Annotated in this window: 54 protein-coding genes (2 of these 54 running past the window's edge); 20 read left to right on the top strand and 34 right to left on the bottom strand. The window is 67.2% G+C overall.

Features of this window, described 5'->3' with window-relative positions; all coding sequences use genetic code 11:
* Positions 1-73, bottom strand: partial view of a hypothetical protein gene (locus tag ACFVMC_RS29620; RefSeq protein WP_379215693.1) — the 5' portion only. 353 nt of this gene lie to the left of the window's left edge; only the first 73 of its 426 coding nucleotides appear in the window; the start codon lies at positions 71-73; its stop codon lies off the left edge, out of view.
* Between the two features lie 190 nt (positions 74-263).
* Between ACFVMC_RS29620 and ACFVMC_RS29615 the strand changes: the two genes are divergently transcribed.
* Entirely contained in the window at positions 264-848 is a 585-nt protein-coding gene (locus ACFVMC_RS29615; protein ID WP_379215691.1) for a TerD family protein, read from the top strand.
* A 54-nt stretch (positions 849-902) separates the two neighbouring features.
* Here the strand turns inward: ACFVMC_RS29615 and ACFVMC_RS29610 are convergent, their stop codons facing one another.
* The 4 genes from ACFVMC_RS29610 to ACFVMC_RS29595 form a co-directional block, all read right to left on the bottom strand.
* Positions 903-2,438: a protein kinase gene (locus ACFVMC_RS29610; RefSeq protein ID WP_379215689.1), complete on the bottom strand. Its 1,536-nt coding sequence runs from the start codon at positions 2,436-2,438 to the stop codon at positions 903-905.
* Between the two features lie 169 nt (positions 2,439-2,607).
* Positions 2,608-4,356 (bottom strand): penicillin-binding transpeptidase domain-containing protein, encoded by a 1,749-nt coding sequence (locus ACFVMC_RS29605; protein ID WP_379215687.1) that lies wholly within the window; start codon positions 4,354-4,356, stop codon positions 2,608-2,610.
* A 55-nt stretch (positions 4,357-4,411) separates the two neighbouring features.
* A complete protein-coding gene (locus ACFVMC_RS29600) occupies positions 4,412-5,251 on the bottom strand; it encodes an arylamine N-acetyltransferase (RefSeq protein ID WP_379215685.1) in 840 nt (279 codons plus the stop codon).
* A gap of 69 nt (positions 5,252-5,320) precedes the next feature.
* On the bottom strand, positions 5,321-6,304 hold the full coding sequence (locus tag ACFVMC_RS29595; RefSeq protein WP_379215683.1) for an alpha/beta hydrolase family protein: 984 nt from the start codon (positions 6,302-6,304) through the stop codon (positions 5,321-5,323).
* Positions 6,305-6,487: 183 nt separating this feature from the next.
* Here ACFVMC_RS29595 and ACFVMC_RS29590 point away from each other — a divergent pair, with 183 nt between their 5' ends.
* Positions 6,488-6,931 carry a tellurite resistance TerB family protein gene (locus tag ACFVMC_RS29590; RefSeq protein ID WP_379215708.1) on the top strand — a complete coding sequence of 148 codons (444 nt, stop codon included), beginning with the start codon at positions 6,488-6,490 and terminating at the stop codon, positions 6,929-6,931.
* Between the two features lie 55 nt (positions 6,932-6,986).
* A complete protein-coding gene (locus ACFVMC_RS29585; RefSeq protein WP_379215681.1) occupies positions 6,987-8,165 on the top strand; it encodes a winged helix DNA-binding domain-containing protein in 1,179 nt (392 codons plus the stop codon).
* 35 nt (positions 8,166-8,200) lie between these two features.
* Here the strand turns inward: ACFVMC_RS29585 and nadC are convergent, their stop codons facing one another.
* Genes nadC through nadA form a run of 3 tightly spaced genes read right to left on the bottom strand, consistent with a single transcriptional unit; the run spans position 8,201 to position 11,794 of the window.
* A complete protein-coding gene (nadC, locus tag ACFVMC_RS29580; RefSeq protein WP_379215679.1) occupies positions 8,201-9,061 on the bottom strand; it encodes a carboxylating nicotinate-nucleotide diphosphorylase in 861 nt (286 codons plus the stop codon).
* Positions 9,061-10,701, bottom strand: a complete 1,641-nt coding sequence (locus ACFVMC_RS29575) for an L-aspartate oxidase (RefSeq protein WP_379215677.1) — start codon at positions 10,699-10,701, stop codon at positions 9,061-9,063. The genes nadC and ACFVMC_RS29575 overlap by 1 nt, the downstream gene beginning before the upstream one ends.
* Before the next feature lie 49 nt (positions 10,702-10,750).
* Positions 10,751-11,794, bottom strand: a complete 1,044-nt coding sequence (nadA, locus tag ACFVMC_RS29570; RefSeq protein WP_379215675.1) for a quinolinate synthase NadA — start codon at positions 11,792-11,794, stop codon at positions 10,751-10,753.
* A 76-nt stretch (positions 11,795-11,870) separates the two neighbouring features.
* Here nadA and ACFVMC_RS29565 point away from each other — a divergent pair, with 76 nt between their 5' ends.
* Entirely contained in the window at positions 11,871-12,596 is a 726-nt protein-coding gene (locus ACFVMC_RS29565; RefSeq protein WP_379215673.1) for an NUDIX domain-containing protein, read from the top strand.
* 108 nt (positions 12,597-12,704) lie between these two features.
* Here the strand turns inward: ACFVMC_RS29565 and ACFVMC_RS29560 are convergent, their stop codons facing one another.
* Positions 12,705-12,866 (bottom strand): hypothetical protein, encoded by a 162-nt coding sequence (locus ACFVMC_RS29560; RefSeq protein WP_379215671.1) that lies wholly within the window; start codon positions 12,864-12,866, stop codon positions 12,705-12,707.
* Positions 12,867-13,072: 206 nt separating this feature from the next.
* On the opposite strand from ACFVMC_RS29560, the gene ACFVMC_RS29555 reads away from it, so the two are divergent.
* Positions 13,073-14,272 (top strand): cytochrome P450, encoded by a 1,200-nt coding sequence (locus tag ACFVMC_RS29555; RefSeq protein ID WP_379215669.1) that lies wholly within the window; start codon positions 13,073-13,075, stop codon positions 14,270-14,272.
* Here ACFVMC_RS29555 and ACFVMC_RS29550 read toward each other — a convergent pair.
* Entirely contained in the window at positions 14,261-15,187 is a 927-nt protein-coding gene (locus ACFVMC_RS29550; protein WP_379215667.1) for an AraC family transcriptional regulator, read from the bottom strand. The two genes, ACFVMC_RS29555 and ACFVMC_RS29550, sit on opposite strands and share 12 nt — an antisense overlap.
* Positions 15,188-15,345: 158 nt before the next feature.
* On the opposite strand from ACFVMC_RS29550, the gene ACFVMC_RS29545 reads away from it, so the two are divergent.
* Positions 15,346-15,819 carry a hypothetical protein gene (locus tag ACFVMC_RS29545; RefSeq protein ID WP_379215665.1) on the top strand — a complete coding sequence of 158 codons (474 nt, stop codon included), beginning with the start codon at positions 15,346-15,348 and terminating at the stop codon, positions 15,817-15,819.
* Positions 15,820-16,136: 317 nt separating this feature from the next.
* Positions 16,137-16,685: a hypothetical protein gene (locus ACFVMC_RS29540; protein ID WP_379215663.1), complete on the top strand. Its 549-nt coding sequence runs from the start codon at positions 16,137-16,139 to the stop codon at positions 16,683-16,685.
* 10 nt (positions 16,686-16,695) lie between these two features.
* On the opposite strand, the gene ACFVMC_RS29535 is transcribed toward ACFVMC_RS29540, so the two are convergent.
* The 7 genes from ACFVMC_RS29535 to bioB form a co-directional block, all read right to left on the bottom strand.
* Positions 16,696-17,103 carry a type II toxin-antitoxin system VapC family toxin gene (locus tag ACFVMC_RS29535; protein WP_379215661.1) on the bottom strand — a complete coding sequence of 136 codons (408 nt, stop codon included), beginning with the start codon at positions 17,101-17,103 and terminating at the stop codon, positions 16,696-16,698.
* The gene (locus ACFVMC_RS29530) at positions 17,103-17,375 is read right to left on the bottom strand and encodes a type II toxin-antitoxin system Phd/YefM family antitoxin (protein ID WP_379215706.1); all 273 of its coding nucleotides are present in this window, start codon (positions 17,373-17,375) and stop codon (positions 17,103-17,105) included. The genes ACFVMC_RS29535 and ACFVMC_RS29530 overlap by 1 nt, the downstream gene beginning before the upstream one ends.
* Positions 17,363-17,911 carry a hypothetical protein gene (locus ACFVMC_RS29525; RefSeq protein ID WP_379215659.1) on the bottom strand — a complete coding sequence of 183 codons (549 nt, stop codon included), beginning with the start codon at positions 17,909-17,911 and terminating at the stop codon, positions 17,363-17,365. Before ACFVMC_RS29525 ends, ACFVMC_RS29530 begins: the two co-directional genes overlap by 13 nt.
* Before the next feature lie 64 nt (positions 17,912-17,975).
* Positions 17,976-18,509, bottom strand: coding sequence for a DUF1353 domain-containing protein (locus ACFVMC_RS29520; RefSeq protein ID WP_379215657.1), 534 nt, complete (start codon positions 18,507-18,509; stop codon positions 17,976-17,978).
* Positions 18,510-18,602: 93 nt separating this feature from the next.
* A complete protein-coding gene (locus ACFVMC_RS29515; protein ID WP_379215655.1) occupies positions 18,603-19,238 on the bottom strand; it encodes a DUF2567 domain-containing protein in 636 nt (211 codons plus the stop codon).
* Positions 19,238-19,462 (bottom strand): hypothetical protein, encoded by a 225-nt coding sequence (locus tag ACFVMC_RS29510; RefSeq protein ID WP_379215653.1) that lies wholly within the window; start codon positions 19,460-19,462, stop codon positions 19,238-19,240. Before ACFVMC_RS29510 ends, ACFVMC_RS29515 begins: the two co-directional genes overlap by 1 nt.
* Positions 19,463-19,498: 36 nt before the next feature.
* The gene (gene bioB, locus ACFVMC_RS29505; protein ID WP_379215651.1) at positions 19,499-20,512 is read right to left on the bottom strand and encodes a biotin synthase BioB; all 1,014 of its coding nucleotides are present in this window, start codon (positions 20,510-20,512) and stop codon (positions 19,499-19,501) included.
* A 111-nt stretch (positions 20,513-20,623) separates the two neighbouring features.
* Between bioB and ACFVMC_RS29500 the strand changes: the two genes are divergently transcribed.
* Together ACFVMC_RS29500 and ACFVMC_RS29495 are read left to right on the top strand one after the other, a co-directional pair.
* Complete coding sequence (locus ACFVMC_RS29500) at positions 20,624-21,208, top strand: TetR/AcrR family transcriptional regulator C-terminal domain-containing protein (protein ID WP_379215649.1); 585 nt, start codon at positions 20,624-20,626, stop codon at positions 21,206-21,208.
* Between the two features lie 98 nt (positions 21,209-21,306).
* Positions 21,307-22,227: a TAXI family TRAP transporter solute-binding subunit gene (locus ACFVMC_RS29495; protein ID WP_379215647.1), complete on the top strand. Its 921-nt coding sequence runs from the start codon at positions 21,307-21,309 to the stop codon at positions 22,225-22,227.
* Here ACFVMC_RS29495 and ACFVMC_RS29490 read toward each other — a convergent pair.
* Positions 22,218-23,555: a sensor histidine kinase gene (locus ACFVMC_RS29490; protein ID WP_379215645.1), complete on the bottom strand. Its 1,338-nt coding sequence runs from the start codon at positions 23,553-23,555 to the stop codon at positions 22,218-22,220. The two genes, ACFVMC_RS29495 and ACFVMC_RS29490, sit on opposite strands and share 10 nt — an antisense overlap.
* 96 nt (positions 23,556-23,651) lie before the next feature.
* Positions 23,652-24,311 (bottom strand): response regulator transcription factor, encoded by a 660-nt coding sequence (locus ACFVMC_RS29485; protein WP_379215643.1) that lies wholly within the window; start codon positions 24,309-24,311, stop codon positions 23,652-23,654.
* Positions 24,312-24,587: 276 nt separating this feature from the next.
* Here ACFVMC_RS29485 and ACFVMC_RS29480 point away from each other — a divergent pair, with 276 nt between their 5' ends.
* Positions 24,588-25,226, top strand: a complete 639-nt coding sequence (locus ACFVMC_RS29480) for a hypothetical protein (RefSeq protein ID WP_379215641.1) — start codon at positions 24,588-24,590, stop codon at positions 25,224-25,226.
* Positions 25,227-25,286: 60 nt separating this feature from the next.
* On the opposite strand, the gene ACFVMC_RS29475 is transcribed toward ACFVMC_RS29480, so the two are convergent.
* The 4 genes from ACFVMC_RS29475 to ACFVMC_RS29460 form a co-directional block, all read right to left on the bottom strand.
* Positions 25,287-25,802: a suppressor of fused domain protein gene (locus ACFVMC_RS29475; protein ID WP_379215639.1), complete on the bottom strand. Its 516-nt coding sequence runs from the start codon at positions 25,800-25,802 to the stop codon at positions 25,287-25,289.
* Between the two features lie 172 nt (positions 25,803-25,974).
* Positions 25,975-26,997: a hypothetical protein gene (locus ACFVMC_RS29470; RefSeq protein ID WP_379215638.1), complete on the bottom strand. Its 1,023-nt coding sequence runs from the start codon at positions 26,995-26,997 to the stop codon at positions 25,975-25,977.
* A gap of 28 nt (positions 26,998-27,025) precedes the next feature.
* Positions 27,026-27,436 carry an RDD family protein gene (locus tag ACFVMC_RS29465; RefSeq protein ID WP_379215636.1) on the bottom strand — a complete coding sequence of 137 codons (411 nt, stop codon included), beginning with the start codon at positions 27,434-27,436 and terminating at the stop codon, positions 27,026-27,028.
* A 144-nt stretch (positions 27,437-27,580) separates the two neighbouring features.
* On the bottom strand, positions 27,581-29,092 hold the full coding sequence (locus ACFVMC_RS29460) for a hypothetical protein (RefSeq protein ID WP_379215634.1): 1,512 nt from the start codon (positions 29,090-29,092) through the stop codon (positions 27,581-27,583).
* Between the two features lie 361 nt (positions 29,093-29,453).
* On the opposite strand from ACFVMC_RS29460, the gene ACFVMC_RS29455 reads away from it, so the two are divergent.
* From ACFVMC_RS29455 to ACFVMC_RS29440, 4 genes are all read left to right on the top strand, one after another.
* Complete coding sequence (locus tag ACFVMC_RS29455; protein WP_379215632.1) at positions 29,454-30,392, top strand: TAXI family TRAP transporter solute-binding subunit; 939 nt, start codon at positions 29,454-29,456, stop codon at positions 30,390-30,392.
* Positions 30,393-30,465: 73 nt separating this feature from the next.
* A complete protein-coding gene (locus ACFVMC_RS29450) occupies positions 30,466-32,247 on the top strand; it encodes a type VII secretion target (protein WP_379215630.1) in 1,782 nt (593 codons plus the stop codon).
* Positions 32,248-32,353: 106 nt separating this feature from the next.
* Positions 32,354-34,129 carry a type VII secretion target gene (locus tag ACFVMC_RS29445; protein ID WP_379215628.1) on the top strand — a complete coding sequence of 592 codons (1,776 nt, stop codon included), beginning with the start codon at positions 32,354-32,356 and terminating at the stop codon, positions 34,127-34,129.
* The gene (locus ACFVMC_RS29440; RefSeq protein ID WP_379215626.1) at positions 34,126-36,297 is read left to right on the top strand and encodes a hypothetical protein; all 2,172 of its coding nucleotides are present in this window, start codon (positions 34,126-34,128) and stop codon (positions 36,295-36,297) included. Before ACFVMC_RS29445 ends, ACFVMC_RS29440 begins: the two co-directional genes overlap by 4 nt.
* 243 nt (positions 36,298-36,540) lie before the next feature.
* On the opposite strand, the gene ACFVMC_RS29435 is transcribed toward ACFVMC_RS29440, so the two are convergent.
* The 3 genes from ACFVMC_RS29435 to ACFVMC_RS29425 form a co-directional block, all read right to left on the bottom strand.
* The gene (locus ACFVMC_RS29435; protein ID WP_379215624.1) at positions 36,541-37,914 is read right to left on the bottom strand and encodes an FAD-binding oxidoreductase; all 1,374 of its coding nucleotides are present in this window, start codon (positions 37,912-37,914) and stop codon (positions 36,541-36,543) included.
* Positions 37,911-40,547, bottom strand: coding sequence for a DUF4132 domain-containing protein (locus ACFVMC_RS29430; RefSeq protein WP_379215623.1), 2,637 nt, complete (start codon positions 40,545-40,547; stop codon positions 37,911-37,913). The genes ACFVMC_RS29435 and ACFVMC_RS29430 overlap by 4 nt, the downstream gene beginning before the upstream one ends.
* A 79-nt stretch (positions 40,548-40,626) precedes the next feature.
* A complete protein-coding gene (locus ACFVMC_RS29425) occupies positions 40,627-41,490 on the bottom strand; it encodes a hypothetical protein (RefSeq protein ID WP_379215621.1) in 864 nt (287 codons plus the stop codon).
* Positions 41,491-41,591: 101 nt separating this feature from the next.
* Here ACFVMC_RS29425 and ACFVMC_RS29420 point away from each other — a divergent pair, with 101 nt between their 5' ends.
* The 3 genes from ACFVMC_RS29420 (at position 41,592) to ACFVMC_RS29410 (ending at position 44,901) form a co-directional block, all read left to right on the top strand.
* Positions 41,592-42,545 (top strand): C40 family peptidase, encoded by a 954-nt coding sequence (locus ACFVMC_RS29420; RefSeq protein WP_379215619.1) that lies wholly within the window; start codon positions 41,592-41,594, stop codon positions 42,543-42,545.
* A gap of 280 nt (positions 42,546-42,825) precedes the next feature.
* Entirely contained in the window at positions 42,826-43,458 is a 633-nt protein-coding gene (locus tag ACFVMC_RS29415; RefSeq protein WP_379215618.1) for a response regulator transcription factor, read from the top strand.
* A 15-nt stretch (positions 43,459-43,473) separates the two neighbouring features.
* Positions 43,474-44,901 carry a sensor histidine kinase gene (locus ACFVMC_RS29410; RefSeq protein WP_379215616.1) on the top strand — a complete coding sequence of 476 codons (1,428 nt, stop codon included), beginning with the start codon at positions 43,474-43,476 and terminating at the stop codon, positions 44,899-44,901.
* On the opposite strand, the gene ACFVMC_RS29405 is transcribed toward ACFVMC_RS29410, so the two are convergent.
* The 8 genes from ACFVMC_RS29405 to ACFVMC_RS29370 all read right to left on the bottom strand — a co-directional run bounded on the left by ACFVMC_RS29405 (position 44,862) and on the right by ACFVMC_RS29370 (position 52,374).
* Positions 44,862-47,243: a hypothetical protein gene (locus tag ACFVMC_RS29405; protein ID WP_379215614.1), complete on the bottom strand. Its 2,382-nt coding sequence runs from the start codon at positions 47,241-47,243 to the stop codon at positions 44,862-44,864. The two genes, ACFVMC_RS29410 and ACFVMC_RS29405, sit on opposite strands and share 40 nt — an antisense overlap.
* 10 nt (positions 47,244-47,253) lie before the next feature.
* Positions 47,254-47,562 carry a hypothetical protein gene (locus ACFVMC_RS29400; RefSeq protein ID WP_379215612.1) on the bottom strand — a complete coding sequence of 103 codons (309 nt, stop codon included), beginning with the start codon at positions 47,560-47,562 and terminating at the stop codon, positions 47,254-47,256.
* 15 nt (positions 47,563-47,577) lie between these two features.
* Positions 47,578-47,949 (bottom strand): hypothetical protein, encoded by a 372-nt coding sequence (locus ACFVMC_RS29395; RefSeq protein ID WP_379215611.1) that lies wholly within the window; start codon positions 47,947-47,949, stop codon positions 47,578-47,580.
* Complete coding sequence (locus ACFVMC_RS29390) at positions 47,946-48,614, bottom strand: hypothetical protein (RefSeq protein ID WP_379215609.1); 669 nt, start codon at positions 48,612-48,614, stop codon at positions 47,946-47,948. Before ACFVMC_RS29390 ends, ACFVMC_RS29395 begins: the two co-directional genes overlap by 4 nt.
* Complete coding sequence (locus ACFVMC_RS29385; RefSeq protein WP_379215607.1) at positions 48,611-48,925, bottom strand: hypothetical protein; 315 nt, start codon at positions 48,923-48,925, stop codon at positions 48,611-48,613. The genes ACFVMC_RS29390 and ACFVMC_RS29385 overlap by 4 nt, the downstream gene beginning before the upstream one ends.
* Positions 48,922-50,337, bottom strand: coding sequence for a PPE domain-containing protein (locus ACFVMC_RS29380; RefSeq protein ID WP_379215605.1), 1,416 nt, complete (start codon positions 50,335-50,337; stop codon positions 48,922-48,924). Before ACFVMC_RS29380 ends, ACFVMC_RS29385 begins: the two co-directional genes overlap by 4 nt.
* Before the next feature lie 31 nt (positions 50,338-50,368).
* Complete coding sequence (locus ACFVMC_RS29375) at positions 50,369-51,418, bottom strand: hypothetical protein (protein WP_379215603.1); 1,050 nt, start codon at positions 51,416-51,418, stop codon at positions 50,369-50,371.
* Positions 51,419-51,909: 491 nt separating this feature from the next.
* A complete protein-coding gene (locus tag ACFVMC_RS29370) occupies positions 51,910-52,374 on the bottom strand; it encodes a hypothetical protein (protein ID WP_379215602.1) in 465 nt (154 codons plus the stop codon).
* Positions 52,375-52,624: 250 nt separating this feature from the next.
* Between ACFVMC_RS29370 and ACFVMC_RS29365 the strand changes: the two genes are divergently transcribed.
* The 3 genes from ACFVMC_RS29365 to ACFVMC_RS29355 all read left to right on the top strand — a co-directional run.
* The gene (locus ACFVMC_RS29365; protein ID WP_379215601.1) at positions 52,625-54,037 is read left to right on the top strand and encodes a DUF4226 domain-containing protein; all 1,413 of its coding nucleotides are present in this window, start codon (positions 52,625-52,627) and stop codon (positions 54,035-54,037) included.
* A gap of 254 nt (positions 54,038-54,291) precedes the next feature.
* On the top strand, positions 54,292-55,257 hold the full coding sequence (locus ACFVMC_RS29360) for a transglycosylase SLT domain-containing protein (RefSeq protein ID WP_379215599.1): 966 nt from the start codon (positions 54,292-54,294) through the stop codon (positions 55,255-55,257).
* Positions 55,258-55,550: 293 nt separating this feature from the next.
* Positions 55,551-56,947, top strand: the 5' portion of a protein-coding gene (locus ACFVMC_RS29355) for a hypothetical protein (protein WP_379215597.1). The gene runs 715 nt beyond the window's last position; the window shows 1,397 of its 2,112 coding nt (coding positions 1-1,397); it begins with the start codon at positions 55,551-55,553; its stop codon lies off the right edge, out of view.

Below are 56,947 nucleotides of genomic sequence, written 5' to 3'. Positions count from 1 at the left end.
GGAACTGCGGACTGTCCACCTCCCATTCCCCGATCAGGATCTGCAAGGGCGCGAGTGCCGCATTCGGTGCCATGGGCTCCATTGTCGACCCGCGACGAAGGCGACACGCGGGGATCAGTGGGTCGCGCGGAGCCGTGGTCACCGCAGTCCGGGCTGCCGAGGCAAATCTCGAGTGCCGGACGGCGGTTCGCCACTCAGGTGAACGGGCGGTTAGCAAATCGACACGCCCTATTCGGATTTCGAATCCCCGCTAGTCTGAACGCATGATCACGCTCAAAAAAGAAGACGGCGCCGCGGATCTCGCCGGTATCAGCAAACTGAGTGTCGGGGTGAGCTGGGATCCGTCGGCTGGTTCCAGTGGTGGACTGCTCGGTATCGCCAAGCGCAAGCGCGGCGTCGACCTGGATCTGATCGCCATTCTCATGCAGGGCAGCGAGCCGGTGCGCTTCGCGGGCCTGGATTCGCTCGACCCGCTGGGCAACGGCGCGGTGCTGCACTCCGGTGACGAGCAGACCGGCGCGGCCGCCGGTGACGACGAAACGGTCCACGTCACGTTCTCCGATGTGCCCGGCGGCATCGACGCCATCATCTTCGTCGCCTGCGCCTTCAAGAAGGGCACCTCGTTCGAGAAGGCGAACAACATCTCGTTCAAGGTCTACGACGCGACCGGCGGCAGCAGCCAGCAGGTCGCCGACATCTGGCCGTCGCTGCTCGGCAACGACAATGCCAACGCCGTGGCGCGCACCTTCCGCAACGGTGACCAGTGGCAGCTGGAAGTGCTCAACCGCAAGGGCAAGATCAAGCAGGGCGACAAGCAGGCGCTGCTGCGCTTCGCGATGGGTTCCTGAAACGGATCGGGCCGCAGGTGCCGACCAGGGGGTCGCGCACCTGCCAAGCCCGATCTAGGCGGCGTCCGGGCGGGTTTCGTCGTCGATGAGAAGTTTGCCGCCGCTGTTGACCACGTGGACCACCACCGGCTGACTCTGGCCCTGGACGGTGACCCGCGCGATGCGCATATCGACCGAGCCGTCCGGATAGTTGGTCTCACCCTTGATATCGGCAAACCCCGTGACGATGCGAGTGCTCCAGTACTCCCGGAACGCCTGCTCACTGCCGTACGGTTTACGTGCTGCGGGAGTCAGCAAATACCAGGAACCGCCGGGATTCAGATAGAAGACCTCGAGCATCTGCCCGGCTTCCACGATGTCCACCTTGCCCGAACTGGGCGTCTTGCCTAGTTCCGGTACCGCCGCCGTGGTCGTAACCGAGCGCGTGCTGGTGGGCGAATTCGCCTGTGCGGAGGGGGTATTCCCGTCCGAGGAGGACAGTGCGCTGATGGATAGGCCGATCACGGTGATGATCGCACCGATGGTGGCGCCGATCAGGACGGCGCGGCGCTTGGAGGTGGAGCGGCGGGGCGCGGGGCGCTGATGGGCGGCCGTGCGCGGGTGCGCGGCGGTATCGGGGTGGTTGTTGCGCGGCGGCGGAGGCAGCGGACGCGACTGGCGTTCGGTGCGGTGCTGCTGCTGTGGCGGCATCGGACGCAGCGCACGGGTCGCGGATTCCGGGGCGCCGGCCTGGCGGCGCGCGTAGGCCTCGCTGGCGGGCACGAACCCGGCCGGCGCGGAATTGGCGCCGGTGTCGGCGAGTGCGGCCAGTTCGTCGTAGGCCTCACGCATGGTGGGCCGATCACGCGGGTCGGGGCTGAGCAGGTCCAGCAGCAGGTCGGTGGCGGGGCCCGCGTTCCGCGGTTCGCTGACCTGGCCGTTGGCCGCGGCGTAGAGCACCGCGAGCGGATTCGCGTTGGCGCCGTAGGGCGGTTCGGCCTCGAGTGCGTGGAACAGCGTGGCGCCCAGGGCGAATACGTCCGAGGCAGGGCTCGGGTCCGCGCCGCGCGCCATCTCCGGCGCGAGATACGCCGCGGTCCCGCAGATCAGGCCGGTTTCGGTGAGGGTGGCATCACCCGCGGCGCGCGAGATGCCGAAGTCGGTGATCTTCACCGTGCCGTGGTCGTCGAGCAGCACATTGCCCGGCTTCACGTCGCGGTGCACGATGCCCGCCTGATGGGCGGCGATCAGCGCCGAGGCGACCTGCTCGCCGATCCGGGCCACCTGTTGCAGCGGCAGCGGGCCCTGCGCCGCGATCACCGCGGCCAGGCTGTTGGACTTCATGTATTCCATGACCAGGCACGGGTCGCCGTTGTGCTCGGTGATGTCGAATACGACGATGGCGTTGGGGTGCTGGAACTTCGCGGCATTGCGCGCTTCACGGAAAGCGCGCTGGCGCACCACATCACGTTCGGCCTCGGGCAGGCTGGGTTTGATGTGGATCTGCTTGACCGCCACCGAGCGCTGCAGACGTTCGTCGACGGCACGCCAAACGACGCCTGTGCCGCCGCTACCAATCCGCTCGACCAGGCGGTAATGCTCCGCGATCAACTGACCGGTATCGATGGCGCCTACTCCGAACCTTCTCGAAATCGTGACATGCCGCATATTGACCACTCATGCGGTCCGCGGACGAGTGTAGCGGCAGCTGGTTGATCGCCGTGCCCCAGGATGCCCGAAAATCGGCCCGGTTCGGGCCGGTTCCCGTCACCGCAGGTGATCACCTGCGCGCGCGTAACATCCGGCCGGCCGCGTCCACCGCCGGGCCCGAGCTCCCCGCGTCCGCGACGAACACCGCGAAGGCCAGATCACCGTCGATTCCGACGAACCAGCCGTGCGCGTGGGTGTTGTCGCCGTACTCGGCGGTGCCCGTCTTGCCGAGCAGACCGGGGATATCGCGCAGCTGGGTGGCGGTGCCCGCGGTGATGGTCTCGCGCATCATGGCCTTGATCTGGTCCGGGACGGTCGCGGGCGGGACGGGCGGCTGCTGATCCGCGACGCCCGGTTCGCCCTGGACCAGCACCGGGTTCGGGGCGGAACCGTGGGCGATGGCGGCGGCGACCAGTGCCATACCGAATGGGGTCGCGGTTACCCGGCCCTGGCCGATGCTGGCCTCGACCCGCTGGGCGGGTGTGTCCGCGGCCGGGACCTTCCCGGTGACGGTGGTGAGCCCGGGTGTGACGTAATCCACACCGAGACCGAGCTGAGTGGCCGCGCGAGTCAGCCCGTCCGCGGGCAGGCGCACCCCGAGCATGCCCATCGTGGTGTTGCACGAGCGGGCGAAGGCGGTGTGCAGCGGCACCTCGCCGAGGTCGAAACTCTCGTCGTTGGGTATGCGCCGGCCCTCGATATTCGCCGAGCCCGGGCACGGCAGCACCGAATCCGGTGTGACCTCCCCTGCCTGCAGGGCAGCCGAGACCGTGACGGTCTTGAACGTGGAGCCCGGTGGGTAGAGACCGGTGAGCGCGATCGGCCCCTGCGCGTCGGCGGCGGAATTCTGCGCCATGGCCAGCACATTGCCCGTGGACGGTTGCAGCGCGACGACCGCGGCCGGGGTGGTGAGCGGGCCGAGCGCACTTTCCGCGGCGTTCTGCAGGTCGATGTCGAGCGTAGTGGCGATATCGGGGGTGGGTTTCGGATCCGGTCCCGCGATTCGCTCGGTGCCGCCGGGGGTTTGCGCGCGCACCGCCCAGCCCGCGGCCGTGTCGGCACGCTGCTGCCACAGCTCGGCCAGGCCCGACAGCGTCGGCGAGGCCTGCGCCTTGTCGACGGTCAGCAGCCTGGTCTGCGGCGACAGGGTGACGCCCGGAATCGCCGACAGCGCGGCGTGGACCGGCTCGATATCGGCGGCGCGCAGCGTGATCGCGGTAATGGATTTCCCCTGGGCAGCAGCCAGTTCGGTGGTCAGGGAGGCCGCGGTGATCCCGGTGTTCGTGGGCGCCAGCGCACCGGCGACCGCGGCCGTATCGGCGCCGGGGGCGACCTGCACGACGGTGACGATGTGCTGGGTCATCAGCTCGCCGCCGGTGGAATCGAGGACGCGGGCGGCGTTCGGGTAGGCCGCGGAGTAGGTGAGCGGGCCCGCGGCGAGACCAGGCGCCAGCGTGGCCGGGTCCCACTTGATCTTCCAGCCGTTGGAGTCGGCGGCGGTGCCCGTGGTGGTGTACGCCCACTCGTTCCTGCCGTCCTTGCCGAACTTCCAGGTGGCGCCGAGCGTGAAGGCGTTCTCGTCGGTGGATCGAACCTCGAAGGTCACCTCTTTGCCGAGGCCCTCGTAGAGCTGGGTCAGGGCGGCGGCCGCCTCGGGCGGGTCGTCGGTGAGCGCGGCGGCGGCGACGATGTCGTCGCGGTTCAGTGCGTCGGCGAACGCGCCCGCCACCGACTCCGGCTGATCGGGGCCGGAGCCGCACCCGGCCAGCACCAGGGTGGCGACGGCGAGCAGGACGGTGGACCTCAGCTGAGTGCGCACCCTGGCGACTGTATCGGCCGCCACCGACAACGCAGGTCAACCGCGATGCGAGAGTTCAGTTCCGCCAATGGGCCTGGGCGAGCGCGTCCGCGTCCGCGGCGTCGAGTTCGATGTCGAAGACCTCGGACAGGAGCTTCGGCAGCTCGCCGGGGGTCACCTCGGTGACTTCGCTACGGCCGTCGGGGTATTCGGTGATGAACGTCAGGTCGTCGAGCACGTAGTGCACATCCGGATGGAAGCGCTGCACGAACGGACGTGTGGTGAACGGCGAACCCGGGGAGGTCGAGACGAAATGGTTCCCGACCCGGTAGTCGATCCGGTACTGCGGGTTCAGCGTGAAGGTGTAGCGGTCCACCCAGCCGTCCCGGCCGAACTGGTGCAGTACCCACTCACCGGATTCGCCGCGCGCCCACCGGAACTGCCAGCGGCCCGCGGTGAATTCCGCGGTGCTGTCGCCGAGTTCGATCGCCCGCAGCGGACCGGCGCCGAAACCGACATCGACCAGCCAGGCGCGGTCGTCGTCGGCGGTGGTGACGCGCAGCAGCGCGTGGGTGGCCGGGCGCAGCGCCGCCGCGCCCATGGTGACCCGGCCGCTGAGACCGGTCACGCCGAAGCCGAGGCGTTCCAGAACGGCGGCGAACAGCACGACGTTCTCGTAGCAGTAGCCGCCGCGCCGTCGTCGGATCAGCTTGTCCTGCAAGGTCTCCAGGTCGAGGTCGATCGAACGGCCCAGGATGATCTCCAGGTTCTCGAACGGAATCGAGGTGGTGTGCAGCTGAACCAGACGTTGCAATGTGTCCACCGTGGGCTCGCGCTCGCCGTCGAAACCGAGGCGGGCGAGATAGGCGTCCAGATCGACGTCGGCGCCGTTCCAGCGGTAGGACGGGTCGGTCATGGTCGGCTCCTTCGCCTCGTCGGGTTCCTCGGGGACAACTGGGTTGCGCCACAGGGTGTTCCGGGTGTGTCACGCCGCACACTTGGCGTGCGCGGGAGCCGGTGGCGCGGTCGCCACACCCTGTGCGATATCGATGACGTACTCCTGGTCCGGCCCGGTGACCGGTTCGGCGCCGGTCAGCAGTCGCTCGACCACGCAGCCACCTTCGAAGAACGCCGGCCCGATGCTGTGATCGCCCGGCACCACCCGGCCGTCCAGGTCGCGGCCGGACACGACGGTGTACATGGACAGCGGGGTGCCCGCCGCCGCCAGGGCGTCGCGCATCTCGGTGCTGGCCCGGAACGGGATCACGGTGTCGCTGACGCCGTGCACCAGGAAGGCCCGCCGGATGTCGATCTGTTCGGCCAGCAGCGACGGTGAGCGTTCGTAATAGGCCTGTGGGCAGACGATCGGCGTGCAGCCGCCCGCGTCGCGTTCGATCTGCGCGCGCAGGCCGGGCCCGATCCGCGGGGCGTCCAGCCACATCGTGAAATCGTCTGCGGGGCCGTAATTGTCGACCCAGTAGTCGAACAGTCCGCGCGGGCCGTGCGCGAGCGCGAGACCGCTGGTGATGCCGCCCTGGCTCCAGCCCCACAGGATCGTGCGTTCGACGGGATGGGCCCCGGTGAACCATGCGGTGGCCGCGACGATGTCGTGCCAGCCCGCCCAGAGGTTCCATTCGCCGGTCTTCCACCTGCTGGTCGCATTGCGTAGATCCATCGCCAGGAACGGTGTGCTCGTACGGCGGGCGAGGGAACTCAGGTAGTCGGCGAAATCGGCGGCCGAACCGCCGTGGCCGTGCACCGCCACCACCAGAGCGCGAGGCGGCAGATCGCCGGGGGCGCACCGGTAGGGCTCGTAGACGCGGCCCGTCGCTGTTTCGCCGTCGACGGGCACGGCGACCGGGCGGATCGCGACCCGCACCGCGCAGACCGGTTCCGCCGCCGCTACCGGGGCCGGGAACACCAGCAGCAGCGCCGTCGCCGCCAGCAGCACACCGATTCCACCTCGCATAGCAGGAATAGTGCCAGGCCACCGGGCGGGAACCACGCCACCGACATGCCGCTGATCCCAATTCGATTGCGGGCGCGCCGGACTCACGATTCCTCTGCTAACGTGCGGTCGTCTACCAACGGGAGCACGGCCGTGGCCTTCTTGAACAAGATCATTTCCAATGCGCACACCTTCAGCAGGCTGATGGACGTGGTCGACAAGGCGCCGCAGTGGCGCAACCAACTGCTCGCCAAGAAGAACGAATTGCGCGGCGGCGGTTTCCGCGACGCCGCCATGGGAATGTGCGCGCTGGTCGCCGCCGCCGACGGACAGCTCGCCCCCGAGGAGCGCCTGCGGGTCGCCGGGCTGCTCGGCACCGACCCGGTCCTGCAGAACTTCCCCGCCGACGAGCTGCGCGCCCTCTTCGACGACAACTGCCGCCGCCTCACCGCCGACCCGGCGTTCGGGCGCGCCCATGTCCTCCAGCAGATCGCCAAGGCGGCGGGCAAACCCACCGAGGCCCAGGCCGTCGTGCAGATCGGCATCATGATCGGCAACGCGGACGGGAACTTCGACCCCGCCGAGGTCGACGCCGTCCGCGAAGCCTGCCGGACACTGCGGTTGGAGCCCGCGCAGTTCGGGCTGTAGACACCGCCTCGGCCGTCGCCGTCACCGACCGGCGGGAACGGCTACCCTTTCGCCTATGCGTTCGATAACCGTCGCGGAGCGGCGAAACCGGCTCGGGGTGCGGCATCGGCTGGCCTACGCGCATCGAGCGGCCGACCCGGCCGAGATCGCGCGGTCGATGGTCGTGCTGCATGCCACCGATCCCGCGACGGTGTACCTGTCGGCCGGTGCGCGCGGGGCGGGCTTGACGCCGGAGGATGTGGCGAAGTCGCTCTACGACGAGCGCACGCTGCTGCGGATGCTGGCCATGCGCCGCACCATGTTCGTCGCGCCGACGGAACTGGTTCCCGCACTTCAGGCTTCATGTGCCGACGCGCTCGCCGTCAAGCAGCGCCGCACCTACGGCAAGTTCATCGAGCAGTCGGGCGCAGTCGACGGTGATGTCGGCGCGTGGCTCGCCGAGGTCGAAGCCGAGACCCACGAGGCGCTGCTGTCGCTGGGCGCGGCCACCGGCGCGCAGCTCGGCAAGGCCGTGCCGCGGCTGCGTACCCAGGTGAATCCGGCGCCGGAGAAGTCGTATTCGAAACCGACGAATATCACCACCTGGGTGCTGGTGACGCTCGGCGCCGAGGGCCGCATCGTGCGCGGGCGGCCGAACGGGAGCTGGGCCAGCAGCCAGTACACCTGGGCGCCCGTCGAGTCCTGGCTCCCCGATGGCGTGCCCGAGCTGTCCGCCGATGCCGCGCGCGCCGAACTCGTCGGCCGCTGGCTGCGCGCCTTCGGCCCCGCCCCCGTCACCGACCTCAAATGGTGGACCGGCTGGACGCTCGGCGAAGTCCGAAAGACCTTGGCCCAGTTGGATGTCACCGAGGTCGACCTGGACGGCGCCACCGGCGTCGCACTCACCGACGACCTGGAACCGACCCCCGCCCCGGCGCCGTGGGCCGCCTTCCTCCCCGCGCTCGACCCGACGCCCATGGGCTGGCAATCGCGCGACTGGTACCTGGGCCCACACGCCCCGGCGCTGTTCGACCGCAACGGCAATATCGGCCCGACCATCTGGCTCGACGGCCGCATCGTCGGCGGCTGGGCGCAGCGCAAGGACGGCGAAATCGTCTGGCGGCTACTGGAAGACCCCGGCGCCGAGGCACACGCGCTGATCGAGGCCGAAGCAGAACGCACCAGCGAGTGGTTCGGCGACGTCCGTGCCATTCCACGTTTCCGCACGCCGCTGGAGCGTGAACTCACCGCCTGAGCCGCCCTCGGGCCGGCGGCAAAGACGGTGTGGCCCTACATGTCCAAGCCCAGGTCCAGCACTCGGACGGAGTGGGTGAGCGCACCCACGGCCAGGTAGTCGACACCGGTGGCCGCGTAGGCGGCGGCCGAGTCGAGGGTGAGACCGCCCGAGGATTCGAGTTTTGTGGTCGGCGCGGTGGCATTGCGGCGTTGGACCGCGGCCTGGGTCTGCCACAGGGGGAAGTTGTCGAGCAGGACCAGGTCGACGTCTTCGGCGAGGACGGCGTCGAGTTGCTCGAGGCTGTCCACCTCGACTTCGCAGGCGATATCGGGGGCCAGAGCGCGGACGGCGCGCAATGCGGCGGTCACCGAGCCCGCGGCGACGACGTGATTGTCCTTGATCAGCGCTTGATCCCCCAGGCCCATCCGGTGGTTGACGCCGCCGCCGACCCGGACCGCGTACTTCTGGAGGGCGCGCAGGCCGGGCAGGGTCTTGCGGCTGTCGCGGATGCGGCAGTCGGTGCCCGCGACGGCGTCGACCCAGTCCGCGGTGGCCGAGGCGATACCGGACAGGTGGCAGACCAGGTTGAGCATGGTGCGCTCGGCGGTCAGCAGGCCCCGGGTCGGTGCGACCAGGTCGAGCACCGACTGCCCGGGCCGGATACGGGTGCCGTCGGGTACCCGGCCGGTGATCTCGTAGTTGCCCGCGCCGATCACCTCGTCGAGTACCAGCAAGCCGACGTCCAGTCCCGCGACGGTGCCCGGCTGCCTGGTGACCACCGCGGCCTTGACCACCGCGTCAGCGGGAACCGTCGCCATCGTGGTGATATCGGGGCCGTAGCGCAGATCCTCGTCGAGCGCGGTGCGGATCAGCGCGAGAACCTCGTCGCGGTCCAGGGCGGGATCGAGAGCCATCAGCTCACTCCAATCAGGGGCAGGGCGGTGGGGTGGATCGGAGCCTGGAGATCTGGATGACCGTCCGGGTCCAGGCTGATCGGAATGCTGTGGCGCAGCGCCGGATCCGCGTCGGGATGGTCGGATCTGGTGTGGCAGCCCCGGCTTTCGGTGCGGGCGGCGGCCGCGAGCAGCAGCACCCGGGCGGTGAGTGTCAGGGCGCCGTCTTCGAGTTCGGCGATCCGCCGAGCGGTCGGGTCCTCGGAGAGCCCGGCATTTCCCCTGTCGCCATTGGTGATCCGGCTGGACATATTGCGCAGTACCGCACGTTCGAGGCGGTTCGTGGCGTCGGCCAGGCCGTCCCGGTCTCGCACGACCGCGGCGTGCGCGGTCATCACCTGCTGCAATGCCTGCCGGTCCACGCGCGGCATGGTGTTCGCGTGGATGTCCTCGACGCCGCGCGGCTCCTCGAGCCGCTCCGCCGCGAGGGCCGCGACTCGTTCACCGACCACCAGCCCCTCCAGCAAGCTGTTGGAGGCCAGCCGATTCGCGCCGTGCAGGCCGGTGCGGGCCACTTCTCCGGCCGCGAACAGGCCGGGTACGCCGGTGCGGCCGTGTGCATCCGTGACGATTCCGCCGCACTGGTAGTGCGCGGCGGGGGCCACCGGGATCAGCTGCACGCGGGGGTCGATCCCGGCCGCGAGACAGGATGCGGTGATGGTCGGAAAGCGCTGTGCGAAACCTTCGATCGCACGGCCGTCGAGGAAGACGTGGTCGGTGCCCAGCGCCCGCATGCGCGCCGCGATGGCCCGCGACACCACATCGCGCGGGGCCAGATCACCGCGTGGATGCAGCCCCTCGGTGACCGAATTGCCCTCGGAATCGACCAGATTCGCGCCTTCTCCGCGCACGGCCTCGCTGATCAACGGCCGTCGGCCGACACCACCCGGTGTGTACAGCACCGTCGGATGGAACTGCACGAACTCCAGGTCCGCGACCGACGCGCCCGCGCGCAGCGCCAGCGCGATACCGTCGGCGGTCGCGCCGTAGGGGTTCGTGCTCAACGCGTACAGCTGACCGAGCCCACCCGTGGCCAGCAACACCGCGGGCGCATGCACGACACCGAATCCATTGTCCGACACCGCGAGCACGCCACGCACACCACTCGGGCCGGTGACGATTTCGCAGGCCGCCGCGCCGAACACGATGGGCAGTCCGGCCGCGTTCAGCGCACGCTGCACTTCCGCACCTGTGGCGTCACCACCCGCGTGAATGATGCGCCGAGTGCTGTGGCCACCTTCCCGAGTGCGTGAGATCTGCCCGTCGCGACCGAGATCGAATACCGCGCCGAGGTCGGTCAGCGCCGCGACCGCCGCCTGCCCGGATTCGACAATGGAGCGGGTCGCCGCCACGTCGACCAGCCCGGCACCCGCGGCTACCGTGTCCCGCACATGCGATTCCACCGAATCCCCGTGCGGAGCGACGACGGCGATGCCGCCCTGCGCGTACTGGGTGGCGGTATCGGTCGGCCCGCCCTTACTCAGGATCAGCGCCCGCAGCCCGCGCAGCGATGCGGTACGCGCCGCCGTCAGCCCGGCGACACCACCGCCGATAACGACCAGATCGGCCTCGGCCTCCCAGCCGATCGCCACCGAAGTCATAGGTCCACACCTTCTCGCAGGATAGATCGCGCCGCGCGGCCGATGCGGGCTACTCGCCGCCGCCGGGATTGCCGATCTCGATCATTCGCTGCACCGAACTGCGGCCGCGAGCGGCCATTTCCGGATCGACGTGCACCTCGTCGGCGCCCTCCACCAGGCAGCGCAGCAGAGCGGCGGGGGTGATCATCTTCATGTAGGGGCAGGAGGCGCGGTCGTTGACGGCCTGGAAGTCGATGCCGGGGGCGGCTTTCCGGAGCTGGTGCAGCATGCCGATCTCGGTGGCGACCAGCACCTGATTCGACTTCGCCTGCTTGGCGGCGTCGATCATGCCGCCGGTGGACAGGATGTGCACCCGGTCGGCCGGGAAGGAGCCCTCCCCCGCCAGGTAGAGAGCCGAAGTGGCGCAACCGCATTCGGGGTGCACGAACAGTTCCGCGTCGGGGTGGGTACGCGCCTGCTCGGTGAGTTCGTCACCGTTGATACCCGCGTGCACGTGGCATTCACCGGCCCAGATGTGCATGTTCTCGCGACCGGTCACGCGCTTGACGTGCGCGCCCAGGAACTGGTCCGGCAGGAACAGCACCTCGCGGTCGGGGTCGATCGAGGCGACCACGTCGACCGCGTTCGAGGAGGTGCAGCACACGTCGGTGAGCGCCTTCACCTCGGCGGTGGTGTTCACGTAGGACACGACGACCGCGTTCGGGAACTCGGCCTTCCAGGCACGCAGGTCCGCGGCGGTGATGGAGTCGGCAAGCGAGCAGCCCGCGCGCTGGTCCGGAATCAGCACGGTCTTGGCGGGGCTGAGGATCTTGGCCGTTTCGGCCATGAAGTGCACGCCGCAGAACACGATGGTGTCCTCGGGCGCTTCGGCCGCGATCCGGGACAGCGCGAGCGAGTCGCCGACGTGGTCGGCGATGTCCTGGATCTCCGGCAGTTGGTAGTTGTGCGCCAGGATGGTGGCGTTGCGCTCGCGCGCCAGGCGCTTCACCTCTTGCGCCCATTCCGGTGTCGCCTCGACTCCGGCGTATCCCGACGGTCCGTCGAACACCTGCCCCATCAGCGGAGGCGCCGTGTTCGCACCTGTGCTCGCCATGATGGCTCCCTTCCTCGCGCGGTCGGCCTACTCGCCGATTCGCACCAAACCAGGTTTTCGACTTACAATCGAAAACGTGGCCCATAGTAGCACCATCCACGAAACGCTCACCGCGGTGTTCCAGGTTCGCCCGGTCGCCCAGAACATCACCGCAGGTCAACCGCCTGCGCCTGACCAGAGGCGGGAATTGTCGGTGCTGCTGTGGGAACGCGCCCTCGATCCCCAGAAGGGCACCTGGTCGCTACCCGGCGGACGCCTGCGCAACGACGAGGACCTCGACACCTCCGCTGCCCGCCAGCTCGCCGAGAAGGTCGACGTGCGGGAACTGGCCCACCTCGAGCAGGTGTGGGTGTTCAGCGATCCGCATCGCGTGCCCGGGGACCGGCGCATCGCCTCGGCCTACCTCGGACTGGTGCCGCTCACCGCCGACCCGCAACTCCCCGCGGACACCGCCTGGCACCCCGTCTCCGCCCTACCCGCCATGTCCTTCGACCACGGCACCGTCGTCGAGCACGCACGTACCCGGCTCGCCGCGAAACTGTCCTACACCAATATCGCCTTCGCATTGGCGCCGGAACGATTCACCATGTCGACGCTGCGCGAAATCTACTGCGCGGCACTGGGTTACGATGTCGACACGACCAATTTGCAGCGCGTTCTCTCCCGCCGCAAGGTGATCACACCCACCGGCGCCACCGCCGCCCCCGGCCGCGCCGGCGGCCGCCCCGCCGCCCTCTACCGCTACACCGACACCGGAATCCGAGTCACCGACGAATTCGCCGCTCTGCGACCGCCCACCTGAATTCCGTTGCTCGGCAACTTGTTCGGAGCAGCTCGAGCCGAAGGGTTCCGGCGCATTCGATTTGCGGGCCCTGATCGACCAACTGCGGCATCACCGGACCGGGCCGGATCAGTCTTCGCGGTGCCGATGCTTGCGGGTGCGACGGTATTGCCGCTTACTGGCGATCGGCTGCGCGGCGTTGGATCGCCGCAACTCGTGCCGTTGCCGCCACGCGGTCAGGTCGGGGCGCTCGGCGTGCACCACCGTGGCCGCCTCGGTGTTTCGCTTCATCACGGACCCTCCTTCCCGGGTGCGTCGAGGACGACCCACCGTAGAGCGGGCACCGCCTCGGCGGCCACCGATTTTCCGACCCCGCCAATTGTGTTTCGGGACAACGATTCCCGTTTTGCGGCAGAGAAGCGCGCCGGCGGTTGAAGGCGCGCGCTCGCGGCCCGAGGCTGAATCGGGAATCGATCCGAATCTTCCTGGGAGACAACATGCCCGAGACCGTTATCCAGCTGCCCACCCCCGGTGAATCGATGCGCGACACCTATCGCCGGATCCGCGCGGCGGGCGAGGTGGTAGCCGTCGATCTGCCCGGCGGCGTGCCCGCCTGGGTGGCAACCAGCCATCGGGCGGTGACCGAGGTGCTCGACGAGAAACTGTTCGCCAAGAACGCCACGCACTGCCCCGCGCTGCGGAACGGCACCATCGCCGCCGACTGGCCGATGCGCGCGCTCACCGACTCCGAGCACATGCTCAATCAGGACGGCGCCGAGCATCGCCGACTGCGCAAGACCATCAACAAGGCGTTCACCCCCGCGCGCATCGCGGCCCTGCAACCCCGAATCGAGGCGATCGCCGCCGAATTGATCGATAGCCTCCCGGCCGCTGACACCATCGATCTGGTCGCGAATTACGCTACGCCCCTTCCGGTTCGGGTGATCTGCGAACTGTTCGGTGTGCCGCAGCCCGAGCAGCCGTGGATCAAGACCTGGACCGAGACGGTCCTGTCCAGCACCAGCACCGGCGCCCAGGCGCAGACCGCGATGCAGTCGATGGTGGCCTACTTCGCCGAGTTGCTCCAGCGCAAGCGCAGCACTCCGGGCGACGACCTGACCTCGGCCCTGCTGGCCGCGAACACCGACAACGAACTCACCGACAGCGAGCTGGTCGACATGCTGTGGGTGGTGATCGTCGCGGGCCACGAGACCACCGTCCACCTGCTCGGCAACGCGATCATCGCGCTCGACGCGCATCCGGACCAGCTGGCGCTCGCCCTCGCCGAAGACCGCTGGGCCGCGGTGGTGGAGGAGGTGCTGCGTTACGAGTCGTCGGTGGCCGGGGCGTTGATGCGCTACGCCCGCACCGACATTCAGGTCGCGGGCGTCGACATCCCTGCGGGCGCGATGATGCTGTGGCACGGCGGGGTCGGCCGCGACGTACTCCATTACACCGACGCCGAGGTTTTCGATATCGCACGCGACCAGCGCGACCTGCTCGCGTTCGGGCACGGACCGCACTTCTGCCTGGGCGCGCCGCTGGCCCGGTTGGAAAGTCGCGTCGCGCTGTCCACGCTGTATCGCCGGTACCCGCGGCTGACCCTGGCCTGCCCGGCCGGCGAGATCGACTACGCCGCGCAGATCACCACCGTCGGCCCGGTCGCCGTCCCGGTCCGGCTCGATTCACCGCGGTGAGGTGTCGGCGGCGCGGCGGCGGAATTCCCGCGGCGTCTGACCGTATCTGGCCTTGAAGGCCGCGGAGAACCAGCTGGCGGTGAACCCACAGCGGGCCGCGAGCTCGCCGATGCTCAGGCTCTGCCGCGGGTCGGCCAGCAGCGCCCGGGCCACCCGCAGCGCTTCCTCCCGCCGTACATCGCGAAACGTGGTGCCCTCCCGCTGCAATACGGCACGGACCTGGCGTGGCGACCAGCCGAGCGCGTGCGCGACCGCGGGCAGGCGCACGTCCCGGTGGCCGATGTGCTCCCGCAGATACCGGCGCACGCCCGCCGACACCGCCGCGTGCTGCGCATGCGGCGGCTCGGTATCCCCGGCTGCCATCAGGCACACCAGTTCGACGATCCGCTCGCATACGGCGTCGAAGTCGCGGCCGGTGAGTTCGTCCTGCTCGGCGTGGGTTCCGGCGATCAGGCCGGCCGCGATCCGGCCCAGCCCGCGGCCGGTGTCGAGCACGGTGCGAAGTCCGCTCGAGCGGACTCGCGCGTCGATCTCGGTGCGCGGCACCTGGAACGCGTGTGCCGCCGAGTCGGGTATCCGGAGCCGGCAGGTTTCGTCGTATCCGGTCAGCGACGCGCGCCCCGGCGGCACATGCAGCACCTGATCCCCGTAGCGCATCGAGTACACGCCCCGCTCCGGCACGACGATCCAATAGAAATCGTCCGCGGGATCGCGCCGCAGATGCGACGGTCCGCGGTCACACAACCGGATGCTTTCCTGCTGCCAGCGCAGCATCCGGTAGGTCGCGGATTCCTGGACGGTGACCTGCGCCCGCCATCGTCGCGGATCGTCGTAGCGGTGGTCCATCGACACGAAACTGTCGGCCAGTTCGGTGAAGGTCGACGGCTCGTCCGCGATTAGGCCGTACCACCGCATCGCTCATCGTCCCGATCGCCGGGCACACCGAACACCATGCACCCCAGGAGAATACGCGGATCCAGTGCGGTCACCAGAGCCCTGGCAGCGATCGGCTCCGCACTGGTGGTCACCGATCGACTCGACGCACCACGTCCGATGAACCAGAATCCGAAACCATGAACCGAAAGCGGTGGCCGCCACCAGATTATCCGCTGGTCGAAGGCGAGCACATGATGACCGACTCATGGTCGGTCCGGCTCCCCGCACAGTTCTGCCGCCGGATCGAGGACGGCGCGCTGGTGCTGTGGCGGCCCGGTGTCACAGCGTGGACAGTGGTCCATGGTTCCGGAGGCCGACCACTTTCGGACCGCCTCCAACGGGTCAAACAGATCGCCTCCACCGAGCGCTTCGAGGAAGACGAGTATCGCGACGGTGGCCTGACCTACTACCGGTACCGTCTCCGAGATGCGAACGAGGACGGTGACATCGACGCCCTGTACGTATTCGCCTTCACCGAGACGCAGCACATACAGCTCGCCATCTACTTCGACGGACCGGACGACGAGGTCCTCGCCCGCCGGATCGCGACCGGCCTGATCTACACAGGCCCGGCGGAAGCGCTCGAATCGACGATTACGAGCTATGGATAGGCGAGGGTAGGCGCGCAGCCTTCCGTCCCGGGAGTGCATGGTCCCGCGGGCGGTCACGAGTGTGTCTGTGCTGTGCGGTGGTTCGAACGCGACGAATCCCGCGATTGGTTCGCCCCGCTATGCGGCACGACAGCTCTACAGGCCGCCTATACCGCTGTCCGCGTCGTGGTTTCTTCCCGGGTGCTCGAACTCGGCGGCAATGCCGCCACGGCCGGTGTACTGACTGCGTTGTACTCCCTCGTTCCCCTCATCGTGGCCATCCCGATCGAACGGGCAGTCGACAGTCGTTACGCCGCAACGATATTGCGCGGTGGCGCATGGTGTCCGTCGTCGCAGTCGCCGGTGTGAGTCTCGCGGCGGGCTTGGTCGCGCTCGGTGCCGCGAGCACGCTGCTCGGCTTCGGACACATACTCAGCATGGTCGCCGGACAGGGCTACACCACGCTGCGCTCCGCACCCACCGAGTACGCCCGTCGGTTCGGCGGAGTCACGGTCTGGATCTCGGTCGGCCAGGCCTTGGGTATACCCGTCGTCGGCGTATTGACGACACCCGGCGTGGGTGACACCGTCGCCACCGGGAACGCCACCGGGGCGACGGCTGCGACAGACGCCACGCTGTCCACCAGGAAGGTGTCCTCGTCCAATGCGCGGACTATCGGTCGGCTGAGCCGCGATCGTGCCGACCAGTCCGCATTCATCGCCGAGAAACGCTCCGAGATCGCCGCCACGATCACCACATTCACGAAGGCCGACAGATTCCTCGACCATGCCGGCAGATGTGTTCACCCGGTTGTCGCGGAATGCGGGGAATGCGCTGGTTTCGCGGTGAACCGCAGCGACAACCGGTTGACACCACGAGGTTCGTAGGGTCATGGCGTTACGGCGAAGCCGACGCCGGGTTGGGCGATCGGCAGGCCGATATTCGCTGCGGCGGCCAGCAGTCGTTTGTCGTAGGCGATAAACGCACTGAGCGCATCGCCGAGTGCTGCTTGGCGGTGGCGAAATGGATGGCGTCGAGTGAACGTAAGTGTGGGTCGGAGTAAGCCGCGGCAGTAGAGCGTACGAGTTCGTCGATTTCGTAGAGTGCGATCCGTCGCAGCGTCGCCGGCGCCGCCGCAAGCAGGTCGGGTTCGGTCCGCCGCAGCGCCCGGGGCAATTCGACTTCCGCCAGGGCCGACGACACCATCATGGTGCCGCGCTGCGCCTCGATCCATTCGAACAAGGCATCCGATTCAGGTTCGCGCCGAATCATTTTGACCAATGCGGCGGTGTCGAGATAGATCATCAGTAGCGCTCCTCGTCGCGGAGCTGCCGCAGAAGTTCACCGGCCTCATGGTTGACGCGAACCGGCCCGTGGGGGCGCGGGATCGGCCCCTCGGCCGTCGGTAGACGCAACTTACCCGAGGCGATCCGATCCGCGAGCGGATGGGGAGCGGCGGGCACGATTCGTGCGATGACGACCCCGCGTTCGCTGATGTCGATTTCTTCGCCACGCTTGACGCGCGCGAGCACACCCGAGGTGTCTTGGTTCAGTGTGCGAATGGCTACCTCGCCCAGTCAGGCCCGGAGGGGTCGCCGCTGTCGGAGTAGTAGCCGGAGCTGTGCAGGAAATCGGGGCGAATGGCGGCGAAGACCCCGGAGGCACCATCGGAATCCGGCCCGTCGAGCAGCTCTGCGCAGAAGTCTGCGATCAGTCGATCAGCCGATCCGCGCTCGATTCGAGTGTCGTAGGGGCTGAAGGCCTCGGTCATCAACCAGCGCAGGTGCCTCTCGAAGCCGGCGCGGTCCATCGGGTCCGCGGTGATGGCAGCGTCGCGCCGCACCACGAGGGCAGGATTCTGGTCTGGGTCGGGGACGTATCGTCGGCACTCAGGGTCGTATACGGCCCAGTTTCCCCAATTTCGGGCCGCGTCCGCTGTGGCGATCAGCTCACCGAACCCAGGATCGTGGATGCAGGCGGTAACAGCGGCCACGGTGTCGTGCTCTCGGACAGGTATTCCCATGTCCGCTGCCAACAGGAAGGCGTTGCTGTTGATCGCTGTGTCGATGGCGTCCAGCAGCGCCTTCGACGCGGGCAGGGCCGCGCGCTCCATCCTCGATTTCACGGGTTTGCCGGAGCCTCACCGTTATTCGTCGGCTCGATCCGGGACGACAACGTCATGCCGTCTTCAGCTGCGGCTTCGGCGGCGGGGCCGCGGTGCGGCGGCTCACCCGCGCGACAGCCCAGAACAGCAGCTCCACCAGCCAGAAGATGCACAGGGCCACGGTCACCACGACGACCGGGACCGCCAGGAACACCACGGAGGGCACGGCGACCAGCAGGAACCGGCCGATATCGCCGAGGGTGGCACCCGCCAGCCGGTTCGCTACGCGCACCGCGGCCCACATCATCCAGCGCCGCGGCTTGGTGACCCCGAATTCCCGCAGGGCGCGGCGGAAGATGCCGTCGGCGTCGGCGGTGCTCACCTCGTCGGAATGCAGTAGGTAGTCGTGCAGGATGGCGGCGCGCGTGTAGGCGCCGTAACGCGGAATCAGCCAGACCAGGGCGCGCGGCACCGACGCGAAATCGGTGCGGAACCCGGCGGGCACGGTGAATTCCTGTGTCTCACCCTGATAGACCACCGATTCGGCGAGCTTCCAGAACTTGCCGTCGAGCTCTTCGACCACCAATGCGCCACCTACGAAGGGCACGGCTCGCTCCTGTCCGATAACACCGCGTGTAGGTCAATGTTAGGAAGTGCAGATACGCATGCGCCGTCGTCGGAGCAACGGTTCGGCCAACAGTCAGTGCAGGGTTCGTGACTCGACGTCGCCGACGTAGGTGACCGGGAAATCCTCGCCGGAGGAGAACCGCGCCTGCGGCCCCTGGGTGCCGAACGGCCCGACGAACCCGGTGCCCAGATCCTCCGAGGCGCTGAACGCCGTCAGGAACAGCAGCACCAGCGCCGCCACCAGCGGCTGCACCAGCAGGGCGAGCGCGGTGCCGAGCTCGGGCGCCATCACGATGATCGAGCCGACAGCCGGGTCGACCGGGCGCGGAAACCGCCACTGCGCCACCGTCTCCCCGAACCACCACATGGCGTACCCACCGAGCAGCGAACCGAACAGCAACCCGCCCAGCATGATCGGGCCGCGCACCGTGCGCCACCGCCACGCCGCCACCGCCGTCAGCACCCCGGCCACGGCGCCGAAGCAGACGAAGATCGCGAGCGCGTCGAACTGATGCATGCTCTCGCCGGTCAGCGGCGCGCCCCGGCCCGGCTGGGTGACCAGCAGATGTTCGGCGGGCGCGAGGTAACCCCACGCCACACCGCCGACGATGCCGAGCACCAGCACCGCGGCGGCGATCAGCAGCGCCGCGCGCGCCTCACGCCGGACACCGAACCCGACCGGCCGGTACACCACTTCGGGGGCCGCCACTAGCGGCGTTCCAGACTGGTCGAATCGAGCACGCCGTGCCGAGAGCACTTGGCCCACCAGCCATCCGGGCTCACCTGCACGATCATGCGCCGCCCACAGTGTTCGCAGAAGCGCGGCGGCTCCAGCCCGAGGGCGGCCGCGGCCGGAACCGCGTCGTCGAGCCCGGGCACGATCCGCTTACCGGTGAACGGGTTGTAGCGCTCGTCCATATCAACCACAGCCATGACATTACCTATCGGGTTCGGCACCGAGAGGTTGCCTCACAACGTTTCGTTGAGCGCTTTGATCGGCATCTTCAGTTCGCCGAGCAGATCGAGGTCGGCTTCGGCCGGGCGGCCGAGGGTGGTCAGGTAGTTGCCGACGATGACGGCATTGATGCCGCCGAGGATGCCCTGTTTGGCGCCGAGGTCGCCGAGGGTGATCTCGCGACCGCCCGCGAAGCGCAGCATGGTGCGCGGCAGGGCCAGCCGGAACGCGGCGACGGCGCGCAGGGCGTCGGCCGCGGGCAGCACCTCGAGGTCGCCGAAGGGCGTGCCGGGGCGCGGGTTCAAGAAGTTCAGCGGCACCTCGTCGGGTTCGAGTTCGGCCAGCTGGGCGGCGAATTCGGCCCGCTGCTCCAGGGATTCGCCCATACCGAGGATGCCGCCGGAGCAGACCTCCATCCCGGCTTCGCGCACCATACGCAGGGTGTCCCAGCGCTCCTCGTAGGAGTGGGTGGTGACGACCTTCGGGAAATGCGATTTCGCGGTCTCGAGATTGTGGTTGTACCGGTGCACGCCCATGGCGGCGAGCTGGTCGACCTGGTCCTGGGTCAGCATGCCCAGCGAGCAGGCGACCTGGATGTCGACCTCGTTGCGAATCGCCTCGACGCCGGCGGCGACCTGCGCCATCAGCCGCTCGTCGGGTCCGCGCACGGCGGCCACGATGCAGAATTCGGTGGCGCCGGTCTTGGCGGTCTGCTTGGCGGCTTCGACCAGGCTGGGGATATCGAGCCAGGCGGCGCGCACCGGCGACTGGAACAGGCCCGACTGCGAGCAGAAGTGGCAGTCCTCGGGGCAGCCGCCGGTCTTGAGCGAGATGATGCCCTCGACCTCGACCTCGGGGCCGCACCATTTCATGCGCACCTCGTGCGCCAGGGCGAGCAGGTCTTCGAGGTGCTCGTCGCCCAGGCGCAGGACCTCGAGGGTCTGTTCCTGGGTGAGGCCGACGCCGCGCTCGAGCACCTGATCGCGCGCGATGGCCAGTATTGAGGTTTCCACGGGTGCCTGGGTCACTGCACGAAGCTCCTTCGTCCGGCTGTGCACGAGGTCTCCGTGCAACTTGAACGGTGTTCAGGCTAGGGTAGGGACCGGAGTGAGTCAAAACACGTGCGGAGGGAAAAAGGCGTGCAGCTGCATCGGGCGGACGTGGTCGACGGGGCGATCGCCATCCTGGACCAGTACGGTCTCGCCGATCTGACCATGCGGCGGCTCGCGAGCTCGCTGCAAGTGCAGCCCGGCGCGCTGTACTGGCATTTCCCGAACAAGCAGGCGCTGCTGGGCGCGGTCGCCGACAAGATCCTGGCGCCCATGGAAGATCCGATCACCGCGACCGAATGGTCCGGCCAGCTCGGCGAATTGGCCCATCGGCTGCGCGACTGCCTGCTGGCCTACCGTGACGGCGCGGAACTGGTGTCGGCCACCTACGCCTCGCGCCTGACCACCAGCAAGGGCCGGGAACGCTTCGTGAGTGCGGCGATTCGCGCGGGCATGCCCCGCGACGAAGCCGAGCATACGGCCTTCACGCTGCTCTACTACGTGCTCGGGCACACAGTCGACGAGCAGTCGCGGATGCAGATGGATTCGGTGGGTGCGCTGCCCGAAGGGGCCTCGCCGATGGACGAGTCCGTCGGTCCCGCAACACGTTTCGATTTCGGTCTGGAGCTGTTCGTAGCAGGAGTTCGGCACCTGCTCGGCACCCGGGTCCGCTGACACCGCAATCGAACCGCAAAGTATGGTTGACACCGGCGCGCGGCCCGATTGAAATGTCGACTACCGAATGGTCGAGAATGTCGGGAGGCGCGAATGTCATGAATCGCGGCACGATCGGGCGCCGCGGGTTCCTCGTGGGCGCCGCGGCCTCCCTGCTGGCGGCGGGATGCGGGCCACCGGACTACACACCTCGAATCCGGCTCGGCTCAGGTCGAAGCGGCGGCTTCTTCCATGAATTCGCCGGCCTGCTCGCCGAAGCCGCCACCGCGGCGAAGTCGATCCATATCGAGCCGATCGAGACAGCCGGCTCACAGGAGAATCTGGAGTTGCTCGCCAACGGGGCAATTGACGTCGGGCTGTCGCTGGCCGATTCGGTGGCCACGGCCCGTACCGGCGCGCTGGCCATCGCGAGACTGTACGAGACCTACATCCAGCTCGCCGTCCGAGCCGACTCGCCGATCCGTACCCTGGACGATCTGCGCGGTCAGCGAATAGACCTCGGTACCACCGGATCCGGAGCGGCCATGATCGCCGAGCGGCTGCTGCGGGTGGCCGGCCTCGACCCGGCCTCGGACCTGGTGACGAGCAATCAGCAACTGTCCGACGGCATTCGCGCACTGCGCAGCGGTCAGGTGGACGCGATCGTCTGGGGCGGCGGCATTCCGACGCCGGGGGTCGGGGTTCCCACCGAAACGCGGCTGATCGACATCGGCGATTGGGTGCGGCCGCTGCAGGAACAGTACGGATACGACTACGACCGGGTGGTGATCCCGGCGAACGCCTATCCGGGCGCGCCCGAGGTGTGGACCGTCGGCGTACCCAACCTCCTGCTCACAGCCTCGAAGCTGGCCGACGCGGCGGTCTCCGCCATCACCGCTTTGCTGCTGGAGCAGGCCGACTCACTGATCTCGAGGCAAACGCTCGGATTCCACTTCCTGGATCGGCGCTGGCTGGTCGGTACCGGCGGCGTCCCGCTGCATCCCGCGGCAGCGGACTATTACCGCGACAATCACGGATGATCGATGACCGGCAGCCGTATCGTCACGTGCAGCCCCCGCGGGTAGCCCGCCGAGACGATGAACTCGCCCTGATATTGCTGCGTCAACGCCGCCGCGATCGGCAATCCCAGACCGGTTCCACCCGCGGCGGCGTGGGCTCCCCGGAAGAATCGGGTCGTCAGCTTTCCGAGTTCGTCCAGTTCGACGCCAAGGCCGTCGTCGCGCACCGAGATCGTCGCCCACTGCTGATCCACCCGCAGTGCGACATCGGTGTGCGCCCCGGCTCCCGCGTAGCGGACCGCATTGCTGAGCAGCACATCGAAGATCTGCACCAGCGCTTCTTCCGGAATTCCCACTTCGACTGGCATGGCCTCCGGAACATCGGCTGCCACAGTCATTCCCGCCTCGGTGAACGCCGGGCGCCAGGATTCGACCCGGTCCTCGACGATGCGGATCGCCGCGCAATGACGCGGCCAGTCATGGTCCACCGCGGTGGCACCGAAACGCGCCGGCGTCTCGGCCACGGCCAGCTTGAGTAGTCCGTCCAGGATCGCTTTCAACCGATCCACCTGCGCACTGGCCCGCACGAACGACTGCTGCGCGTGCTCGGGTATCACCCGCCCCAGCGATTCCAAGCGAACGGCCAAGGCGGTCAGCGGATTACGAATGGCATGGGCGGTGTCGGCGACGAGCCGACGCTGCGCGTCGGCCGCGTCGTTGACCGCCCGCACCATCACATCCACCGAACGTGCGAGCTCCCGCACTTCCGGTGGCCCACCGTATTGCGGCGGGGCATCGTCCACGGTCGCCGGTTCCGGCAGTGTCGCCGTCAGCCTCGCCACCGACTCCGACAGCCGCGCAAGCGGATTGAGAACCCAGCGGCTGACCATGAGCGCCAACCCGGCGAACAGCGCCAGCGAGGTCCAGGAGCCGACGATGATCAACGCGATCCGATCGCTGATATCGCGTTTGGCCCGCACCGTCGACACCTCGATCAGCACCGCTCCGACAATGCGCATGCCGCTGCCCACCGGGCGAGCGATCAGCATTGTGTCCGGGTCCCAGGGCCGAAGCCGATGCGGTGGCCGCACCGAATGCCGATTGCCCCGTGCCGCGGCCAGTAATGCCGTCACCTCGGTACGCCGGCTGTCCACCCCCGTGTTGGCGATCTCCCCGCCGCCGGCGTCCACGATGAGCACATCATCGTTATACAGATCCCGATAGCGCTGCGTTTCGGCGCGTAGCGTCGCGCGGTTCCCGGTGATGATCGCCTCGTGCGCCAAATCACCGAACCATTCGGCATCCACGTACCGGTCGAACCACAGCTGCTGGGTGCGTGCGGTCAGCATGGATGCACCGAGGGGCCAGGAAAAGCCCAACGATGCTACGGCCGCGAAAATCAAGAGAGTCAGCAGTAATCGGCGACGCACGGTTCCCCCCTCAGCTCATATGCCCCAGCGGTAGCCGAACCCTCGAATGGTCGTGATGAGACCTGGCCTGCCGATCTTGGCGCGCAATGTCGAGATGTGCACGTCCAGCGAGCGCGAGACAGCCATGAACGCGTCACCCCAGACCCGGTCCATCAGATACTCGCGGCTCATCGCGGCACCGGGTCGTTCCACCAGCGCCTCGACCAGATCGAATTCCTTCTGGGTGAGCACCACCACGACACCGCCGGCCACGACCTCGCGGGTAACCAGGTCGACTCGGACATCGCCGGTCACGACCTCGGTCAACGCGGGGCCGGACATTGTGGCCGAACGCTTGGTCGCCAGTTCGAGCCGAGCGACCAGCTCACCTATTCGCGGGGGTTTCACCAGGTAGTCGTCCGCGCCGCCGCGGAGCCCGCGCACAATCGTGCGTTCATCGTCGCGAGCGGTGAGAATCAGCACGGGAATCGTGCTCACCTCGCGTAGTTGCCGCAGCACCTGTAGGCCGTCGGCGTCGGGCAACCCGAGGTCGAGGATCACGGCATCGTAATTGCGGTGTGTCAGGAGCAGGTCGGCACCCCGTGATTTGCGATCCACCTCGAAACCCTGCTCGGACAGCACCTCGACCAGGGCGTCGCCCACATCGTCATCGTCTTCGACTACCACCACTCGCACGCACCGATCCTGTCCTGATTGCCGGTCGGTTGCAATATGTTCGGCATCGTCACCGTCGTTATTGTTCCCCACCCGATATACATATTCGTGAACATCGCCGTTCACAAGAGCTGCGGAAACGGCCTTACCGTGTCTTGATGTCGCAGCGCTAGCTCAACCGACTGTAAAACCTGTTGCCACTCAATAACTGTTCGGTGCCGGGCCATGGTTGAATCTGGGTGGCCCCGGGGGGCCGTTGTCCGTTTGTCAAGCATGGATAGGACCCGCAGGACTCGCATGAGCGCACCACAGCCGCCCAATCCCTACAATCAGCAGCCAGGGGGATGGCAACAGCCGCAGCAGCCCTACGGCGGACAACAACCGTACGGCGGCCAGCAGCCCTACGGTGCGCCACAACAATTCCCAGGTCAGCAGCCGCCCCAATACGGTATGCCGCCGGGTCAGCCCTACGGGCAGCAGTTCCCGCCGCCACGCAACGGCGGCAACAAGACCCTGCCGATCGTCCTGGGCGGCGGCGCGATCCTGGTCATCATCATCATCGCGGGCGCGTTCTTCCTGTTCTCCGGCGAGGACGGCGGCATCGGCGGCTCCTCCCGGACACCGCGGGAGACGGCCGAAGCCTGGGTCAACGGCAACGGCGACAAGAAGGACCTGGTCTGCAAATCGGACCTGGCCAAGCTCGACAGCATCAAGACCACGGCCACCGTCCCGACCAACACCAAACTGCCGAGCGTCGACGCGACGAGCACGCTCAAGAGCGTCAATGTCTCCGACGGTGCCGACAGCGGCACCTTCACCACCGAGATCAGCGTGAAGGTGGCAGGCAAGACCACCAAGCAGAGCTTCACCTACAAACTGGTCAAGGAAAGCGGCGACTGGAAGGTCTGCGGGCTGTCCGAAGCGTTGACCAAGTAGACCGCACCACTCCCCCGATCGCCCGGCATCCACGATGCCGGGCGATTGCGCGTTTCCGGGCTAGCGGCCGATCAGCGTTCCGCGATCGATATCGGTGACATGCAAGGGCAAACGGTTGGCCAGGAACTGGAGCACGGACGCCGCATTACCGCCGCGAGCTGCTTCGAACTCATCCAGCGTCAGTCCCACGACTTGCAGAAATTCCACACTGCCGTGCGGGGTCTCGATCTCGCCGAGCTCCGGGTCGATGGTGAAGGTCATCGCGACGATCGCGCTGTCGTCACGTCCGATCGGCCCGCTCGCCTTCATGGTGTGACCGGCTTCGAACCACTTCTCGGTCTGGAACACATACCGGCCCAGTGTTTGCAGCAGACCCGCGGGCCACATCGGCGGCTGCGTCTCTCCCTGGCGCATGGCGACCCGAATCGTGAATTCGAAACCCCAACCCGATGTCTCGGGATCCGAAGAGTCCTTCGAATACAGCTCGGACATGCCGTAACTGATGTAGTGCCAGTGCGGAATCGGTTCCGCCCGGCCGAAAATACTGATGCCGTCCAGCGGATCAGGTCCACCCATCGACCACGGGTGTTCGGTTCCCAAATGAAATGGGCCGGCACTTCCATACAAATTCCGCAGGGCGCCGTCGATAGCGTCCCATCCTGGTGCTTCACTCACTCGAATCAGAGTAATCACAGGACGCACCCGTCACGTGGCAGGTTGCCTCAAATCCCGGTAAAACACCGGGGGCTCAACTCTGTTGGTGAACGGTGGCCGCAAGCCCGCACCCGCTGTCGAGGAAGAAGTAGTAACCGCCCTCGGTACGCGGATCCGCGTCGACCGAACTCACCATTCCGAGGTACGGCATCGGGTCGCCGCAGGCCGGACAGTCCGGAGTGTCGTCGTCCTGAATCCAGGAGGGCGCACCACCCAGCACGGAGCCGTTCACGGTCCACGGATCGGCGTCGAACGGGGTGGCGCAGAAATCTGTTCCAGCCGTGGAGAAACACAGCGCCGGCGGATCCTGTGGGCGCGGCACCGGTTCCCACAACAACAGGTCGGTGCTGTTGTGCCCGGACCAGGCCCACGTTCCGTCCGGCGCCACCTCCGTGTAGACGACCATGGCGACATCACTCGAGCACAGCGCACAGGTCGCCAACCGCAGCCGCCCACGCCACCCGGTGTGCGCGATCGCCGCGGCGACGGCAGCCGACTCGGTATCGACATCGAGAGCCGGCCACAGCGGTGACGAGCACCACCGGCAATGTTCTTCCCGGACAGTCGATTCCAGCGATTCCCTGCCGACCAGGGGCAGTGCGACGCCACCATGGCGCCCCTGCAGGGATTCGGGAATCTCCCACACGACCTCACTGCCGACAATCTCGGCCAGCCACGCACGCTCCCAGGAATGGGAGCGTAGAACATCGGCCAGTGTCCACGCCGAGATTCCCAGCGCCATCGGCGGATCGATCATCCAGCGCCGAAACGCGTCCCGCACTACATCGTCCGGGCTCTCGGAGACCTGGGCCAAGAGGTAGACGGCTTCCGCGGAGGGTAGTGGACATATACCCGACTCGACCAGCTCCACCAGCCGGCGCTTGAATCCTTCGCCCGCGCAGCCGTACAGGATGTGATTGTCGGGATGACACACTCCGGCATCGAGCAGGCGAACCAGATAGGGGTCCAGTGCCTCCCAGTCACGACTGGCCACCTGCACGAGTGCGGCGACTGCCGTGTCGTCTCCCCGAACCGCCCGGTCCACCAGAACGGACACGTTCTCACCCCGAGCTGTCACTCGGCGGTCACCAAGTCGCATTGCGCTCATCCCGGCGTCGAATTGTGCGCACCCCGACCGCTTGCCCGATGCCGCCGCCGTCCTCGGCCAGCATCATCGCCAAGAGCAGTACGAAGCCCAGCAGCCAGCGTCCCACTGTTCGCCAGAAGCCGGGCCGCCCACCATCCTTCGCGCGCACTACGCGCAGCACCAACACCTGTTTACCGATGCTGCCGCGCAGGACGAGCGTGCCGAGCACATGGTTGACGAACGAGACCCCCAGCGCGACCGGCAGGAACAGCAGCAGCAACATGAGTTCGCCCGGACCGTAGCCGAGCAGTCCCGACAAGATCCCGAAAGCGGCCAGCGGAGCCAGCGTCGCATCGATCAGCGCGGCCGTGACCAGCCGCCCCTCCCCCGCTTCCGCCGGCACCTGCACCGGAAGTGTCCGGGATTGCGGAGCGTAACCAAAAGAATTCACGGCGTCCGATACTGGCAGAGGAATGAACGTGACGCCAGCGCAGCAGAATTCACCTACGTCACCGTGCGACAATTTTACGGTCCTTTGACCGGACCGAATGACTTATACGCCGGAGCGCTGGCGCTGTTGAAATCGCTGTTCGAATCCAGCGACAAACCGCGTCGGCGGCACCGATGCCGACGAAGGCTCGAGCACGCCGTCGTCCGCGATATAGAAGATCGCCCGCCCGATCGCGATTTCACCGTCCGGCACCGGAACATAGACCATCCAGCCACAGCTGAGCCGGTCCGCGACGAGTTCATCGAGTGGATAACCGGTGGTGTCCAAACCTCGACCGAGCACATACTGCCGTACCCGGAGAACGGCGAGCTCTTGCGGGAGCGGATCCGGCACCTCGGCGATCAGGCCCGCGACCCGGAATTGGAACAGCGCGCCGTCGATATCGTGGGAGTCGTCACCGAACAGGCTCCCGACGGTCTCCCTGGTCACCACTCCGACCTCGGCCGCGGTCACCAAAGTGTTTGCCGCGGTGATCTGTTCGGCTCCCGGTCGCCGGTCGCGCAGACGAGCGACGATATCGGAAACCGTATCGACGCTCCACACACCGGGGATGGCCGGCGCGCACTCCTCGGCCGGTGGGGACGCGCCGCGATACCAGCGACCGGCCTCCCACCAGTAGCAGAAGGACATCGTCCCGGTCTCGGTGCGCGGATTCAGAACCTGATCGACCACCCAGTCCGGCGCGCCCGCAAAGTAGTCCGGCATCGCCTCGCCGCCGTTGTAGACCAGGTCGAGGGCCGGCGCGTTCCACACGCCACCCGAGAGCACCGCGCGACCGCCCGGCAGCAGGCACAGCGTGGAACCGCTACGCCGGGCGCTCTCGAACCAGCCCAGCGACGGCATCATCCGCGGCCCCCATTCCGAGCCCACGGCGACGAAGGCCGCTGCGATGGTCGTCCAGCGCGCCCACATCACCGGCAACGGAGGAAGTTCCCGCTCCACCAGCTCCGACCAGATACCCGCGGCACGATCGGAACGTGCCTGTAGTACTGCCTGGCGCGGGGAACGCGATTGCCGCCCGGCGTGCCCGATGTATGCCGCCAGCCAGACCGGAAGCCGCTCGCGCGGATACTTGTCCAAGTCGGCACGGTACGCCTCGGGCGCGAAGAGCTGTCCGTTCGGGAACGGCCGCTCGCCACGATCCTGGTCCACGTCGATCTCGCCGTCGGCGGTGACATGTACCAGCAGGCGCCACCAGGGTTCGTCTCCGCGCTCGGCCGAGGCTTCCCGATAGCCCCGCACCAGGTCCTGCGCCGCCTTCGGAACCGGCACAGGAACTTCGGACTCCCCCACGGAGTAGACCGCCTGCGCCGCCTCGGCCGAGACGGTGACCGCGAACTCCGCGTACAGCGCGCGCCAACCGGACGGCGCGACCGCGGTCAACGCGTCGACGACCTGCCCGATATCGGCATCGAACGCACCCCCGGATTCGGCCTGATCACTACCCGGGCTCGGCTCCGGCGGTGCCGCATCGACACCGCCCAGGTTGAACGCGACATCCGGATTTTCGCCATTCGATGTGTCATTTGGATCGTCCGGGCTCGGTCCGGTCATCAGGTGTGAAATCCTTCGTCCATCACTGAATATCAGCGGTTCATATATCGGTATCAGCGCGCCACGGCCATGGTTTCACAAATTCGACCAATCGGGCGAATACAGCTTCCGATTCCAGCCTCAAAAGAATGTAAAATCGCCGCCTGGACATGGCATGACCATTTGCTGAACCGATATCGCATCCTCAACAGAGCGTCAAATGTCGTGGGTGCGCGCCGGCGGCGACCCCGCAGCGGCGCATGCGAGGTAGCTGTTGACAGCACCCTTCCAAACGGTTGGAATGTTCTGCACGGCCAGAGGGCGACGCCGCGGCAAACCCGCCGTCAGCCCCGAGTTCGTCCAGCCAGTCAGGAGACCGCCGATGCGTGACGGCGTTCACGATCGATCGCCACGCACGGCGATGATCAGCCGTCGAGCACTCTTCGGGCTCGCGGGAGCGCTGATGGTCGGCGCCTGCGCGGGTTCCCCGGAAGCGGTTCGCCTCGGGTCCGCGCGGGCGGGCGGCCTGTTCCACGAAATCGCCCAGCTACTGGCCCGGGTTGCCGCCGAGGCGGACACCGTGCGCATCGATCCCGTCATCACCGCCGGTTCGGAGATGAACCTGGATTTGCTCGCCCGCGGTGAACTCGACGCCGCACTGTGCCTGGCGGATGCGGCACATGCCGCGCACCCCCGGGTATTGGCGATCGGACGACTGTACGAGGCGTACATCTATCTCGCCGTCCGTCCGGACAGCCCGATCCAGCGGATCGAGGAGCTGCGCGGAATGCGGGTCGATCTCGGCGTGGCCGGATCCGGCGCCGCCCGGACCGCCGAACGGCTGCTCCGGACCGCGGGCCTGGATCCGGTCTCCGACCTGGCCATCAGCAATCGCGCCGTCGCCGAGGCCGCCGACGCGTTGTACGCCGGCGCGGTGGACGCGATCCTCTGGGGTGGCGGCGTACCGACGCCCGGTGTCGACATTCCCGCTCGCATGCGGCTCCTCGACGTCGGCGACCTGGCCGCGCCGATGCGCGAGAAGTACGCCTTTACCTACGACCGCCTGGTGATCCCGGCGAACGCCTACCCCGGCGCCCCCGCGGTCAGCACCATAGGTGTGGCCAACCTGTTGCTCGTAGCGACAACCATCGACGACGCCGCGGTCGCGGCGATCACCGAGTTGCTGCTGCGCTATGCCGATCGGGTCGTGCCCCGGCAGGCCCTCGGCATTCACTTCCTGGACCGGCGCTGGCTGGTCGATACCGGCACCATTCCGGTGCATCCCGCCGCCATCGAGGTCCTCCGAGATTGGCACGGCTGAATTAATTCAGCCCCCCACCTCTGGGAACAGCCGACAATAGTTGGGTCGGTGGCGGAAAGGATTCGAGCACAGCATGGCGAACGGTATGGATATCGATCCCGAGGTGCTGCGCCGGTTGGCGGATCAGCATGACCAGGTCGCCCACGATACCCGGGCCTGGGCGCAAAAACCGACGGAATGGCTCGCCAACTTCGAACCGACATACGGCAAGATCGCCGAACCGGTCCGGCAAGCGCTCGACAGATATTACGACGCTCGCGAACGAGCGGGCAACGCACTTGCCGCGGAACACGAGGACACCGCGAACTCGCTGCGTGCCTCCGCGGACTCCTACGAACAGACCGACGCGGACAGCGCGTCCCTGATTCGAAATACCGCCGCACCCATCGATAATTCCGGATCCGCTTGGACCGGTCCGGCGGCCAACGGAATGCCGGCTACCGATACACCCACAGCCGGCTCCACCGCCGCCGAGCCGGGCAGCACGGCACCCGCAGCACACGGGGCGGTGCCCGGCACCCATACACCTGCCTCGATGCCCTCCGACGCCCCCGGCAGCTCCTCGTCCAGCCCGGATACCTTGTCTGCCAACGAAACTCCCGGCACGAGCACCTTCGGAACGACGCCGGGCGGCGGCATGGCACCGGCCGCCTTCGCACCGGGAGCGACCGCTACCGGCCGCGACTCCTCCGATACCCGGAACCGTCCGGCGACCGGGCGCACCGAATCGACCGCCGCGGCACCGCCACTCACCCCCTTCGCGGCGGCGGTGAACGCGGCGAAGGACAAAGCGGCCGACCCGGAGTATCTGGTGGGCAATGGCGCCGACAACGATCTGGTGCTCGCGCGGACCCTGCTGGCCGCTGTCCTCGCCGCCACCGACGAGCCAGGACTGAACTGGGCCGTCGCGGTGATGCGCGGCCCCGCGGGCGCCGGTCTCTTCCTCACCTCCGACGAAGGGCGCGGCTGGCTGCCCGCCGGTGTGTATCTGCCGCGCGAGATCTCCACGCCCTGGGTCTGGGACGAAATGCTCGGCACCGGCCCGGATGACGGTTCACCGTGGGAAGGCATTTCCGATCCGGCGCGAATACTGGTGGAGTTCGGTCTCGCCTGGGGGCCGAAAGCCAATGCCCGGCTGTCGGCCCTGGCATCCTCCGCCCGCATCGACCCGGGCCTGCGGGCCCGGCTCAACGATGTACCGATGGAAGGTCCCGTGGGCCCGGCCGCCGAGGTCGACCTGCGCGTCTTCACGCCGGACACCGCCGATCGACTCGGTCTGGTCGGATCCATCGCCGCGCTGCAACACATCGCGACGGTGCCGGATTCGATGGTCCGGCAGCGGTGTTCGGAACTGGCCGTCGACGCGAACGTGAAACTGCTTCGGTCGGTACCGAATTCCGTGTCGGCGGTGGAGAGCAGGCGGGTGCGAGAGCAGATCCTGGCCATGCTCGACGCCGGGCAGGACGTACCATCCGAACGTTGGGAAGCGCTGCGCGACGCGCACGACCTACTCACGGCTGTCATGTCACCGCGCCGTATCGACGTGACCCGAGTCGACCTCGGCACGCTGCGAGTCGATGACCAGGCTGCCGAGCTACGCGAGCTGGTATTCGAGCGACGGTGCAACGAGCTGGTTCTGCTGCTCGCGCAGGAGTCCACCCGTCAGACCCTGCGCGACGCCGTCTACGCCCACGAGCAGGTCGTGAATCACCCACAGTTCGTGGATGTCCCGGCCGCGGTATCGGCCACCGACACCGGGCGTCCCACGGTCACTGTCGACGCCGTAGGTGGACCGCCACGTGGCGTCACGGCGCCGCCCGTTTCCCGGGTGGCCGCGCCACCGGAAACCACGTAGGCATGAGAATGCCTCCGCTGGTGCAGGATTCGAACACCCGACCACACCACCGGCGAAACGGGTTGTCCGCCGGTGCGATATCGCCGCGACGGGCGGGGTGCCGGACATGACGTACTTCGACATGAATCCGGACAGCTTGCGCCGCTTGGCGGCGCTACAGGACGAGGCCGCCAAGCGCACCCAGGCCTGGGCTCGGCCACCGGCGGACTGGCTGGCCGGCTTCCCCACCAACTTCGGCACCATCGCACATCCGGTGTACCGGGCGATGCAGCGCTACTACGACGCCCGCGAGCGCGCCGGCAACAAGATGGCCGATCGGCACGCGCAAGCGGCGGCCGATCTGCGGCAGGCCGCCGACTCGTTCGAACAGGCCGACAGCGACGCCGCCGCACGAATCAGGCAGTTGGGAAACAATATTTCGACGGCTCTCCCCCCGTCGGCGAGTCCCCTCGGCACCGACACGCCTTCGAACGCCGCACAGAGCCTGGGGGTCGGCACGCCGGTCATCTCGGCTCCACGGCCGACCGGCCCGAACGCGTCGCCGAACATCGCCCTTCCCCACATTCCATTCGTGCCGGCGCCCGAAAGAGCAGCCGCCGACCCGACCGCCCCGGCAATGACCAGCCCGGTCGGCGCTGCCACTCCGGCTCCAGTCAGTGGCTCGGCCGGTGCTGTGGCGGCACCGCCGCACACCGGGCCGGGCAGACCTGGCGGCGGCCCGCCGGGTCCACCCGGGCCCGCCGGATCAGGTGGGCCCACGCCACCCGGCGGCCCCGGCACCGGACGGGCAATGACCAGCCCGTTCCCCGCCGGAACGACGCGGGACCACACCGGCTCCCGCCCCAAAGGCGCACCGGTGCACGACGATCTGACGATCGCCCGCACCCTGCTGGCTTGCGTACTGGCCGCGACGGATCCGCCTGGGGCAGGTGTGTCGTGGGCGGCGGCGGTGCTGCGCAGCCCGTCCTCGGGCGGGACTCTTTTCCTCACCTCCAACGAAGGCCGCGGCTGGCTGCCCGCGGGCGTGTTCTGGCCGCGCGCGCTGTCGACACCGTGGCAGTGGGACGAACAGCTCGGCATCGGCGCTCTCTCCGCCGCGTGGGAGGAATTCACCGATCCAGCAAGGATTCTGGTGGAGTTCGCCCAGGCGTGGGGGCCGCGCGCCGGTGCCGATCTCACCGCGCTGGTGTCCTCCGGCCCGATCGATTCGAGCCTGCGCGCCCAACTCGGCGACGCGGCGACCGCCGGCTCGGTCGGCCCCGCCCCGGTTTTCGATATGCGGATGCCCACCGCCGACACCGTGGACCGGCTCGGACTGACGGGCTCCACCGAAGCCATGGAATACGTTGCCGCCGTTCCTGAAACCGAGCTCGCCGAGCGCTGCCTGAGCCTGGCCATCGATGCCCATGTCCGCCTCGCCCGCACTGGCCCCGCGCCAGCGGAGGCAGCAGAAGTAGCACAACTACGGGACCGGATCCTGGCGCTTCTGCAAGCCGGGCAAGAGGTTCCGCCACCATGGTGGGATGACCTCCGTGCCGCCGACCAAGTGCTGGCCACGACACGACCGATCCGTCATGCTCGGATCATCAACAGTACGTTTGACGGCCACGCGGTATCCGGAGGATTTGATGCATTGCGCTCCCTCGCTTTTCAGCGCCGCTGTACCGAGTTGGTTCTGCTGCTGAACGATAACCCGAGCTGGCGACAATTGCGTAGCGCGGTGTATACGTTCGAGCAAGTGATACGGCACCCCCAGTTCTCTGACACCACCCCTCTTGTATTTGGACCGAATACGCGTCGCGACAAGCGCTCGACCATTCCCCAGCAAAGCACTATGCCGCACACTGCGGCGTATGCGCGGACCCGAAATGGTGATGTATGACCTACTACCAATATATGGAGGGCAGCGCCGAGCCCGTAGACACCTTTGAAGCCCCTACTTCTGGCTATTACTACAAAGTCACGTCCGATGGTGTCACCCTGTTTGACCCGCAGGGTAGCGAAGTCGAAACAGTCGACAGCCTGCACGACCTGGAATACATCGTCGACGAGGGTGGGCAAAAATACAATCCACAATACGATGGGTTCAGCTACACCGTCGATCCCGACTCCCCGCTGGATGAGCCACCTCTCGACTCAGAGAACGTGGAGCCGGAACCGGAGCCCGTCGATCCCATTCCACCGCTCGCCGAGCGTGAAGACGACACCCTTGCACCTGGTGAAAAGCTGGGTCCGGACGACAGCGATACACGCAGTTCGATCACCTCGGACAACGGCGACTACAAACTGACTCTGAACGCGGACAACGAACTGATCCTCACCGACGCGGATGGCAATGAGCTATGGGGCTATTCGGGGACCGACGCGGCCGACCTGCTGTCCTCTGCCTATGAGGTCGTACTCGGGGATGACGGCAGTATCAAGGTCTACAACGGGGATACCGTGGTGCGAGTCATCCGCGAGGGTGGCGAAGATGTCATCCACGCGAAGCTGGTGCTATTGCCCCACCCCGAGGCCGCGTCGCAGGAATTGCGCATCGCGATCGACGAGGCGCAGGACGCGCTGCAACTGCTCGTGGACTGTTTCGGGAAGGGCCAGGCCGGGCCTGCGGAGGACGTGTCTGAATGGCTGCACAACGAGGGGTTGCTCGATCGGGAGAACACCTCGTCGATTTCGCTTTCCTACAACGAGTCGTATCTCGATTACGATACCGAGGTCAAGAATCATTTCAAGGACCTGGATGAGAAGATCCGATCGATCGCCGTCGATGCCGAGCGGATCGAGCTCGAAACATTCACCAAGATAACCAATACCATCGATGACCTCGAAGACAATCTGCGTCAAGAGAACGTGATCGAGCGCAATGTCTCGGTCGAACGACCTGAAGACATGTCATCTGAGGCGTGGTCCATGTTGCCGCAGGAGGACAAGGAGTACGACCGGATCCAACCCCGGCGCGAGCAGGAACTCTTCACGGCGATCGAGAACACGCTCGACTCCGTCGAGCAGGATATCGCTGACGCGAACGGCGCGATGGAGGCCAACGAAGAGACTGTCGACGAGGAGTCGCCCGAGTACGAAGCGGGATGGGAGGCAGGGCATGCGGCGGCTTTGGCTCTCGGAAGCGGGACCGAGCTGGGTACGCTGGCCGACGCCGACTACTCCGGTCTGTACAGCGATCTGATCGGCGGCGCTGCTGCCGCGGGCCTCGCCGGGGATACCTCCGGCATCTCGTCTCTGCTCGATTCACTGATCAGCGATATCGAGGGCTCTGAGGCGGGTTCGGCCGGCACCGGTAATGGCGGGCAGAAGGACGAACCAGCCGACAATACGATGTCGAACCTGTTGAACCAGTTTGCCACCCAGCAAATGATGTCGAACTTGTTCAATAACGACAAGGAATCCGAGGAAGAAGGCGAAGAGTACTACGAAGAGGAACCGTATCCGGCCGAGGCGAATGATCCAGGGGCACAGCCGAATACCACTACCCCGCTCACCGACGGTTCCCAACCCGCCGCTGTGACCGCGGAGCAGACCACCCCACCCCCGGTCTACGCCGCCAACACCATGGTCGACATGAAGCTGCCCGACGGTTCCACCCAGAAGGTGTCCTCGGTGGTGGCGCAGGCGGTGAACAAAGAGCTGAACAATCCGAACGGCAGTGACGCGAACGCGGCCTACGCGGGCACGACAGGAGCGTCGTCAGCCGGCAATCCTTGGGTAGCGCTCAGCGGCAATGAGCCTCTGCACACCGGTGATGTGGTGCAGTGGGCGAATCGGAGCGCGCTGGTGGTCGTCATCGACGAGCAGGAGAAGTACATAATCTTCAACGGCCAGCTCGTCCCGTTCGAGGACCCGAACAATCCGCCAGTCGTCGACGACGACTCCAAGGGCGCCTATGGTGATTTCCAGGGCTTCTACCGTCCCAATGGCGCCGATCTCACCGATGCCACCGACTCGACGTCCGCCCAGCCCCCATCGGTGCCCGCCCCCACCACTGCACCAGCGCCCCCTCCAGCGGTGCCGGTGCCCACGACCAACACCACATAGTCCGCTGCTCGATCTCCGACGAGGCCACGCGGTCGAACCGGTGCCCGGTCGGCATAGGCCCGCGATACAGGTCACTGCAAGCGGTGGTCGTGGTACTCGTGACGTGGATCGACATGGGCTGCACCGGAATACTCGCGGCTGCGCCGGTTGAACATCTCGAGTCGGCTCCGCCGTCGACATAGCTTCCAGGTGACCAACACGCCGGCAGAACACCCTGAGTCGACGGCACATCGAAGTCGACTTCTATTTCGGCAGAACGCCCGGGTTGAGTAGCAGACCCGGGTCGAACGCACGCCGGATGTCACGCATGAGATCGATGTCGGCCGGAGTGCGCGTGTGGCCGATCCATTCGGCTTTGAGCCTGCCAATGCCGTGTTCGGCGCTGATGCTGCCGTCGTGGCGGGCCACGGAGCACAGCACCATGTCGATGACGGAGTGAGCGTGATCGTCGGGCACGTCGAGGAGATTGACGTGGACATTGCCGTCGCCGATATGTCCGAAGCAGAGCGTTCGGACACCGGGGTACCGTTGTGCGAGTGTCGAGTTCAGTTCGTCGAGCACCTCGCCGAGCGCGGGCAGCGGTGCGGCGAGGTCGAGTTTGATCGGCCGGGTCGCCGAGAGCTTCGCGGCCACTTCGGTGTGTGCTTCTCGATAGCGCCAAAGCCGCTGAGCGGGTGCGGGTTCCATTGTCATGTCGAGGATGGCGGGCGACATGGTGGCCAGGGCGTCGGTCAGGATGTCGGCGATGTCGCCGACGCCGGACACTTCGACCAGGAGATAGCCGGGCGGAGAGGTCGTGAGCGGTGCCCGTAACCGCTCACAGGCGAGAACCAGGTTCATGCCCGGACCGGTCATCAATTCGGCGGCCTCCAGGACGAGGCCGCGCCGCTTCAGGGTGGTGAGCACCGAAACCGCTTGTCCCACCTCCGAAACCCCGAGCATCACTACCTGTCGCGCGGAGGCGGGCACGACCAGTTTCATCAGCACTCGGGTCAGCACTGCCAGTGTGCCTTCCGAACCGGCCAGCAGGCCCGGCAGGTCGTATCCGGCATTGTCCTTGACGAGCTGTTTCCAGCGCGTCACGATCCGCCCGTCGGAGCGGACTGCTTCGACGCCGAGCAACTGGCTACGGGTGTTGCCGTGTTTGATCATCCGGAGCCCGCCGGCGTTGGTGGCGACAATCCCGCCCAACGTCGCGGTGTCCCGGGAGGCGAGGTCGACGCCGAAGTCGAGCCCCGCCGCGCGCGCAGCCCGCCGGGCCTGGGCCACGGTCACGCCGGCGCCCGCCGCGATGGTCTTGGCCACCGGATCGACCTGCTCGATGGTGGCGAGCCGTCGCGAACTGAGCACGACCTCGCCGTTCATCGGAATCGAACCGCCGACCAGGCCGGTATTGCCGCCCTGCGGCACCACGGCGACGCCGAGCCGGTGGCAGGTGGCCAGGATCCGGGCGACTTCGGCGGTGGACGCCGGTCGCACTACCGCCGCGGTGCGTCCGGTCCAGCGGCCTGTCCAGTCGGTGACGTATCCCGCGACCAGGTCCGGTTCGGTCAATACCTGTGCGGGACCGACGATTCCGGCCAGCTCACCGACCAGTGTCGAGGGAATCGTGGTCATGCGGTCAGGATGAACAGGTCGCGCAACAGTTCCGATGCCGAGACCGGGTCGAGTGCATCGAAGGCGAGGGCATAGGCGTCGGGATGGTATCGATCGTGCTCCTGGCCGGCGACGACCAGGCGGATGGCGAGGATCTGCTGTTCGTACCAGTCCTGGGACCCCATCCCGATCGGCAGGCCGGGATCCAGCTCGACGACCGCGGAGTGGCCACCGAAGACGCGGAAGACGTAGTTGGAGACCCCGGCGTCCTGCGGGGGCTGACGGTCCCAACCCCGGCGCGTCAGGCCCAGTACCTTCTTGAATTCCGCTGTGACATCGGTGAAGCGGTTCAGTGCGGTCGATGCGCGTTCCGGTCCGGTGAGCCGGTAGGTTTCTCGTGCCAACTGCGAAAACGGTTGCGTGATCTCGTAATCGGCGAAGGTCTCGCGCCAGGTCTCGATGGTGTCCGCGAGGTGCAGCGGATGCGCGACGCCTACGGCCGCGGTATCGGGCAGGACCACCGAATAGTCCTCGACATCGGCCAACGTGTTGTCCTCGGCGATCCGGAAGGTCCGGATGACCGTGCCCGCGTCGTCGAACACGGCCCAGACCAGACGCTGGACCAGGTGTCGCAGCAGCGGATGCTCGATGAGGAACCGCCGGTGGTCCGCGGCGGTCCAGCGGCGGCCGCGGACCATCGCCGACTCCAGTCGCCGGATCTGCGCGGCGGCGATGGACCGGACATCTTTCTTCAGCAGAGCGAATTCCCGATAGGCGGCCTCGGCCTGCTCGGCATCGTCTTTCGCGCCGGGCTTGGGTAGCGTTTTGCGGGGCGTGCCGTCGGCGTCGGCGACGGTGGGCCGCAACTGCTCGTCGAATCCGACGACGAATACTCGCGAGCCGTAGTCCAGTTTCCGGGTCCCCTCCGCGGACAGGCCGAAGCGAGGGACCAGACGATCGGCGAGTTCGTCGTCGGTAAGCCCCAGTCCTGCCGCTACTTCGGCGATCTTCGCACCGGCCCTGGCCTTCAGCGCCTTGAACTCCGAGTTTTCCGCGATCCCGCTGAGCTGTGCGAGCGCGGTGCCGGTGCCGATCGCGGCCAGGGTGTCCAATGCGGCGACGGCGCGGGGGTAGGCCGTAGTTCCCGGCCATGCTCTGATGTAGGGCGTGATCGACCGGGCTGTATCGTCGTTGCCCAGGGTCCCGAGCGCGGACAACACCCACCGGTCTTCCCGCGGATATTCGGCCAGGCGCCAGGCCTCGAAGATTCCCCACCCGAAATCAGCCAGGGAATCGGTATCGCAGTATGCGGTAGCGGCCGCGACAACGGCGTGTCCGTCCTTCGCCGCCAACGCGCCGCACAGCCGCGCCACCGATTCGACCGGTAGCCGGAAGCGCGGCTCACGCAGGCCGATCGACGGCAGCGACTCCGGCACCAACCAGTACGGCAGGTCACCGGCGGTCTCCCCAGGCTGGAGCTGATCCGGCAGGTCGGTGGCGACCGGGGCGTCGGACCACGTATCCGTCACCGGTTCGACGGCGATGCCGTATTCGGCGGCCACCGTGGGATGTCCGAGCGCATGTGCGCGCAGTATCTGCCGGACTTCCGGCTGGTCCGAGGTCGGCAGCAGCCGCATGGCGCGGCGCGGGAAACGACGCATCGCCTTCAGCAATGCCTGTCGCACAAGGGGGTTCGAGGCACGATCGATCAGTAGCCGGAATGCCTCGTCGGTCGGGAAACACGCGAGCACGCCCGATATCGCGCGGGTCTGCTCCGGATTGGCGTACTGGTCCAGCGTGTCTCCCAGCGTCCGCGCAGACGCCGGTCCGACATGGGCGGCAGCAGTGTAGAGGTAGCGATCGGTTCGGAGCTGGTGGTCGGCAGCGGCGGCAAGCTGCTCCGCGGTGGTCACCGTGCAGATGAATTCGAACGCGCGCCGCTGCGGGGTCCGCGCCAGCTCCTCGGCCACCCAGTGCTGCTCGGTCGGCACCAGGTACGTGATCGCTCGCCGGACTCCGCCCGAATTCCGGTGTGCCCGAACCTCCGCGAGCCGCGTGACGACCTCGGCGTAGGCCGCGTCGGGCAGCGCGGCCAGCAGCGCCCGCATCCGAAGCAACACCGGCTCGGCGGGGCTCCATCGGCTGCCGTCGGTCCAGCAGACCCGGCCATGCGACCGGCTGCCTTCCGCCGGTCCCAGTCCCAGACCGGCCCACAGCACGGTGGCCTCGGCGGCGGCCGGTATCCCGTACCGTGCGGCCCAGGCATCCGGTATCGGCGACTGTGCCTTCGAACGGTGCTCCAGCTGGGTGAGCTCCCGAATGCCCGACGCGAGGACGGCGAGCCCGAGCGGTGTGGCGGCGGAAGGATTCTCGCGCGCGGCAACCCCGGCCTCGGCGAGTTCGACATCGCCCGCTTCCGCGGTCGCGGCCATCCATCCGGCGAAGGTGGTGCTCCGCGCGAATCTCGGCCCGTGCGCGGCGCTGTCGAGATCCGCGCGATCTCGTACCGCGAGGATCTCGTCGTACCTGGCAACCGCTTTCGTAGCGGGGACAGCGCGCCGCGCGGAGGGGTATCCACGCCAGGGGACCGACTTCTTCCACCAGCCCGCCGGGACCACCCAGCTGTCTTCGTCCGGCGACGATCGGTCGGTCATGGGCCTCCTCGGGCTGCTGTAGCAGTGCGATCCGCGCGCCGTTGCGCGCACGGCGGCGGTGCGTGAGTGTCGGTTCTGCCTAGTTCGCGCTCGCCGTGGTGGCGGAGGGCGACAGCTTGCCGTCGGCCGTAGCCGGCTCCTTGTTCTCGGCAGGCGTCGCCCCGGCGGCAGCGGGCTCCGATTCCGCGGCGGGTTCGGTTGGCGGCGTGGGTGTTTCGGCCGGAGCCTGGCCGGTCTCCGGCTCTTCTTCCTCGGCCCCCTCGGGCAGCAACTCGAGCAGCGGCATCGCCGCCATCGGCAGCGTCATCAGAGCCGACAGCAACGACTCGATGCCACCGCCCCCGCCACTTCCACCGCCGGCACCGCTGACACCGTCGGCGATGGAGGAAATGGACGTCGCGCCGCTGAGATCGGTGTTGGTATCAGCGGCCGTGGCCACCAGGTCGCATACCTCCGCCAGTTTTTCGCCGAGGAACTCCATCAGCCACAGCTCGTCGTCCGGCGTCAATTCGCTCGCGGTGTAGCGCGCGAACTCGTCCTCGATATCCGCCACCACCTGCTCGATCTTGCGCAAGGTCTGATCCTGCTCGGATACCACCACGATCGACGTCTCGATGATCTGGCTGTCCAGATCCAGCAGGGACGTCCGCAGATCTTCGACCTCGGCCAATGCCGCGCGATAATCCTCGGCCGCCTGACCGGACTCGCCCTGGAGCAGGTCCTCGTAGTCGATCGGCTGCAACAGCTCCGCCACATCCGGCGGCAGCTCGGGCACGCCCCGGCCCAGCAGGTCGACAAACATTTGTATAGCCGCTTCGCACATCGCGATAAACGCCTTCAGGCCGGGCGTGGCACCAGGTGGCGGATCCAATTTCACAAGGGAATAGTTTCCGGTGGTGCCGCTCGACGCACTGGAAGTCGAATCCACCGTACTCGCCGCCATGTGCCGACACCGCCTCCCTGAAGTCCCTCCCATTGTGAATTCTTCTCCACCATGGGAATAGGGCCGCACGCGCGGGCGGTCCACTGTCGCATAGTCGTGAAATGTCACCGGAACTGACGAACGATCTACAGGGGGTTCTCAGGGCTCTGCTCGGGCTCTACGGTGATGGCCAGCCCACCGCCGGCACCGCGACCACCGTCGCGCAGTCGATGGCCGAGGATCTTTCCGAACGGCTGGGAACCGGAGTCGCCGGCTACCTCGAGGCGCACACGATGCGATCGTCGGTCATCACCTCGCATTCGACCAAGGACTCGATCGTCAACCGGGCGGTGGCCGACTCGGCCGACTGGACCGTGGCCGGGCGCGGCCGGCTGAACAATCAGATCGCCGAATTCAATTCCCGGGTACAGGCCATCGCCTCGGTCGCCGATACCCGGTTCAGCGGGCCGGCACTGCTCGACGCCGCCCGGGTGACCATCGCCGATGCCGCCAAACAGGTCGACGCCGACACCGCGGCGGCGCGCAAACAGGCGGCACAGATCATGCCGCCGTCCATTCCGCAACGAGAGCGGGGTCGCGGCGGCACGGCGAGTCGCCGCTACAACCGGAGCCTGCCCCGACGCCGTCGGCGACGTCCCCGCAAGTCGATGGCATTCGATGGAACCGCGGGCGGCAATGCCGTCAGCGCGGCGAGCCGATGGCTGGATACGCCGTACGTCTGGGGCGGCGGCGGCGCCGGCGGGCCCAGCGGCGGCGGGTTCGATTGTTCCGGACTGACCCAGTACGCCATCGCCCAGGCAAGCAATGGCGAGGTGGTGCTCCCGCGCACCACCTACGAGCAGATCTACGCCGGACGACGGATCCCGTCCCATGAGGTGCAGCCGGGAGACCTGGTGTTTCCGGCCGGTTCGTGGAGCTCGCGGGGCCCGGAGCATGTGCAACTGGCCGCGGGCGACGGGATGGTCATCGAGGCGCCGTACACGGGTTCGACGGTCAAATGGTCGCGGATGCCGAGTGACGCTGTCGTAGTACGGGTACTCGGAACTCAAACCTAGAAAAAGTGTAAATATCGATATCCCGACGAGACGACACCTCGAACTGCCTGAGAAGAGGGGGGAGGACCGACAGTCATCGAAAGCATATCTCGCCGGGATCTCGATCGGCACCTTCCGGCACCGGAATTAATTGTCCCACAAGACAACACTCAGCATACGTCAAGGCGTTGTAAAGTGTTCCCGCTTCTGTTGCTTCGGCATGGGCGGACGAAATATTAATTGATGGTGTCCGCAATGCTACGAGCAGGACTCGAACCGCTTGATAGGAGAGGATCGGTCTGTGCGCTTGGCAATAGTCGAAGAGGACGACGAGGTCGGCGACGCGCTGGTGGACGCGCTGACCGATCAGGGGTTCCGCGCCGAGCGCGTGCGCGGCGTCGCGAACCTGCTGGCAACTCATCGTGATTACGACGTGGTACTCCTCGACATAGGGCTACCCGATCATGACGGACTCGATACCCTGCGCCGGCTCCGGGAGGTGAGTTCGATACCCGTGGTGCTGCTGACCGCCCGTGATGACGAGCGCACCGTGGTGCGCGGATTGCGCGGCGGCGCCGATGATTTCATCGTCAAACCACCGAGAATCACCGAACTGATCGCCCGGATCGAGGCGGTGACCAGGCGCGCGGCCGCGTCACCCGGGCCGGTCACCTCGGTGATCGTCACCGATGGCGTCCAGGTGAATCTGACGACCCGCGAGGTCGAGGTGTCCGGCGAGCGAATCACACTCACCGACAACGAGTTCGAACTCGTCGAAGCACTGGTGCGCCGCCGGGGCTCGGCGGTCAGCCGCGAAGTGATGCTGGACCGGGTTCGGTCGCTCGACACCCATCTCGCGACCCTGCGCCGGAAGCTCGGCAGACCGGGGCCGATCACGACAATTCGGGGCTACGGCTACCGCTGGGGCAACTGACGACGGGTTGATGTCTTGCGACGACGACTGCTGACTGTCCTGCTCCTCTTCGCCGCGCTGGCGGTGACCGGATTCGCGTATCCGCTGGCGGTCAGCGTATCGACCTCGCGAACCCAGCAATTGTGGGTGAGCAGATACGTCTATGCCGGATGGTTCGCCGATCTCGCCGAAAGATCCATGGCAACCGGCGACCGCGGTCCACTCCTGCACGAAATGCGCCGCTATCGCGAGTTGTACGGTGAGCACATCCTCGTCGTCGACTCCGATGGCGCCGATTTCGCCAACACCGGTCTCGATGCGCGCCAGCGACCGGTGGCCGAGAGCGTGATCGCGGTTCGCAGCAACCGCCAGCCGATGCGACCGCCGAGTCGGCTGCGCACCTGGGACCCGGACACGCTGCTGATCGGCGCGCCGATCGGCAGCGGGCTGCACATCGACGGCGCGGTGGTCATCGAAGCCTCGACTCGGCGTGCGAAAGCGGAGATCGCCGACTACTGGGCGCTGATCGCGCTCGGCTCCTGGACCGCGCTCGCGCTGTTCACCGGCTTGGCGGTAACTGTGAGCCAGTGGATACTCCGTCCGCTGGCTCGACTGTCCACCTCGTTCGCCACGCTGACCGAGACACTCCCGAAGCCGGCCGACCGGGACGGACCGGGCGGGCCGGCCCGGACGATGTACGACGGTCCGCCCGAAGTGCAGGAGCTGACACGATCGTTCGAGGCCATGGCGCATGCCGTCACCGACGCCGCGCGCGGGCAACGCCAGCTGGTCGCCGACACCGCCCATGCCATCCGCAATCCACTTGCCGCACTTGCCATTCGGCTGCAAGCGCTGGAGCGATTGATCCCCGAGGAGGGCATCGCATCATTTCGGCGAACCACCTCCCAGGTCGATCGGCTCGCCGCGATCCTGGACGGGCTGCTGAAGCTCGCGGTAGCCGAGACACCCGCAGGTTTCGATTCCGCCCAGACCGACGCACGCTGGCCCGATCGCTGCGATGTCGTTCGGGTGGTCGCCGATCGGATCGAGGAGTGGCAGCTCGCCTTCGAGGATGCCGGCCAGACCCTGACCACCGAGTCGATGCCCACCGCCGCGGAGGCGGCCGTACCGACCGATGCCATCGAGCAGATTCTCGATATCGCGCTCAGCAATGCGTGCCGCTACGCGGGTACGGACACGCAGACGACGGTGCGGGTAGACGACGGAACACCATGGGTACGCATTTCGGTGACCGATGACGGCGTAGGTGTCCAGCCCGACGAACTCGACCTGCTGACCACCCGGTTCTTCCGTGCCGCGTCCGCGACTCCCGGCGGCTCGGGGCTCGGCCTGCCGATCGCGGCCGCGCTCACTCAGCGCTATCGGGGCCAGTTCGTGATCGAATCCGCGCATCCGCACGGGCTTCATCTCGAGCTGCGGCTGCCGGTCCCGGAGAAGGGGTGATCGATGATCTGCGCGTGTGCGTACATCGCGTCGCGCAGCCCTTGACGCGTCGGTTCCGCGGCAAGCAACAGAACCAGTTCGTCGCATCGACGTTCGAAGACGAGCTGCCGGAGCAGCGCGACCGTCGACGCAGACCGGACATCGGTGAGTTCGGATCGTAGCTCCCCCAGCGGAACTCGGGACACATCCAGGTGGCGGGACAGGATCATCGCCGCCAGCAGGTCGTCCGCGTCGCGCAGTTCCTCCCATCCTGGCTCGGGCACCACCTGCCCCTGCTGAATCGACCGCAGAATCCGCTCTCGAAGCTCCCGCACCCCTTGCGATTCCGCCGATCGCCGACCGAGCTCGGCGACCCGCAGATGCGCGTCGACGGCGAGTTCGATACGGCAAGCGGACAATTGGTCATCGGGCACGGACTCGGCGCGATCGATCAGCCGCGGTGCCGCCACCAGCCCCAGGCGATCGACCGAACCGGCGCCCGGCGCACCGAAATCCACCGCCGCGCCCGGTTGCACGGCTCCCTCCAGGGCCACGTCCCTTACCTGTGCGCGCAGTGCGGGGTCGATCGGTCGCGACGAGACCAGCGCGGATACCCGGGCGCCCGATATCCGCCCCCAGGCGAGCCCGAATTCCATCAGCACCCGCGCGGGATCGGCGACCGATTCCCACGTACCGTCCGCCGAGACCTCCCACACCCAGGGGGTCGACAGCTCGCGCGGCAGAAATATCCCGGCGGGAATCCAGCCCCTCCCCTCGTTGGAGGTCACGAAGGCGCTGACACCGCCGGGATGTCGCATCACCGATACCGCCCAGGCCAGGCCGACGGCTCGAGAATCCACCGCCAGCAGCGAGCTCAATATCGTGCGCGCCAGGACCAGGTCCCCGTCGATCCGCTGCCCCACGACGAATGCCGAAGCGGCCGCGGCCATCGCGGCGCCGACCGCCTCGCGAAGGCCGGCGCTGCCGCCCGGGCGGGCAGGATCCGCTACGGATCCGCGGTCGGCTGCTGGACGCTGGTAATCCGAGCCCTCGCCGAGCCGCGGCTCGTAATCCGGTTCATCGGCGCGCCGATGCTGGAGATCCGATTCTTCGGCGGTCCGTTGGCGGTGTTGCGATTTGTCACCGGCAACGTATCGCTGGGGCGACTGCGACCCGGCCGTGTCGTGGGTGGGGGCCGAGACCCTGGGCACCGCGGGCGAACCCGGCGCAGCCGGCCCCGCTATGACCTTCGGGCCGGCCGGAGGAAGTCGCGATTCCGCCCCGGGCGGCATGGGCCGGCCCGTCGGGGCGGCGGGAGCGACCGGCGGGGAGGCAACCGGCGAGATCGGCACACCCGACAGTGCCGCGACGGACATCGCGTCGGCGACGACATCCGGTGCGGGCGACCGCAACCCCGCCGCGGCCGTAGTGCCCGCGCCGGCGCCAGGCTCGGTCGACGCCTCCGTCGCCGGTGCGGAATCCGGTACCTGCGCGTCCTGCTCCGAAGCAGCCGGTGTCGCCACGTCGGTTCCGGCAAGTGGGCGAGAGGCCCTGGCCACCACGGTATTCGGATCACCCAGAAACGAATTGTCCTGCGCGGCAATCATGCCGGGCATACCCGTGATTCGGGAAATCCCTGGCGCGAGCGTGGGCGCATTCTGTGGGGATCCGCTGTCGACGTCATGGGACGGGCGGATGTCCGACTCCGACACCGCGGCGCTCTCCCCCGGGGCAGCGGCCTCGACCTCCGGTTGTGCGGGATCATCGGCCGCACCGAGTATTTCGGGCCAGCTCGATTGCACCGGCGTGAACGGTCGGCTGTCGTTCCAGGGGGCAGGCTGCCCGAGCAATTCGGCGATGGCGGCCAAGCTCGGTATGCCCGAGGGGTCCACCGCGTCCTGTGCGGTGGTCACGATGTCGCGCACCTCGTCTCTCGCCGTGGCGAGGATGCTCGGGATTGCCGACTCCGAGCCCTGCTCGGTATCGACGTCGTCATCGACATCGGCGACAGCCCTGATCCGAAGCGCGGCATCATCGACTACGTCCAGAATGCGATTCCTGGTCCGGTAGACCAGATCCGAAATATCTTGCAGCGCATCGGCCGTGGCGTTCAGCGCGTCGGCGAACGCGCGCGGGTCGCGCTGCTGCTCCCCCATGGCGTCCTTGACCGGTTGCAAACCGACGCCGGACCGGACCAGTTCGTCGAACGCCGCGCGTGCCTGCTCCGCGTCGTCGACATCCAGTGCGGCGGCTCCGCTGCGGGCGTCCTCGGCGAGGCGGCTCCATTCCGCCGGAGATATCTCCGGCCAGTCGTCCCCGACGATCGCCTGCCAGTAGGGGCTGTCCGGCACCGGAGCGCTCACGATCCCGACCTCAGATCGTGTCGTATCGACCGAGATTCGCCGCCGAATCGACATCGGCGGAGGCGAGCGCGCCGACCGTTTCGGAGGTGGCGAACACGACCACAGCCGCCCGATCATCGACGGCCGTCACCGCTGCGGCGAATGTCGCCCTGATCCAGTCGAGCACGCCGCACAGATCACGATCGAGTTCCGAGGCCGGATTCTCCTGCGGCACCAGGTCATTCGTTGTCGCCGCCACCTGGCCGGTAACGGTCGTGATCGCGGCGGCGAAGCGCGTGGAACCCGCGACCACTTCGGCGGGTTCGTCCATGTCGAGCACGGCGGCGTCCTGTCGTCAGTTCCGGAAGGTCCGCACCCGATCGGTGAATTCGGCGGCTTCGGTGGCGCGATACGACGCTTCCGTCGGCAGATCGAAGGAGTCGATCGTGAACGATCTGGTGCCCTTGTGCGCCATCTCGGCACGCAAGCCCACCCTCGACTTGAGGTGCGCCAGCCGGGCCAGACGGACGATTTCGGTGCACAGCCAGGCATCGCCGTTCTCGCGAGCCTCATCGGTGATGTGCAAGCCGATGACCTGCCCGTCCCGATCGCAGGCGACCCCAAGGGTATGTTCCGGATCGAACACCTCGTAAACCATGTTCTGCCAGTCGGGCCCGGTGTTCTCGGGCTCGTCCAGGTCGGGCTCGTCCGCGTATCTGTCGGTCATCGGGTGCTCTCCACTTCCAGTTCCTGCCCCAGCGCGGCCCACGCGGTGTCGTCGATGGTGCTGACCTGACGCAATTGCCAGAATCGCGCCCCGAGATACATTTCCCCGGTGCCGTCGTCGGCGAGGTCGAGATGATCGGGTTCGTCGGCACCGGAGTTCAAGGTGACCACGGTGATCGGTGGGCGCTTGTCGTCGACGTTGATGATCGTCGCGCCGCCGCCGGGCATGAATCGCTGCTGACAGCGCGGACTGTCCGCGAGCACGACCTCGGCGCTGTTGGTGTTCAGGGTGATCTCGGGGTTCAGCAGCAGTTGCATAACCCACGAGCGTGCCGCCGGTTCCGGACGGTCGGCATTGATCGAGAGTGTGAGCGTCGCCGCCAGGTCCACGACGAGCACGGATTCGGCGGTGGTGACACCGACCACCACGAGACGCTTGGGCGTGCCCACCGGATACGGCAGATCGTCGGCGGCCAGGACCACCACATCGGAGCCGAGCCCGACGCCGGTCGCCGGATGCGCACTGACCGAGCCGGTGGCGACATCGACGGTGTAGGCGGAGATCGGGCTCGATACCCGTCCGGCCACACCGGCCAGCCGGACCAGCCCCTCCTCGTGCAGCCATCGGATCGTGTCGCCGACGGTGACGCCGCTGGCCTCGGTCATGAGACCGGTCCGGACGCTTGCGACGCGCCCATCACCGACTGGTACTGGCGGGCCGCGTCGGCGGTGCTCTCCCGCACCGCCGCCATGATCTCCGCGACCAATTCGGTGCTGGTGAAACGGGCCGCGGTCCCGGGCGCGAGATACAGGTCGGTGAGCCGGCCCATCGCGTCGACCTCGGGAATCACCGCGCCGCTCGGCGAGGGACGCCGAGCCCGGATCTGATCGATGCGCTCGCGCAGATCCACGATCCGATTGCGTAGGTCGCGGGCGGCGTCGAGGGCCGCCTGCACGTCGGGATGAATGGCACTCATGTCGCACCTCCGGATTGCGTCGGAATCTGGTTCGAGGGGGCGGGTGTCGGTGGGGTGACCGTCGGCGCGATCGTCGGCCGCTCGCCGATCACCAGGTCGGTGTGCGGTGTCGCGTCGACATACATCAGGCGGTCGGGATGCCAGGCGACCACGCGATTGCGCTCGTTGTTGTTCCCGGCGCCGCCCATCCCCGGCGACATCGGCATGTACGGCATGTACGGCGATCCGGCGCGGCTGGCCGGACTGCTCGACGACGCGGACGAGGACAGTGGCTCGATCACGGACGTGCGTGGCAGCGCCGAAGCCGCCGACGAGGCCGCCGACGTGCCGACCACTGGCATCGCTCCCACCTCGACCGGCGTAGTCGGACTGCCGGAACCCAGGCCGACCGGCGAGCCGCCACCGCCACCCGGGTAGCTCGAACCGGGATAGTCGTACTCGTAGTCGTATCCGTAGTCCTCGAGGTCCGACATGTCGCTGTAGTCATCGAGATTCAGCGATGACCCGGCGGAGGACAGTGCGCTCAGCAGCGTGGGCAGCATCTGCGCGAGCGAACTCGCAGTGTCACCGGAGCCCGAACCTGTGCCCTCGCTGGTACCCGTGGCGGCGGAGTAGCCGGAAATCGTCGCCGCCGACCGGGCATTCTCCTCTTCGAACTTGGCCATTGCCTGTGCTATTCGCAGTTCGTCTTTGGCCCGCATCGCCGACACCAGTTCCTTGCGCGTGGCCATGATCTCCTCCGGGGTCGGGTGTTTGGCCTTCGCGTCGGTGAATGCGGCAGTGTAGGCATCGACCTCGTCGGCGAGCGCCTGCATCCCGGTGCCCAGCTGATCCAGCAATCCTTGTGAGACCGAGAGTTTCTCCGCTGCCTCCGCGCCGACCGGAGTCCAGTTCTGCATGGCCCGCGCGGCACGGTCGAGATCATCGGCCGCGTCCCGCAGTGGGCCCGTCGCGAAAGTACGGACGTCCGTGGCGAATCGGCTCGCCGGCCCCGGTCCGGGGCCCGCCCGTAGTTGCTGCGCGAAGGTCAGCGGATCGACCGCGCCCACCGGCATCAGGAAGGTCGGGGCGTACTGCTGCGGGTACTCCTGCACCGCGCCGACCGGATTCCCCACCAGATCGCCTCCCACCCCGGCGAGCCGGCGCGCGGACTCGTCGTCGGTGGCGCTGTAGCCGACGGCCGAGGCTCCGATCTCGTAGGCCACCCGCTGCGTCTTGGTCAGGACCTCGTTCACGCCGTTCACCAGCAACTGCGTACCGGTATTGAGGGCGGGGACCTTCGCCGCCGAGATCCCGTCGGAACCCGCCGGAAACACCCAGTCCCCGGGCATCGCCGTGTTCGTGCCGCGGGCCCGCTCGGCCAGACTCGACGCGACCGCGACGAGCTCGGCCAGATCGACATTCAGCTCCACGATGTGTCTCCTCTCGACCCGTTCCGTCCGATCACACCGCGGGCGCGGCCACCGGAACGTTCGCCGCCGCAGGCTGATCGACCGGGGCCGAAGCCGGGGTCTCCTTGTCCTTGCCCGCGCTCAACTCGATCCCCTTCGGATGACTGAACCCGGTGAACTGCCCGAATTCACCCGCACTGTCGGACATTTCGGCGGTGAACGGCTTCAACTGGCCATTGACGACCGCCTCCAGCGTGCCGCCCTCGTCGGAGCCGAACACCACCAGCACCGCGGTCCGATCGTCCCAGCAGGCCACATCGCCGGTCATCAGCTGATACGGGTCCACCCGGTCCCCGATCTGCTTCGGATCCGACCACTTCGCGTCGGTCTTCTCGTAGGCGGCTTGCGCGTCGGTGCCGCTGGCGTTGCCGAACGCCGCATCCAGCGCCTTGGCCACCATCGCGGACACCTTCTGGGTGCGACCGTCCGGGAAGGTGTACAGCACACTGCCGTCGTCCCCCGTGGTCCGGGCCGCGACCGGAGTCGCCTGCGGTGCAGTCGTATTCGCTGTCGGCGCGGTCGTGGTCGACGCGGGCTGCGCCGCGGCAGGTTGCGCCGCCGGCATCGCCGCGGCCGCCACCGCGGGCGGAGTCACCGGTTCGAGGTTCTGGTCGTAGCGGCGCGGATCGATCTGCGCGCGCCGGTCACCGAGATCGGTGTCGGCCAGATTCCGGCTCAGCGCCTGCTGCGCCATCATCGGCAGCCACGAATCGAGCGCCGAACTCCCGCTCGACACAGGTTCCGAGGCAAGCGATTCGGCGGGGGTCGCCGCGATCTCCTGATTCTCGAGGGCCTCGGAGAGGCGTTCCTCCATATCGCTGGCTGTGTCCTCGGCGGCCGGCGATTCATCGGTCAGATCCGCTGTATACAGTGGGTCCGTACCAGGGTCGTACGGGGTGGTACCCAGATCCTCCGGCTGAGTCGCAAGCTCTTCCAGCTGCGCCTGCAAATCCGTGTTCTGTAGTGTCAGCTCATCGATCTTCGCTTGCAGCTCCTCGATCTCGGTCGTGTCCTCCGTGATGTCTTCGCCAAGAATCCCCATGTCCGTGGCAACCGTGTTTATCTCGGTATCCGCCGATTCGAGGGCCTCAGTCAGGAAGTTCAGTATGTGTTCCTCTTCGCTCTCCTCGGCCGCTGCGGGCGGCGAAGCGGCCGCCGCGTTGAGCGTCCCGATGATGAGGTTCAGTTGTATCTTCGCGGCCTCCGCCTTCTCCGCTGTCTCGGCCAATTTGGGTGCAAGCTCTCGCAACGACGCTTCGAGATTCTCCTGCGCATGCCGAAAGAACGAGTTCTGCTGAGCGTACGATTCGAGATTTGACAGAGCGGCATCGCTCTCGGAAACCCCTGGTACGTCCGAGGGCTCCGGTAGCGCTTCGGTAGAGCCGCTGCCCAGGCAGTTGAAATAGTCACGAAACTTATCCGGGAACTCTTTGTAGGCGTCGACCGTCTCATCCGAATACCGGTAGCTACGTGGATATATCGGATCGCCCATTTGCGGCCCGTAGATATCGTCCATCTCGACAGATTCGGACATCAGGCCCGTTCCGACCACTTCATCAATTTCTCGGCCTTGTCGATCGGGATCTCGCTAGGATTCGACGAGGGCGGCTGGACAAACCGGTTGGCCAGTACAGTGCCGAGCGCGGCCCCTTGTCCCGTATGAACGGCCAGTCTGTTTCGGACAGCGCTGGCCGCCCCGGCGATCGTCGAGGTCGCCGCCCCTCGCACCAATTCGCCTCCCAGAATTCTGCCACCTACCACCCTTCCCATGACCCCGCCGGGAAGTGCACCGAACACCGCGCTGATCCCCGCCGCTTCCCATGCGGCATCCCAGCTGTGGGTTTGGATCAATTCTGTGATGCCGCCCGCCAACGCGCCGCCCACCATACTGCCTACGATTACGCCTCCCGGCCCGCCGGCCGCTCCCAGCGCACCGCCTATCACACTTCCCGCACCAGCAATCAGGTCGCTGGCTTCGAAGCCGAACAGTCCACTCATACGCCCACCTGGCCGATGTAGCAGCACACAGAACCACGGATCGCGTCAACTTTACGGATTCCCACAGCGAATTCCGCCTTTCGATCGAGTCTGTCAAGCCGTAGCGAACATGTTTCGGCCGCCCGCCAGCGCAATCTCATTCTCGGGGATTCCCACAAGTGGGAATCGGATGCCGGAGTGGGACGGTCAAGATGGCTGGAGGCATGTGCACAGCCGTGGTGCACCACATCGCGGAGGAGGCTCGAACGTCATGACCAGCCCGCAACTGTCACAGGACACGGGGGAATCGGGGCTGGAGCTGTTGGGCGATGCGGCGGGCGAAGAGAACTCGCCATTGCCCGGCCCGGTCACCCCCTGGTCGGGCGGGAGGCGCGGGGCGGGAGGCGCGAATCCGGCTGGCGCCTCCGGGCCGAACGGGCAGGGTGACGACGCGGCGGGGCTGCCGATTGTTTCGGCAAGCCACCTCGTGGACACGGAGCGAAACGGGCTCGAGGCGGCCGCGTTCACCCAGCAGGCGTTGGATACGAACCCCGCAGCGACACAATCACTTCCGACTACCGAGCCGGTCGCCCCACTCGATGCGCCGACATCATCGGAGGCAGTCGACGCCGGGGTTCCCGAGTCGGCGACCGTTCCGTCCGAGGACGACGGCTCACCGATCGACCCGGGCGCGCTCACCGAGTTGGTGCCGACTCTGGTATCGACGGTGTTGCCGATGCTGTCCTCGGCACTGTCGGGTTTGGCCGGTGGCGGTTCCGGTGACGAAACGGCGGCCGAGGTAGCAGCTTCGGGAATGACTCCGGAGTCGCAGCGGGCCTTGGACGCGCTGAAATTGCTCGCCGAGGTCTACGGCGACGGCGCGTCCACCGACCCCGAGGTGGTCGCGTTACGAGAGGAGCTCGGACTCACCGATGCGGGGACCGGCGACGGCGCGGAGGCGATCGAGGCCCGTCAACGCTGGCAGACATATGCGCCGAAAGCGTTCAACAATCTCGACGCCCAACTCGACCGGTACATCAACACGCTGGCCGGTTCGACCGGCGTCGATCGACAGGCGGTCGCGAATCTGTTGCGCGAAACCAATGTCGCGCTGGCCGAACTCGGCGCCGAGGTCTACACCAAGGCCGGGCAGCAGCAGGTCCGGGAGATCCTGACCCAGGCGCTGACCGAAGCGCATGCCATCGTCGGCGGGAGCGCGGCCGCCAACTCCGATGCGGCCGCGGCGATCGACAATCTCACCAACCAGTGGATCGCCAATATCGCCGGTAAGGAGTACGCGAGCCCCGTATCGGGGAACATGCCGGGCGGCACTGTGGGGCAATGGATTCAGCAGGCACTGGCGGTGTTGCAGCAGAACGGATACGACATCAGCACGATCGATCCGGAAGCCATCGCGATCATCATCCAGCACGAGTCGAGCGGCGACCCCAACGCGATCAACAACTGGGACAGCAACGCGGCCAAGGGAATTCCATCGCAGGGCTTGATGCAGACCATCCCGCCCACCTTCAAGGAATGGAAGATAGACGGGTACGAGAACATTCTCGATCCGGTGGACAATATTATCGCGGGCGTCCGCTACGCCATCGACAGGTACGGCTCGGTCAGCAATGTGCCCGGCGTGGTGGCGGTACGCAACGGCGAAGAATACCGGTGGTACTGATGGCGATCCAGACTCCGGAGCCACCGGAACCGAATGCGGAGGGAGGAGGCGAGAACCGGACCACCGCGACGACGTCCGAGCGGCAACGCGGCACGTCGAATGCCGCGCGCGGCATAGCGGCGGTGTCTCGCGGCGACCCGGCGCACGCCACGTCGACGACGTCGAACGGCCAGTCGACTCCGATTCCGCCGAACCCCGGCCCGCTATCGTCTCGTGCCACCCCACCGGCCGCCGATTCCGGCGCGCCCGCACCGATGTCGACAGCACGACCCGACGCACTCGCTGGACCGGGCGGTACCAGCCCATTGGCGGTGGCGGCACTGGGCTCGCTGGCCTCGATCGCCGCCCACTACGGCAGCGGCGCACCGAATCCGGTACCGGGGCAATCCGATTCGGCCCCGATTGTCACCGGCCGCCCGACCGGCCCGCTGGCCCTGGACGGCGCACTGAGCTCGGAGTATTCGACCAGCAACAACAACACCTCGCACCGAGCGAACGCTCTGCACGGCCTCAACACCGAGCTTGCCCGAATCCTCGACGGCGCCATCGACACCACCACTCGGGGGCGCGCCGCGATCGACACCATCATCGCCGACGTCAACACCGCACTGACCGCACTCGGCCCGGTCGAGAACACCGCCGCGGGCCAGCAATTGCTGATCAATACACTCGGCACTGCGCTGCACCGCGCCGGATCCGTACTGGGGCAGGGCCAAGCGGCAGCCGCCGTGAGCGGCGAGCGTGTGGCCGCGCTGGCCGCGAAGTATCTGCACGAGTCACGACCGCCCCGGCGACGCCGTACCCGCTTGCCCGCCGCTGCCCGGCGCGGAGCCGGGTCGGGTCCGCCGCGCAGTCGCCCCGCCGGGCAGCAGGGCCAATGGATCGACGAGGCCATGGAAGTCTTGCGCCGCAACGGGTACGACACCAGCCGGATCGACCCCGCCGATATCGCGGCGATCATCCAGCACGAGTCGAGCGGTAACCCGAATGCCATCAATCTCTGGGACAGCAACGCCGCCAAGGGAATTCCTTCCAAAGGGTTGATGCAGACGATCGATCCGACGTTCAACGCCTATTCCCTGCCAGGACATCGCGATATCTGGAACCCGGTGGACAATATTGTCGCCGGTGTCCGATACGCAATCGACCGCTATGGATCGGTCGACAATGTGCCAGGTCTCGTCCAGATGCGACAGGGTGGCGCCTACCAGGGGTACTGATTCGGCACTATTTACGAATCTTTGATGTTTGATTTCCGCAGATAATCGGCCCGGCAGGCACGGAAGGTTACCCTAAAATGAACAAAAGGTAGCCGAAAGGGGTTGCCGCGCAACATCTTCTATCGCATCCTGTGCATATGACCGCACAGGGCTCGGATTCGACCGGGTGTTGTACCGGCGCCGTTCCGCGCCGCTTCCGGCAGTGGCTCCCAGCCACCCGATGGCGACGCAGAGCGGCGTGGATTCTATTGACGATTTTCGCATTACTCGTATTCCCCGCAACGGTCGGCGCGGTGGCGCTCGCACATGGCGCGAGCAGTTCCAGCGCGGTATCCGAAATCGACGGCCTGGCCTGGATGGATATTCGTGATTCGTCGGGGGTGCCACTGGCCAATTACCAGTTCGTCACCGATCAGGGCGGCCCGCTGAATCCAGGATCCACCGTGTTGTGGTCGATACTCGGTTTGGAGTTCATCGGATATCTGGCCATCGTGACGACGGCGATCTGGCTGATCGGTTACACGTTGGGCTTTCGGTGGCTGGACATGTTCTCGACCGCGCTGTCGGGTGTCGCCGACGGCATGGTGCGGGCGGTGGCCTCGCCGATCGTGCTGACCACCGCGGCGGCGGCCGGCGCGCTCTGCGTAGCGTGGTTCGTGGTGCGCGGATTTCACGCCAAGGCCACGCGGCAGATACTGATGATGGTGGTCGTGGCGATAGCGGGGCCGTTTCTGCTCGCGGAGCCGCTGGAGGATGTGCTGTCTCCGCACGGGCTGCTGGCCCAGGGACGCGATCTGGGAATATCGGTCGCTGCCGGGTTGAACGGCGACTCCAGGCCCGATCCGGCGGGTCTGGTTGCCACGATGCAGGCTCAGTTGGCCGACAACTTCGCGCGACGCCCGATCCAGGTGTGGAATTTCGGTCACGTGGTGGACGATTCGACGGCGTGCAAGTCTGCCTGGTCCGCAGGCATGGTGGCCGGGAACGAGGATCAGGTCCGGCAGGGACTGCGAATGTGTGGTGATGCGTCCGCCTACGCCAAGGCAGACCGTCCCACTATGGGCCAGGTGGGCACCGGCCTGCTCCTGCTACTCTGCGGCGGTCTGCTGGTGTTGTTCGCGGTCTACCTCGGCACCAAGATCACCAAAGCCGCGCTGGACGCGATCTATCACGGGTTCATGGCCATCTTCGGCCTCGCCGCGGGCGGCTTCATCTACGGCCCGACCCAGACCTTCCTGGTCCGCAACATGATCGACAGCATCGTGGCCACCTTCCGGATGACCTGCTTCACGGTCTTCCTCGGTGCCTACATGCTGTTCATGGGCAACCTGTTCCGGCAGTCCCACGACCAGGTGCTGTCGGTGATCATCATCGCGGGCACGGTCGAACTCGTCGCCATCTCCCAATTGCACCGCCTCAGTACGAGTCTCGACGGCGCGAACGACTGGATGGCGAATCGGTTCGCCCGAAACCTCCAGGATGTCGACGTGACCCCGGTCGGCAACGGTCGCGCCCTCGGCATGGGCAACAGCGGCATGGGCGGCGGGCACGGCCTCGGCGGCGGCCTGCGCACCATGGCCGGGATCACGGCGCTCAACGCGATCAACGCCTCACCGGCGATGGCGTTTCTGATGGGCGGCCGGGAGAATCCGTTGAGTCCCAGGGCGCGAGGCCGTCGGCGCAAGGAGAT

This window comes from Nocardia sp. NPDC127579, assembly GCF_042672005.1.
Lineage (GTDB): Bacteria > Actinomycetota > Actinomycetes > Mycobacteriales > Mycobacteriaceae > Nocardia.
Note: the sequence above shows the minus strand (reverse complement) of the source record. Positions and strands in the feature narration are given on the sequence as shown.

Excerpts from the sequence above, each read along its gene's own strand:
- ACFVMC_RS29615 (WP_379215691.1), top strand. The coding sequence starts at position 264 with ATGATCACGCTCAAAAAAGAAGACGGCGCCGCGGATCTCGCCGGTATC.
- ACFVMC_RS29600 (WP_379215685.1), bottom strand. The coding sequence starts at position 5,251 with ATGACCGACCCGTCCTACCGCTGGAACGGCGCCGACGTCGATCTGGAC.
- ACFVMC_RS29595 (WP_379215683.1), bottom strand. The coding sequence starts at position 6,304 with ATGCGAGGTGGAATCGGTGTGCTGCTGGCGGCGACGGCGCTGCTGCTG.
- ACFVMC_RS29590 (WP_379215708.1), top strand. The coding sequence starts at position 6,488 with ATGGACGTGGTCGACAAGGCGCCGCAGTGGCGCAACCAACTGCTCGCC.
- ACFVMC_RS29585 (WP_379215681.1), top strand. The coding sequence starts at position 6,987 with ATGCGTTCGATAACCGTCGCGGAGCGGCGAAACCGGCTCGGGGTGCGG.
- nadC (WP_379215679.1), bottom strand. The coding sequence starts at position 9,061 with ATGGCTCTCGATCCCGCCCTGGACCGCGACGAGGTTCTCGCGCTGATC.
- ACFVMC_RS29575 (WP_379215677.1), bottom strand. The coding sequence starts at position 10,701 with ATGACTTCGGTGGCGATCGGCTGGGAGGCCGAGGCCGATCTGGTCGTT.
- nadA (WP_379215675.1), bottom strand. The coding sequence starts at position 11,794 with ATGGCGAGCACAGGTGCGAACACGGCGCCTCCGCTGATGGGGCAGGTG.
- ACFVMC_RS29560 (WP_379215671.1), bottom strand. The coding sequence starts at position 12,866 with ATGAAGCGAAACACCGAGGCGGCCACGGTGGTGCACGCCGAGCGCCCC.
- ACFVMC_RS29555 (WP_379215669.1), top strand. The coding sequence starts at position 13,073 with ATGCCCGAGACCGTTATCCAGCTGCCCACCCCCGGTGAATCGATGCGC.
- ACFVMC_RS29550 (WP_379215667.1), bottom strand. The coding sequence starts at position 15,187 with ATGCGGTGGTACGGCCTAATCGCGGACGAGCCGTCGACCTTCACCGAA.
- ACFVMC_RS29545 (WP_379215665.1), top strand. The coding sequence starts at position 15,346 with ATGAACCGAAAGCGGTGGCCGCCACCAGATTATCCGCTGGTCGAAGGC.
- ACFVMC_RS29540 (WP_379215663.1), top strand. The coding sequence starts at position 16,137 with ATGGTGTCCGTCGTCGCAGTCGCCGGTGTGAGTCTCGCGGCGGGCTTG.
- ACFVMC_RS29535 (WP_379215661.1), bottom strand. The coding sequence starts at position 17,103 with ATGATCTATCTCGACACCGCCGCATTGGTCAAAATGATTCGGCGCGAA.
- ACFVMC_RS29525 (WP_379215659.1), bottom strand. The coding sequence starts at position 17,911 with ATGGAGCGCGCGGCCCTGCCCGCGTCGAAGGCGCTGCTGGACGCCATC.
- ACFVMC_RS29510 (WP_379215653.1), bottom strand. The coding sequence starts at position 19,462 with ATGGCTGTGGTTGATATGGACGAGCGCTACAACCCGTTCACCGGTAAG.
- ACFVMC_RS29495 (WP_379215647.1), top strand. The coding sequence starts at position 21,307 with ATGAATCGCGGCACGATCGGGCGCCGCGGGTTCCTCGTGGGCGCCGCG.
- ACFVMC_RS29490 (WP_379215645.1), bottom strand. The coding sequence starts at position 23,555 with ATGCTGACCGCACGCACCCAGCAGCTGTGGTTCGACCGGTACGTGGAT.
- ACFVMC_RS29480 (WP_379215641.1), top strand. The coding sequence starts at position 24,588 with ATGAGCGCACCACAGCCGCCCAATCCCTACAATCAGCAGCCAGGGGGA.
- ACFVMC_RS29475 (WP_379215639.1), bottom strand. The coding sequence starts at position 25,802 with ATGGGTGGACCTGATCCGCTGGACGGCATCAGTATTTTCGGCCGGGCG.
- ACFVMC_RS29460 (WP_379215634.1), bottom strand. The coding sequence starts at position 29,092 with ATGACCGGACCGAGCCCGGACGATCCAAATGACACATCGAATGGCGAA.
- ACFVMC_RS29455 (WP_379215632.1), top strand. The coding sequence starts at position 29,454 with ATGCGTGACGGCGTTCACGATCGATCGCCACGCACGGCGATGATCAGC.
- ACFVMC_RS29450 (WP_379215630.1), top strand. The coding sequence starts at position 30,466 with ATGGCGAACGGTATGGATATCGATCCCGAGGTGCTGCGCCGGTTGGCG.
- ACFVMC_RS29445 (WP_379215628.1), top strand. The coding sequence starts at position 32,354 with ATGACGTACTTCGACATGAATCCGGACAGCTTGCGCCGCTTGGCGGCG.
- ACFVMC_RS29440 (WP_379215626.1), top strand. The coding sequence starts at position 34,126 with ATGACCTACTACCAATATATGGAGGGCAGCGCCGAGCCCGTAGACACC.
- ACFVMC_RS29435 (WP_379215624.1), bottom strand. The coding sequence starts at position 37,914 with ATGACCACGATTCCCTCGACACTGGTCGGTGAGCTGGCCGGAATCGTC.
- ACFVMC_RS29430 (WP_379215623.1), bottom strand. The coding sequence starts at position 40,547 with ATGACCGACCGATCGTCGCCGGACGAAGACAGCTGGGTGGTCCCGGCG.
- ACFVMC_RS29425 (WP_379215621.1), bottom strand. The coding sequence starts at position 41,490 with ATGGCGGCGAGTACGGTGGATTCGACTTCCAGTGCGTCGAGCGGCACC.
- ACFVMC_RS29420 (WP_379215619.1), top strand. The coding sequence starts at position 41,592 with ATGTCACCGGAACTGACGAACGATCTACAGGGGGTTCTCAGGGCTCTG.
- ACFVMC_RS29395 (WP_379215611.1), bottom strand. The coding sequence starts at position 47,949 with ATGACCGACAGATACGCGGACGAGCCCGACCTGGACGAGCCCGAGAAC.
- ACFVMC_RS29390 (WP_379215609.1), bottom strand. The coding sequence starts at position 48,614 with ATGACCGAGGCCAGCGGCGTCACCGTCGGCGACACGATCCGATGGCTG.
- ACFVMC_RS29385 (WP_379215607.1), bottom strand. The coding sequence starts at position 48,925 with ATGAGTGCCATTCATCCCGACGTGCAGGCGGCCCTCGACGCCGCCCGC.
- ACFVMC_RS29375 (WP_379215603.1), bottom strand. The coding sequence starts at position 51,418 with ATGGGGATTCTTGGCGAAGACATCACGGAGGACACGACCGAGATCGAG.
- ACFVMC_RS29370 (WP_379215602.1), bottom strand. The coding sequence starts at position 52,374 with ATGAGTGGACTGTTCGGCTTCGAAGCCAGCGACCTGATTGCTGGTGCG.
- ACFVMC_RS29365 (WP_379215601.1), top strand. The coding sequence starts at position 52,625 with ATGACCAGCCCGCAACTGTCACAGGACACGGGGGAATCGGGGCTGGAG.
- ACFVMC_RS29360 (WP_379215599.1), top strand. The coding sequence starts at position 54,292 with ATGTCGACAGCACGACCCGACGCACTCGCTGGACCGGGCGGTACCAGC.